This is a genomic window from Ruegeria sp. CDSA089 (genome assembly GCF_059612205.1).
The window spans coordinates 221,726-278,124 of record NZ_JBXWQD010000001.1; the positions used below are offsets into that span (position 1 = coordinate 221,726).

A 56,399-nucleotide genomic window follows, 5' to 3' on the forward strand; every position below is an offset into this window, starting at 1 on the left:
TCCTTGTGGGCAAACCAATGGTTGGCCACGCCGTAGCTGTCGGCCACGATCAGCCCGTGTAGGCTGGACGAAAACACCACGCAGCACGCCGCGATCTCATCGCACACGACCTTGGCCGGGCGCCGCGTGTCGATAAGGCGAAAACGCGGGTCTGAGCCGACCAGATTTTGAATTGCAGGATCGTCAACCTCAGTGTGATGCGGAACGATGCCGATGATATCCTGCTGTGGTTCGCTCCGGGCATGCACCTTGGCCGCGAGTATACCGGGATCACCGTAGGTTACGCCCCGCAGGTTCAGCAGGGACGCCGTGATCGGCCCGCGCACGGTTTTCGGCGGCTGCAACGTCTCGACAAAATCGGCCGCAAGCGGTTCAAGACATCCACTTCCCCAGATCATCGGCTTATGTGACGATCCACGCCCCAGCGCCCCTTTGCGGGCCAATGACATGATGGACCCGATCGCAAACAAATCCGCCCGCACAGGTTTGGTCCAGACCACATCGCGGCCGGCCACGAAAGACACGACATCGCGTGACAGGTCATCGCCAAAATTGGGACGACTGGCCCACCAATACAGCTTGACCGGCTGCTTGTCGGGATGCGCTACAGACTGTTCCATCGCCTATCTCCGCCCCACGCCAGCGCCGCGCAAAACCCCAGCGGTCCGCCGGGCGCAATACCCGGCAGGCGCAGCGGTTTTCAGCACATATTTCGAGTGCGCAGCCAATGTGAGACGTCCTTTTTGAAACAGGCAGGTGGTTAACCCACCGACCCCTCCAACGAGATGGCGACCAGTTGCTGCGCTTCCATTGCAAACTCCATCGGCAGCGCCTGCAACACGTCCTTGCAGAAGCCGTTGACGACAAGCGCCACGGCCTCTTCCTCGTCCATGCCGCGCTGTCGGCAGTAAAACAGCTGATCGTCGTCCACTTTGGATGTGGTCGCCTCATGCTCAACGCGCGATGAGTTATTCTTGACCTCAATGTAAGGCACTGTGTGCGCCCCGCATTTGTCGCCGATCAGCAAGCTGTCACACTGGGTATAGTTGCGGCTGTTCTTAGCCTTGGGATGCATCGAGACCAGACCACGATAGGTGTTCTGCGCCTTACCCGCGCTGATGCCCTTGGACACGATGCGTGACTTGGTGTTTTTGCCCAGATGGACCATCTTGGTGCCGGTGTCAGCCTGCTGATAGTTGTTGGCGATGGCAATCGAATAGAACTCGCCTTGGCTTTCCTCGCCCCGCAGGATGCAGGACGGGTATTTCCATGTTACAGCGGAACCGGTCTCGACCTGCGTCCACATCACCTTAGACCGGTCGCCCCGGCAATCGGCGCGTTTGGTCACAAAGTTATAGATGCCGCCCTTGCCATTCTCATCACCGGGGAACCAGTTCTGGACGGTCGAGTATTTCACCTCGGCATCTTCTTCGATGATGATCTCGACCACAGCCGCGTGCAGCTGTGCGGTATCGCGCTGGGGTGCGGTGCAGCCTTCCAGATAGGACACATACGAGCCCTTATCGGCAATGATCAGCGTGCGTTCAAATTGGCCTGTGTTCTCCGCGTTGATACGGAAATAGGTGCTCAGCTCCATCGGGCAGCGCACGCCCGGCGGGATGTAAACGAACGAGCCATCCGAGAACACGGCCGAATTCAGCGTGGCGTAAAAGTTGTCCGAGACCGGAACCACCGAACCCAGATACTTCTTGACCAATTCGGGGTGCTCTTTGATCGCCTCAGAGATCGAGCAGAAAATCACACCCGCTTTCTTCAGCTCTTCCTGAAACGTGGTTCCAACAGAAACCGAGTCGAACACCGCGTCCACGGCAACCTTGCGACCCTCAGCCGGGGCATCCTCGGCACCTTCGACCCCCGCCAAAATCATCTGTTCTTTCAGAGGGATACCCAGCTTTTCGTAAGTCGCCAGCAGCTTGGGATCAACCTCATCCAAGGACTTGGGCTTTTCCTCCATCGACTTGGGACGGGCATAGTAATACTGGTCCTGAAAGTCGATCTTGGGATAGCTGACCATCGCCCAGTTCGGTTCATCCATCTGAGTCCAGCGCTCGAACGCGGACAAACGCCATTCGGTCATCCACTCGGGCTCTTCGTTCTTTTCCGAGATCAGGCGGACGATATCAGGGTTCACGCCCTTGGGCGCGTATTCCATCTCGATATCGGTTTCCCAGCCGTATTTATAGGTTCCGACCTCGCGTACCGCATCCACGGTTTCCTGATCGACACCCTCTTTTACCTGGGTCTGGTCCAAAGCGGCCATAAGACACCCTCCGTCTGATCACGCGGCCCGCGCGCGATGCTTTTTCTCTTTTTCCAGCCACGTTTCCGCGAAACGCAGCACATCTTCTTCCGTTGTCGTAGGCCCCAGCGAGACGCGAATTGCGCTGGCAGCTGATACCTCGTCAAATCCCATCGCGGTCAGTACCGCACTTGCACGTACCTTGCCGCTGGAGCAGGCCGAACCTGCGCTAATCGCAAATCCAGCCAGATCCATCTGCATGACCTGTGTCTCACCCTTCCAACCGGGGGTGGCGAAGCACAGGGTGTTCGGCAGGCGTTCCTGATCTTTCCCGACAAAAATAGTAGATTTAGAACCGGCCTCAAGGGCCTTTTCTAGAATATTTCTAAATTCTTTGACCTGCTCCCAAACTCCATCGGCCAGATCACGCGCCGCAGCTTCAGCAGCAGCCCCGAACCCCGCGATTCCAATGACATTTTCGGTACCCGAGCGCCGTCCCATCTCTTGCCCGCCGCCCTTGATCCGGGCGGGCAGATCGGTGCCGCGCTTCATCACAACCGCGCCAACGCCTTTTGGACCACCAAGCTTATGGGCCGAGATCAACGCCATCTGCGCATCCAGCCAGTTGAACGCCACCGGCAATTTCCCGAACGCCTGAGTCGCGTCCGTCACCGCAAGACCTGCTGGCAACGCCTGAACGATCCCTGTCTCGGAATTGGCAAGTTGCAGCGTGGATTGCGCCGGATCGGCCACTGTAACGGCCCCTTCTGGTGAAACTGGCAAGTCTTCCATAGCCCACGCGCGAACCGCATCATGTTCAATGGCAGCCCCGTGCAGACCTCGACCTTCCAAAGCCAGCGCTGCCCCTTCGGTCGATCCTGATGTGAATACGATATCCGCACCTTCCGCCCCGAATGCAGTCGCAATTTGTGCCCGCGCACGCTCAATCACTGCCTTGGCCGCGCGACCTTCGGCATGGACCGAGGACGGGTTGCCGCACATCTCCATCGCGGCAATCATCGCCTCGCGCGCCTCGGGGCGCAGTGGGGTTGTTGCGTTATGGTCCAGGTAAACACGTGTCACGGATTCACCTTTTCGCCGACCAGAACATTTTGTTTGTTCCCTGTCATCTTATTCGTCCACAACGGCAAATAGGCTGGGCACCGCCGGACAAGGCGCAAGATCGTTCTGAATCACATCCGATAGGCGCGTCTGATGCAGGAAAACGTAGACATGGGCGCTCAGCCCTTCCCACAGTCGATTGGTTAGAGATTGCGCCCGGCTGCCAGACAACGCCCCGGTCGCACCCGCGCCTTTTTGCAACGCGTCGACGGTTTCATCGACTGCGGCCAGAATCTCAACCACGCGGATCTCGGATGCGGGGCGGGCCAGACGATAGCCGCCACCTGGTCCACGCACCGACGATACCAAGTCGGCCCGGCGCAGTTTGACGAAGAGCTGCTCAAGGTACGGCAGTGAGATATCCTGACGCGCCGAAATTTCGCCAAGCGTCACCAGCCCGTCCGAGGGCTGAAGGGCGATATCGGCCAGCGCCACCATCGCATAACGACCCTTGGTCGACAGCTTCATTTGCATTCCCTCATGGCAGTTTACGCGCGAAATCATTGACGTCGCCGCTGCCAGTGCGTATCTCCGACAGGCGGCGCTTCGGCGCCTAGCATCACAATTAGAACCGTTCTAAGGTGCCCGACGATAACCGTCAAGTATTTCTGGGCACCCAGAAGAAAAAGACAGGACCGACGCACACATGCCCGAGGTGATTTTTCCCGGACCAGAAGGCCGCTTGGAAGGCCGCTACCACCCGCAAAAGGAAAAAGACGCACCGATCGCCATCGTGCTGCACCCGCATCCTCAATTCGGCGGGACCATGAACAATAAGGTGGTCTATAACCTTCACTACGCCTTCTATAACATGGGGTTCACCGTTCTGCGGTTCAACTTCCGTGGCGTGGGTCGCAGCCAGGGCGAATACGATCAGGGCGTGGGCGAGCTAAGCGACGCGGCCTCGGCGCTGGACTATTTGCAGTCGATGAACAACAACTCGAAACATTGCTGGGTCGCAGGGTTTTCCTTTGGCGCGTGGATCGGGATGCAGTTGCTGATGCGACGCCCCGAGATTACCGGCTTTATCAGCGTCTCGCCGCCTGCCAATATGTACGACTTTTCGTTCCTGGCCCCTTGCCCGTCCTCGGGGCTGATCATCAACGGATCGGCAGACCGGGTAGCCCCTCCGGCGGATACCACATCGCTGGTCAACAAACTGCACGAGCAAAAGGGCATCACCATCACCCATAATGAGGTCGAGGGTGCTGATCACTTCTTCCAGGACCGCCACATGGACACGCTGATTACCGACGTCAGCGACTATGTGAAACGCCGCCTGACCGAGAATACGCGCTGATGTCCGACACGATCACTTCACTGGCGTCCAAGCTGGCCGAAGACACAATGAAAGTGATGGACGAAACTGGCGACGACCGGTTCTTTGTCGAAGTTGGCGAGATGCTGGGCGCCTCGTCCCAGACATTGGAAGAGGCGTTTCTGACCGAAATTCGCGTTCGTTTGGCCGAACGCAAAGCGCGAAAATTCGTGGTGCAGAGACTGGCGGAACACCGCAGTCAGGTGAAGGCGATCGAAAAGCAATGACAGAACGGCTGTCCGCTCAGATCTCGTTTCTGAAACAGGCGGACAAGCTGAAATCCGTCAATCGCGCCAACACGCTGCTGGACCAGTCGAGGGCCGAAAACGCCGCCGAACATAGCTGGCATCTGGCCTTGTGGGCGCTGGTCATGTCCCCACTGGCCGAGGCAGAGGTGCAGATCGACCGCGTGATCCAGATGTTGTTGCTGCATGATCTGGTCGAGATCGTGGTCGGCGATCATCCCATCCACCTAAAAACAGACTGGGACGCGGTAGAGGAAGCCGAACACGCAGCGGCGCTTGAGCTTTTTGGCCTGTTGCCGTCGGATCAAGCGCAAGCATTTCTGTCCCTCTGGCAAGAGTTCGAAGCAGACGCGACGCCTGACGCGAAATTCGCCAAGCGACTGGACCGGTGCCAGCCTTTGTTCCAGGTCCTGTGCGCGCCCAACCCCAACCCCGACCACATCGAGATTGCCCGAGAAAACCTGAACGCAGGGCGCGCGGCCTATCTTGAGTCGGCGCTGCCAGCAGCATTCGCCCACGCCCATGCGATCTTGCGCGATGAAACCCCAGTTGAGACCACATTTTCGGCCCGCCTGCCCTTTCTGGTGGAAGCCGATCGGTTGAAAGCGGTTCTGCGGGCCTCGCGATTGTTGTCGAACGACCGCTTTGAAAACTCGGCTGAACATTCCTGGCATATCATGCTGTTTGCGTGGGTTTTGGCGGAATATGGCGGTTCTGAGGTTTCGATCTCGCGCGTGCTCAGGATGTTGTTGTTGCATGACATTGTGGAAATCGATGCTGGCGACCACCCTATCCACGGCCAAGTAGACAAAGACGCTCAGGATGCCGAAGAGCGTGCTGCCGCGGACCGCCTGTTTGGGCTTCTGCCCACCGACCAGCGCGACGCGTTTCATGCAATCTGGTTAGAATTCGAAACGGCCGAAACCCCCGACGCCCAATTCGCCAAGGCAATTGACAGGTTCCAAACCCCAATAGGCAACCTCGTCACCGGTGGCGGTTCATGGGTGGAGTATAATGTGACCCTTGCACAGATCGACAGACGCGTCGGCGTTCCGATCAACCGAGGCGCACCGCAGCTTTGGTCATGGCTGCGGCCGCAGCTTGAGGCCCATTTCGCCAGTCGCCACCCCGCGTGACCTCTTGCCCCAGTATGAAATCAGACCTGAACGCCCACTTCACGTATGGTTTCCTGATCTGCTTTGTCACGAGATTACCCCGCGCTGACCAACCAGCCGAAAAGAACAATCAAGGCGGAAAGAGCGACCACGGATTTCGCAAAAATCGTCATTTTTAAAAAACTCTAAACTCGAAAAACTATCGCTTTGATACCATTTTTCTTTTCCAAAAACAGTCCGGTAATCCTGACCAATTGAAGTAAATCCGCACGATCTTCAAACGCTCTACTTTGCGCAAGAAAGGCCTTGCCTGCGCCGATAGTTTCATGGTCAATCCAAGCCGCCACACTCAGATCGAGACCCCGATGCCCAAAGCCTATTTCATCCTGTTGTTCGCCGTGATCGCCGAGACCATCGGCACCACCGCTTTGCAAGCCAGTCAGCAGTTCACACGGTTCTGGCCCTCGGTTCTCGTGGTGGTCGGATACGGCATTGCGTTTTATCTGATGGCGCTGACTCTTCGCTACATGCCCGTCGGGATCGTCTATGCAATCTGGTCCGGTATGGGCATTGCTCTGATCGCGATCATCGGCTTCGTAGTATTTGGCCAGCGCCTGGATTGGCCCGCCGTGCTTGGACTGAGCATGATCCTGACCGGAATCCTCGTCATTCACCTGTTTTCCAAGACTGCAGGGCACTGACCGCCGGTTAGGGCTGGCCTATTTGCTCAAACCGCGCTATGCGCGCGGCAACTTCCCGTTTTAAGGCTGACCTCATGGACCTGCGCAATATCGCAATCATCGCTCACGTGGACCACGGCAAGACGACCCTGGTAGATGAGCTGCTCAAACAATCCGGCGCGTTCCGGGAAAATCAGGCCGTGGCGGAACGCGCCATGGACAGCAACGATCTGGAACGCGAGCGCGGTATCACCATCCTTGCCAAAGCGACTTCGGTCGAGTGGAAAGGCACCCGCATCAACATCGTAGACACCCCTGGCCACGCCGACTTCGGCGGCGAGGTAGAGCGCATCCTCTCGATGGTCGACGGCGTAGTTCTGCTGGTCGATGCCGCTGAAGGTCCGATGCCCCAAACCAAATTCGTGACCTCCAAAGCGCTGGCACTGGGCCTGCGTCCGATCGTTGTGCTGAATAAGGTCGACAAGCCCGACGCTGAACCCGACCGCGCGTTGGATGAATGTTTCGACCTGTTCGCCAATCTTGGCGCCGATGATGATCAACTGGACTTCCCGGCCATGTACGCCTCGGGCCGCTCGGGCTGGGCGGATATGGAGCTGGATGGCCCCCGTAAGGACCTGACCGCTCTGTTTGATCTGATCGTGGATCACGTGCCTGCGCCGAAACAGGCCGACAAAAAAAACGAACCCTTCCGCATGCTGGCCACCACGCTGGGCAGCGATCCGTTCATCGGCCGCATTCTGACCGGCCGTGTGGAAAGCGGGACTCTGAAAGCGGGTGACAGCCTCAAGGCCCTGTCGCGCGACGGGACCCTGATCGAAAACTTCCGCGCCTCGAAAATTCTGGCCTTCCGTGGCTTGGCGCAACAGCCCATCGACGTGGCCGAAGCCGGTGACATCGTTACCATCGCAGGCATGAGCAAGGCAACCGTGGCAGATTCGCTGGTTTCCCCGCAGGTGGACGAGGCCCTGCCCGCTCAGCCCATCGACCCGCCGACCATCACAGTGACCTTTGGCATCAACGACTCGCCTCTGGCCGGTCGTGACGGCAAAAAGGTCCAGTCCCGAGTGATCCGTGACCGCCTGATGAAAGAGGCCGAATCGAATGTCGCCATCCGCATCAGCGACACCCCCGGTGGCGAGGCGTTCGAGGTCGCAGGCCGTGGCGAATTGCAGATGGGCGTTCTGATCGAAAACATGCGCCGCGAAGGGTTTGAACTCAGTATCTCACGCCCGCAGGTCCTGTTCCGCGAAGAAGACGGCCAGCGGCTGGAGCCCATCGAAGAAGTCACCATCGACGTGGATGACGAATTCTCGGGCGCTGTGATCGAAAAAATCACAGGAGCGCGCAAGGGCGAGCTGGTCGAGATGCGCCCAGCCGGTGCCGGCAAGACCCGCATCATCGCGCACGTCCCCTCGCGCGGTCTGATCGGCTATCACGGTGAATTCCTGACCGACACCCGCGGAACCGGTGTTCTGAACCGCGTGTTCCACGGCTGGGCCGCGCATAAGGGACCGATCCCCGGACGTCGCGCGGGCGTTTTGATCTCGATGGAGAAAGGTCAGGCGGTCGCCTACGCCCTGTGGAACCTTGAAGAGCGTGGCCGCATGTTCGTGGCGCCACAAACAGATGTCTATCAGGGTATGGTAATCGGCGAGCATTCGCGCGACAACGATCTGGAAGTGAACCCGCTGAAGGGCAAAAAGCTGACCAACGTTCGTGCCAGCGGCTCGGACGATGCGGTGCGCCTGACGCCTCATGTCCAGTTCTCGTTGGAGGAAGCTATCGCTTATATCGACGATGACGAATTGGTCGAGGTCACGCCCAACGCGGTCCGCTTGCGCAAACGATTCCTGGATCCGCACGAGCGCAAACGCATGGCAAAGTCTGCGTAAGGAAAAGACTGTAAAACAGTTCACAGTGTGGAAACAATTCCACAATCGTGACATATTTGCGTCCACCACGGAAAAACACACAACATATAGGCCCGCCTTACTGGCGGGCTTTATTGTTGTTTTTAATGCATTTTCCATTTTTGCCCCGAAATTGAGGGCTTTTCTTTTTCCCGCACTTCTTGAAAATGTGACGAGGGATGGCTGTAATTATGTTTAAAGTATGGCACGAGTGTTCGTGCAAATACGGCTTAATGAGTACTAAGGAGTAACGCCATGCGCGTAAAATCTCGTTTACTGTCAATTGTTTTTGTTTCGGCCGCAATTCCGTTTGTAGCACCCGCTCCGGCATTAGCCGCCGACAAATGCACGGTCAAAACCGCACGTCAGTCGGTTTCAACTGAAACTCTGTGCGGTTGCTCTGTGGTTGACGCACGGATGCTGCGTTATATTCAGAGACGCGCAGATTTCGAGGACATCTTGGCGCGTACATCAGAGTTCTGCCCGGCTTTTGCGGCGGTTCTGACGGATATCCCTACGGCAACGATCGCTTCAAATACACAGCGCACCGGCGACGGTGATGCGGATGAATCCGATAACGATGGCGACAACGGTAACGGCGGCGACGGCGGTGACAACGGCGACGGCGGTAGCAACGACGACGGTGGTGACAACGACGACGGTGGTGACAACGGCGATGGTGGTGACAACGGCGACGGCGGTAGCAACGACGACGGCGGTGACAACGGTGGCGGCGGTGACAACGGCGACGGTGGTGACAACGGCGACGGTGGTGACAACGGCGACGGTGGTGACAACGGCGACGGTGGTGACAACGGCGACGGCGGTGACAACGGCGACGGCGGTGACAACGGCGACGGTGGTGACAACGGCGACGGTGGTGACAACGGCAACGGTGGTGACAACGGCGACGGCGGTGACAACGGCGACGGCGGTGACAACGGCAACGGCAATGGTAACGGCGGTGGCAACGGGAACGGGAACGGCAACGGGAACGGGAACGGCGGCAACAACGGTAACCAAGGCAACAACGGAGGCGGCAACGGCTCCGAGGGCGCAAGCCCTGGCCAAGGCAGCGGCGCCAATGACGACGAAAGCTGATCTGGGCCCGTTTACCCAAAGACAGAGAGGCGACCAACCGGTCGCCTCTTTTTTCGTCCTGCGCTCTAATATCGGGTCACGCTAAGAACGCCCGTAGACTCCCACCCAACTGCTGGGTTTCCGGGGGTCTTGCATCCGCAAGAAGAAATAGCGGGTATCCGACCAGCGTTTGATCCGGTTGGTTAGATTGTCCAAAACCAAATCTCCTGATGCGGACCGATAGACCAGAACGGCATGCGCGTTTCTCTGTCGGTCAAGCACTGTGGCGATCAAAAGCTTGCTGGGATCAATACCTGCTCGGATCAGGTCACGTTTCTTCAGCAGGGCAAAATCCTCGCAATCACCGCCAAGCGAAGTCGGCAACGCCCAGCGTTCGCGCGTGCGGTACTGCGATTGGTCGGTCACTTCACGCGTCGTCGCATTTACGCGGCGGTTCACACGGTTCACAATCTGCATCTCTTGCTGACTGGTCAGCACGACCGAGCGCTTGCTGGAACAGGCCCAAGTATATTGTCGGCACAATTGTCGCGCACCTGAAGGTGGGGGAGACGAAACAGCTGTCTGGATAAAGCTGTTTTCACGGGCTTCGGCCGGGGCGGGTGCAAAAAGTGCCCCGGATGCCAATGCAGCTAGGCCAACAGCCCGAGCCGTCGCAGGTACAAGGCGCCCAACAACGGTTCCGAGTTCACTGCCAAACGATTTCATGCCTGTCCCTCGATCCTGGTTCATCCAAGCGATTGCCGACAAACCGGACCGTATCCCCATTTCGGAAACTATCGGTAAACGGGCACGTCGACGCAATCTAAGGGAAAATTGACGGGGAAAAGAGGCGGAAATTCGTCACTCAATATGACCATTTCAGGCAAGAATTGCGGTGCTGCTGTCACAATTGTGGGGCGCGCGCTTTGTTCCGCCTCAACGGATAACAAATCAACTATTTGAAAATAAAAGATTCTCTGAAATCAAATTAATGACCCAATCGATACATAGCAAAACTTGTCCGACTGGGCCAAAATCCGCGCATCAAAGTGCTGTCACCCTTCAAAGGTACACGACAGCAGGTGCGATTCTATTCGGTGATCTCAACAACCACCAATTCTCGCTCGCTTGCATCACGTGCGAAATCCAGCGCAGCCTGATATTCATCCGAGTTGTAACACTCGACCGCGGCCTCAAGCGATGGAAAGCGCGCGACCACATTGCGCGGGCGTTCTTTGCCTTCAAGTTGTACAAAGCGTGCCGCGCGCGCGATGAATGTTCCACCATGCTTGGCAATCGCCGGTCCGGCCAATTCTGCATATTTCCCATATGCTTCTGTGTCCGTCACCGTCACATGTGCAATCCAGAGAGCTGCCATATTATCCTCCCAAAACGTGTTCGGCCGCTTTGATCGCAGCCTCGGAATTTGTAGCGTCCTTACCACCACCTTGTGCCATGTCGGGGCGACCACCGCCGCCTTTGCCACCCAGTTCGGCCACCGCCGCGCGCACCAGATCCACGGCCGAGACCTTATCGGTAAGATCCGGGGTCACGCCGGCGGCCACCGCCGCCTTGCCGCCCGCATCCGCGATCAGCAGAACAGCGCCCGTGCCAAGACGGCTTTTGTGTTCGTCGATCAAAGCAGGAAGGTCTTTGCCAGACACGCCTGTAAGGGCCTGTGCCAGGAACGGCACACCGTTCACGTCCTTGGCCTCGGCACTGCCTTGCCCTGAACCGCCTGCCATCGCCAGATCACGTCTCAGTTGCGCCACTTCGTTCTGCAATGCCTTGCGCTCGTCCAGCAGGGATTTCACCCGGCCAATAACATCATCGGGCTGCGCTTTCAGCTCGAGTGCAACTTGCGCCAGACGGTGATCCTGCGCCGACAGATAGCGGAAGGCGGCATCCCCAGTCAGGGCCTCGATCCGACGCACACCGGCACTGCTGGCACTGTCGCCCAGCACAACGAAAGTGCCAATATCTCCGGTCTGACGCACATGCGTACCGCCGCACAGCTCGATGGACCAGGTTTCACCGTCCTGACCTTTGCCAGTTGCCGCTTTGCCCATCGACACGACGCGCACTTCGTCACCATATTTCTCGCCAAACAGCGCCTGAGCGCCCAATGCGCGCGCATCCTCCGGTGTCATGATCCGTGTTTCAACGGCCGAGTTCTGTCGGATGAAGTCGTTCACCTCCCGCTCGACTTTCTGGATTTCGTCAAGAGCAAGCGCCTTAGAATGACTGAAATCGAACCGCAAACGATCCGCTGCATTCAAAGACCCCCGCTGGGCTACATGATCGCCCAGCGTTTCGCGCAACGCCTCGTGCAGCAGGTGAGTGGCCGAGTGGTTCGCCCGGATCGCGCTGCGGCGGGTGTGATCGACCTCAAGCTCGACCCCGTCGCCTTTGGATAGCGTGCCCTGGCTGACGGTCACCTTATGCGCATAGACCTTACCTTCGGCAAATTTGCGCGTGTCTTCGACCTTGGCCACGTCCTGCATATTCTCGAGCCGCCGGATTTCACCGGTATCCCCGACCTGACCACCGGCCTCACCATAGAACGGGGTCTGGTTCACGATAACCCAACCGGTGCCACCCTGCTCGATGGTGTCGACCAGCGCGCCATCCACGACCAGAGCAGCCACCTGCCCTTCGGCTTTTTCGGTATCATAGCCAAGGAAATCCGTGGCCCCGGCGCTATCCAGCACGTCAAACCAAACGGCCTGATCCGCCGCCTCGCCCGAGCCCGCCCAGGCAGCGCGCGCCTTGGCCTTTTGTTCGGCCATGGCTGCATCGAACCCGTCGGTATCCACGGTCCGGCCCTTTTCACGCAGCGCATCCTGCGTCAAGTCCAGCGGGAAGCCATATGTGTCGTACAGTTTGAACGCCGCATCGCCGGGCAGAGCCTCACCTTCGGGCAGTCCCGCGACCTCATCATCCAGCAGTTTCAGACCGCGATCGAGGGTCTGCTTGAACCGGGTTTCCTCCAGCAGCAGCGTTTCTTCGATCAGCGCCTGCGCCTGCCCCAGTTCTGTATATTGCGCGCCCATCAACTGCACCAGCGAGGGCACAAGGCGATGCATCACCGGGTCCCTTGCACCCAGCAAATGCGCATGGCGCATTGCACGGCGCATGATCCGGCGTAGAACGTAACCGCGGCCGTCATTGCTGGGCATCACGCCATCGGCAATCAGGAACGAGGTCGACCGCAGGTGATCCGCAATCACGCGGTGATGCACGTTCTGATCGCCATAAGGATCCACACCGGTGGCATCGGCAGACGCTTCGATCAGCGTTTTGAACAGGTCCGTGTCATAGTTGTCATGACTGCCCTGTAGCAGAGCGCCGATCCGCTCCAGCCCCATGCCAGTGTCGATGGACTGCATGTCCAGTTCCACCATCGAGCCGTCCTCAAACTGCTCATTCTGCATGAACACGATGTTCCAGATTTCGATGAAGCGGTCGCCGTCTTCCTCGGCCGAACCCGGAGGGCCGCCCCAGATGTGGTCGCCATGGTCATAGAAAATCTCGGTGCATGGACCACAGGGACCGGTCGGGCCCATCTGCCAGAAATTGTCATTGGTGGCGATGCGGATGATCCGGTCTTCGGGCACGCCGACCTTTTTCCAGATCTCGAATGCCTCATCGTCGGTGTGATAGACCGTGGTTAGCAGGCGGTTCTTGTCGATGCCGAATTCCTTGGTGATCAGCTCCCACGCGAAGGGGATCGCATCATGCTTGAAATAGTCCCCGAACGAGAAATTCCCCAGCATCTCAAAGAATGTGTGGTGGCGCGCGGTGTAGCCCACATTGTCCAGATCGTTGTGTTTTCCACCTGCGCGCACACATTTCTGCGCAGTGGTCGCCCGGCTGTAGTCGCGCGTCTCAAGCCCGGTGAACAGGTTCTTGAACTGCACCATGCCCGAGTTCACGAACATCAGGGTCGGGTCATTGCGCGGCACGAGCGGGCTTGAAGCCACAACCTCATGCCCCTGTTTGGCGAAATAGTTCAGAAAGGTCGATCGGATATCGTTCAGCGTGGGCATAAGGCTCTCTCAGCGCGCAATCATCTTGTTCGAAAACGGGTTTATCGCTGTCCCTGCGGATAGTCCACAGGGGAGGCCACGCAAACGAAACAAGGCGGCCCCAATGGACCGCCCCGCGTTCACAATTCCGGGATGCCGTCAGGCTTCGAGAATATCGTCATCCTCAGTGGCACCGGGCGGCATGTCGAAGTCCAACCCATGCGCGGCGCGGATCTTGTCCTCAATCTCCAACGCCGAGCGACTGTTATCGCGCAGATATTGTTTGGCATTCTCTCGCCCCTGCCCGATCCGCTCGTCCCCGTAGCTGAACCAAGAGCCCGACTTCTCAACCACACCGGCCTTAACGCCCAGATCCAGCAGCTCGCCCATCTTGCTGATGCCTTCGCCATACATGATGTCGAATTCCACCTGCTTGAACGGCGGGGCCACCTTGTTTTTTACAACTTTGACGCGGGTCTGGTTGCCGACAACCTCATCGCGGTCCTTAATCGCGCCGATACGCCGAATGTCCAAACGCACCGAGCTGTAGAATTTCAGCGCGTTGCCCCCAGTGGTCGTCTCCGGGCTGCCAAACATGACGCCGATTTTCATCCGAATCTGGTTAATGAAGATCACCATACAATTCGAACGGCTGATCGAGCCGGTCAGCTTGCGCATCGCCTGGCTCATCAGACGGGCCTGCACGCCGACATTGCTGTCGCCCATGTCGCCCTCCAGCTCAGATTTCGGCGTCAGCGCCGCGACCGAGTCGACCACAACCATATTCACCGCACCCGAGCGCACCAGAGTATCAGTGATCTCAAGCGCCTGCTCGCCCGTGTCGGGCTGCGAGATCAGCAACTCATCCAGATCGACACCCAGCTTACGAGCATATTGCGGGTCCAACGCGTGTTCCGCGTCAACGAACGCACAGACACCGCCGCGCTTTTGCTGTTCTGCAATACAATGCAGCGTCAGCGTGGTCTTGCCCGAACTTTCTGGCCCGTAAATCTCAACAATTCGGCCCATCGGCAGCCCGCCAATCCCCAGCGCGATATCCAGACCCAGCGATCCGGTCGAGCTGGCCTCGATATCCTGTTTGGAATCCTCGCCCAGCTTCATGATCGAGCCCTTGCCGAACTGCCGTTCAATCTGGGCCAGCGCGCTGTCGAGCGCCTTTTGCTTGTCTGCGTTTTTCTTGTCGCTCATCGTCAGAAGATCCGCCATTGTCCTGTCGCCTTCTCTTGTGTCACACCCTTGAACGGGCGGCAATCACTGCTTTGTTCGCCTCTTGTTCCTTATGAGGCCAAAAAGAGAACATTTCAACTAAAACTTACAGAACTTACCTTTCGGCAATTGTGTTAAAGAGTCGTTTACGCCAATCTGCAAAAAAGAATGAACTCTGACAGGGACGATTAAATGCTTGTTTTCTATGAGGAACGTCTTGCATTTCTGTCCGTCCCCAAAACCGGCAGCACCGCTTACCACAGCGCTTTGCGGGACCGGGCGGATATCGTTGTCACAGGACCGCCCGACCTGAAACATGCTCCGGTCCGGCGCTATGACCGTTTCTTTCAGAACATTTTCAGAAAAATGCACGACACAGAGATGGAGATCATGGCCGTGGTCCGCGAACCGATCGACTGGCTGGGCAGTTGGTATCGATTCCGCAGCCGTCCCGAGCGGCTGAATCACCCTCATTCAACCCATGATCTCAGCTTTGACGACTATGTTCAGGCCTATATGCAATCCCCGCGTCCGGAATATGCGGATGTCGGCAGCCAGAGCCAGTTCTTCCGCACCCGCAGCAACGGATTCGGGGCGACGCACGTCTTCAAATATGAACATCAGGACAAAATCCTGAGCTTCCTACAATCCCGTCTGAATATGGAGATCACACTACCGCGCGAGAATGTCTCTCCCCTCCGTGACTTGACGCTAAGCGGCGAAACCGAGCGCAAATTCCGGCGCAAACATGCGGCCGAGTTCGCGTGTCACGACGCGGCCCTCTGACTGTTTCAGTTCAATTGCTGGAACACCGCTTCGGTCAGTTCGTTCAAGGAAAACGGCTTCGGCAGGAAAGCCGAATGCGCAAGCTCGGGACCCGAGTCGCCAAATGCCCCTTCGGTATATCCCGACATGAAAATGACGCGGACATCTGGACGGTCTTTCATCGCCTGACGCACCCAGGTTGGGCCATCCATGCCCGGCATCACCACGTCGGTGACGAAGAGATCGACATTCAGGGCCCCGTCTTCCAGCAGATGCAGCGCCTCTTCCGCCGAAGCTGCTTCCAAAACGGTATAGCCCTTCAGGCGCAGCGCGCGGGTTGCAAAGGCGCGCACCGGTGCTTCATCCTCGACCAGCAGAACCACGCCTTCACCCTGACGCGCAGCCTGTGCTTGCGGTGCCTGCACGGCGGGCTCTTCGACACGTTCGGATGCGGTTGAGACTGGCAGATAAACCGTAAACTCGGTTCCCCGGCCCAAAACGCTGTCAACAAAGATGAAACCGCCGGTCTGTTTCACAATACCGTAGACCGTTGACAGGCCTAGCCCCGTCCCCTCGCCCGTACGTTTAGTTGTGTAGAAAGGCTCGAACACTTTTTGCAATTTGTCCGCCGGAATACCCGTACCACTATCGATCACCTTGACGGTGACATACTCGCCCGGCTGCGCTGTAGCGCGATCGCGGCGCAGAGGTTCAGTCAGCGACACCACTTCAGTCTCGATCCGCACCTCGCCACCTTCGGGCATGGCGTCGCGGGCATTCACGACTAGATTCATGAACACTTGTTCCAACTGCCGCTTGTCGGCACGCACCGGCTTCAGCACTGGATCATGGCTGAGGATCAGGCGGATTTTCTCACCCACCAGCCGGTTCAACAGATGGATCAGGTCCGAGATCGTGTCCCGCAAGTCCAACACCTCGGGCTGCAAGGTCTGCTTGCGAGAGAAGGCCAGCAACTGACTGACCAGAGCTGCCGCCCTGTTGGCATTCTGGTTAATCTGCACCAGATCACCATAGTTAGGATCATTCTGATCATGCCGTAGCAGCAACAGGTCACAATGCCCCGAAATCGCCGTCAGCAAGTTGTTGAAATCATGCGCCACGCCCCCGGCCAACTGACCGACGGCCTGCATCTTTTGGCCCTGTACGAATTGTGCCTCAAGCGTCTTGAGTTCGGTGGCATCGTTCAGAACCGCGATCAGGCAGACCTCGCCGTTATTTACCACGCGGCTCAGCGTCACCTGCACGAACATCTCTTTGTCCTGCCTTGGCAAGCGCAGAAACTCCGAACTTGGCGGGCTGTCTTCGGCCGCTGCGCGGGCCAGCCAATCCAAGATGGGATAGCCGAGCCCCTGCATAATCTGGACAACATTTGTCTGGCCTGGAACGATCTCGCCAACAAGTTTCACGGCCAGCCGGTTGGCGTCCAGAATTTCTCCGTTCGGCGACAGACACATGATGGCAACCGGAAGGTCAGCAAACGGAGCCTCAGTTCGAGGAGTGTTTGAAGTGTCCACTGGAACCAGAGCCAAGTCGACGACCGATCCCGATTTGGACAGTTCCTTAGTGACCACGGAAACCGAACCAACCTTGGTGTCAATCGAGACGATTTTACCATCCTCAGGCGGCTCACTGGAAAGGAGCTGTTTAGCTGTTTCCGGTGTCTGACCCAGAAGATGTTTCGCCATCCTGTTGGAACGTATCACTGCTCCGTTGCGTCCAAGCGTCACTACCGGGACCGAAACGTCTTCCCACTGACCCAGCGCTTCAAGATGAAACCGCCAGCAAAACAAGTCATTGTTTACCTCAAACACCGATATCGGAACGGTTGAACCGACGGAAACAACCTCTTCCCGCGCTTTGCCGTGGATTTCGGCCATTGCCTGAAGGCGCAGTAAAATCGCCGCCGGATTAGCAAAAATGGCCGTAAGGCACTTATCAATTCGCGTGCCTGGCGTTGCATGAAACCGTTCACGTGCGGCGGTGTTTGCGGTCAGAATGACGCCATCTGCATTGGCGGTGATGCAGGGAAACAGGTCTTGTTCCGCAAACGTTGCCATCACCCCCGCGGATTTCTTCGTGGCCCAATCCATGATGCCACCACGTGCCGCAACCAGCGCACCTGCCGCTAAAAGCGAGCTTCCCGCAACGATAACCCCCCCACCCCAGCCGCCCGGCAACACGCCTGCCAAGGGGGCTATGGCGACCAGAATTCCAACAACAGCCAACAGCGTCAGCCGCGCCGCTGCCGGAGTTTTGCGAAGGGCGAGGTCGGAAAAAACATCTGTGGTTTCTGACATAAACAACTCTGGTCTTGGGGCGTTCGCGCAAGTGAGCCCAAAATAGGTTAATGTCCGTTTAATGAAATTCAGACACTCTCCTCAAGGTTGTTATTTCGCTACCACCTAACGCGTCAAGTGCGCTGCAAAGAACCCATCCGTTCCGTGGGACGCCAGCCACAGTTTACGAAAACTCTCTGACCAGTCAGGATGGGCGGACGTAAATTTATCTACTACGGCACCGTTTTCCTCGTTCAGCATCGAGCATGTAGCATAAGCCAGCACACCGCCCGCATCGACCAAGACAGACGTGTCTGACAGAATTCGGGATTGAAGCGCCGTCAATTCAGTCAGCCGTTGCGTATCCAACGCCCATTTCCCCGCCGGCGCCCGCCGCCACGAGCCGCTGCCGGAACAAGGCGCATCAACAAGCAAGATGTCGAAAGGCGCATGGCGGGCGATCTCGTCGGTTGCAAGTATCTTGATCCGCGCGCCCGCCCGCTCGGTTCGTGCGGGCAAATCGCGCATCCGTCCGGGGTTCACGTCATGGGCAAAGACCTCAACCCCGGAATGAGCCGCCAAAGCCAGAGATTTCCCCCCGCCGCCAGCGCAATAGTCCAGAACGCGCAGGCCCGGTCGCAACTCCAGTGCTGCCACAACGGCCTGACTGGCCGCATCCTGCAATTCAATCACACCTTCGGAATAAGCGCGGCTTTGCGCAATCTTGCGCGCGCCTTCCCCAATCTCCAGCGCGGTGTCACAAGCCGGGTGTTCTTGCGCCACTATTCCGTCGGTCGCCAAAGCGGCAATAGCACCTGCCCGATCTGACTTGGACAGGTTGACCCGCACGTGAACCGGCGCCCGGTTTTGCAGTGCCTGGGCAACCGCCACTGCCTCATCTCCCAGAAACGTTTGAAACATGGGCCACAACCAGTCGGGGATGTCATAGCGCTCGGCATCCGACGCGAAATCGCGACCCGCTTCGTCATCGGTCAGCGCATCTGGCGCATGACCCTGACCCGTGAACGTTTCAGCCAAATCCGCCCCAACGGCACGCAACGCGCCGATCATCAGGCCACGCCCGGTTTCAGCCCCGCCCAATGCGGCATACGAGCGCTTGCACCGCAGTACCTGAAACACGTGATCCCGTATCGCGGCCCGGTCCTTGGAGCCCGCAAACCGGCTGCGCCGCGCCCAGCCCGTCAACGCTTTTTCAACCGGAACACCTAAAAGTATCTGATCAAGAATCTCGATCGAGGCCTGTACGCGCGCTGCTGGGATCATAGGTCTGTCCGATAAGGTGGCTGGAATGCAAAACGGCGCCCAAACCGAGCGCCGTGTTGCAATGGTTTAGGTTTTACATCACCCGATAGTTCGGGCTTTCGCGCGTAATCTGCACGTCATGCACGTGGCTTTCTTTCAGCCCTGCACCCGTGATCTTTACGAAATTGCAGTTCCTGCGCATCTCTTCCACGGTGGCACAGCCGGTATATCCCATGGCCGCGCGCAGACCGCCGACCAGTTGATGCACCACCGCGCTAGCAGATCCCTTATAAGGCACCTGCCCCTCGATCCCTTCAGGAACCAGTTTGTCGTTGGCGGCATCCTTCTGGAAATAGCGATCGGCCGAGCCGCGCGCCATTGCGCCCAGGCTGCCCATGCCACGATAGGATTTGAACGAACGGCCCTGATACAGAATGACCTCACCCGGGCTTTCATCGGTGCCCGCAATCATCGAACCGACCATGGCGCAGGACGCCCCCGCGGCAATCGCCTTGGCGAAATCACCCGAGAACTTGATGCCGCCATCGGCAATCACCGGCACGTCTCCGGCGGCTGAGGCACAATCCATGATCGCCGTCAGCTGCGGCACGCCCACGCCAGCCACCATCCGCGTGGTACAGATCGAGCCCGGCCCGATCCCAACCTTGATCGCATCCGCACCCGCATCAATCAGCGCCTTGGTCGCGTCGCCGGTCGCGACGTTTCCCGCGATGATCTGAACTTCGTTCGACAGGGTCTTCACCCGCTTCACCGCGTCCAACACACCTTGCGAATGGCCATGCGCGGTGTCCACAACGATGATGTCGACGCCGGAATCCACCAATTGCTCGGACCGCTCAAAACCTGCGTCCCCGACCGAAGTCGCCGCTGCAACACGCAGGCGGCCCAGACGGTCCTTGCAGGCTGTGGGGTTAAGCACTGCTTGTTCGGTGTCTTTCAGGGTTAGCAGGCCGGTCAGCTTGCCTGCGCCATCTACGACCAGCAACTTTTCGATCCGGCGCGCCTTCATCAGACTTTTGGCTTCTTCCAGATCAGCAGGCTCCTGAAGCATTGCCAGATTGTCGGTGGTCATCATCGCGTGGATCGGCGTGTCGTCCGAGGTCGCAAAGCGCATGTCACGGTTGGTCACAATACCCACGACGCGACCATCAGGATCGACCACAGGGAAGCCGGTGAAGTTGTACCGCTCGACTAGCGCCTGCGCGTCGGCCAGCGTCTGTTCAGCGCGCAATGTCACGGGGTTATAAACGATACCGGATTCGAACCGCTTGACCCGGCGCACTTCGCGGGCCTGCTCCTCGGTCGTCAGGTTCTTGTGGATCACACCGATCCCACCGGCCTGCGCCATAGCAATCGCCATTCGCGCCTCGGTCACCGTGTCCATCGCCGAGCTGAGCAGCGGAATGTTCATGGTAATCTCGCGCGTCACACGCGTGGTCGTATCCGCCGTCGCGGGCAGCACAGAAGATGCGCCCGGAACCAGAAGTACGTCGTCAAAGGTGAGTGCCTCACGAATCTGCATCTGCTAACCCCATGCAAAACCCCGTTTGACGGCGACCCTATGACATGGATTGAACCCAAGGGAAAGCCCCTGATCTGAACTAGTTTTCTCCTGCGGGACATTGCCGCGGCAAAAAACGACGCAACCGGCGACAAACGTGCCGCTGATTGGCCTTTCCCTTTGCGCACAAACCCATATCTTCCCCGGCATACGCGCGAATACAAAAGGCAGGCCAGATATGACCACCGACCCCCTTGTCGTCTTTACCCCCTCGGGCAAACGCGGGCATTTCCCCGTCGGCACCCCGGTTCTGACCGTCGCCCGGCAGTTGGGCGTCGATCTGGACTCGGTCTGCGGCGGGCGTGGGATTTGCTCGAAATGTCAGATCACACCCAGCTATGGCGAGTTTCCCAAGCACGGTGTCACCGTATCCGAGGACGCGCTGAGCGAATGGAATGCGGTTGAACAACGCTATGACGACAAACGCGGGCTCAAGCCTGGCCGCCGTCTGGGCTGTCAGGCGACGGTTCAGGGCGATATCGTGATCGACGTGCCGCCTGAGTCTCAGGTCCATCGTCAGGTCGTCCGCAAAGCGGCTGCCGCACGCGCCATCACCATGGACCCGGCGACGCGGCTGTATTTCGTGGTGGTCGAGGAACCCGACATGCACTCGCCCACCGGCGATCTGGAGCGGTTGGAACGCGCCCTGCGCCAGCAGTGGAACATTGAGGCCGTCACCGCCGATCTGTCGCTGATGGCCAAGTTGCAACCGGTGCTGCGCAAAGGCAAATGGGAGGTCACGGTAGCCGTCCACAAAGGCCACAAGGATGAGGTCGCCAAGGTGGTCGAAATTTGGCCCGGCCTGCATGAACAAGGGCTGTACGGTCTGGCCATCGACCTTGGCTCAACCACCGTCGCCGCCCACCTGACCGATCTGGAAACCGGTGAGGTCAAGGCCTCGTCTGGCCTGATGAACCCGCAGATCCGCTTTGGCGAAGACCTGATGAGTCGCGTCTCCTACGCCATGATGAACCCCGGCGGCGATCAGGAAATGACCCGCGCGGTGCGCGAGGCGATCAACGATCTGACCATCTCCATTGCCGAGGAGGCCGGGATCGACGCCGCGCTGATCGTGGAGACGGTCTTCGTCTGCAACCCGGTCATGCACCACCTGCTGCTGGGTCTGGACCCGGTCGAGCTGGGGCAGGCCCCCTTCGCGCTCGCCACATCCGAGAGCATGTCCTTGCCCGCACGTGAGATGGACCTGACCAAGATGAACCCGCGCGCGCAGGTTTATATCCTACCCTGTATTGCGGGACATGTGGGCGCCGACTGTGCTGCCGTTGCGCTCTCCGAGGAACCCGGCAAGTCCGAAGACCTTGTGCTGATCGTGGACGTGGGCACCAACGCTGAAATCCTGTTGGGCAACACCACACGCGTGCTGGCCTGTTCCTCGCCCACCGGCCCCGCGTTTGAGGGCGCGCAGATCAGTTCCGGCCAGCGCGCCGCCCCCGGCGCGATTGAGCGCATCGAAATTGACCCTGCAACCAAGGAACCCCGCTTCCGCATCATCGGATCGGACAAGTGGTCGGACGAAGACGGCTTTGATCAGGATATCGCCACCACCGGGATCACTGGCATCTGTGGCTCGGGCATTATCGAGGCTGTGGCCGAGATGCGCATCGCCGGGCTGCTGGATGAAAGCGGCTTGATCGGGTCCGCCGAGCAAACCGGCACCGCCCGCTGCGTACCCGAAGGCCGCACCCACGCCTATCTGATCCACGATGCCAGCGCCGAGGGCGGCCCGCGTATCACCGTGACCCAAGGTGACATCCGCGCCATCCAGCTGGCGAAATCGGCACTCTATGCCGGTGCGCGCCTGCTGATGGATGAGATGGAGGTCGACACCGTTGACCGCGTGGTTCTGGCCGGGGCGTTCGGTGCCCATATCTCGACCAAACACGCGATGGTTCTGGGCATGATCCCAGACGCGCCGCTGGACAAGGTTTCCAGCGCGGGCAACGCGGCTGGCACCGGTGCCCGGATCGCCTTGTGCAACATCGGATCGCGTAAGGAAATCGAGCGTGTTGTGCGCGAGATCACCAAGGTCGAAACCGCCATCGAGCCCAAGTTTCAGGACCATTTCGTCGCCGCCAACGCGATCCCGCACAAAACCGACCCGTTCCCAGAACTGGCGCAGGTGGTCACCCTGCCCGCGCCGTCCTTCAACACCGGCGGCGGGGATGACGAAAAATCTGGCCGTCGTCGCCGCCGCAGGTCATAGTCGGATCAAACGACGGAGGCCCCAATGCACACACCGAACGAAGAACAGGCTGAGTATTGGGGCAAGTCGCTGTCGGGCGTGAAATGGCTGACATACGAGGATCAGTTGGATCACGTATTCACCCCAGTGCTGGACCTTGTTCTAAGCCGCGCCAATATTGTCGAAGGTATGCGGGTATTGGATATCGGATGTGGCACCGGCGTCAGTTCGCTTGCAGCGGCGAAGCGTGTCGGCGGTTCGGGTCATGTCCAAAGCGCAGACATCTCTCAGGCCTTTCTGGACCGCGCTCAGGAACGCGCGCGCGCTGAAAACCTGACAAATATGAGTTTTCTTTACGCTGACGCCCAGACACAGGCTTTTGCGGAAGGCGAGTTCGATGCTGCGATTTCGAGGTTCGGGGTCATGTTCTTTCAGGACACGATTGCAGCATTCCGCAATATCGCAAGCGCGCTGAAACCCGGTGGACAGATGACTTTTGCCGCATGGGGGCCCCTTGCAGGCAATCCTTGGTTCAAGATTCCTCACGTCTCTGCCACGGCGCGGCTGGGCAATCCGCCCAAATATGGCCGATTTGCCCCCGGACCGCTTGCCTTTCACGATCTGGACTATGTCGCCGGGATGATGAACGACGCTGGACTGACCGACATCAAGGCAGACCCCGTGCCATTGTCCTTGCCTGGTTTCAACGGTGTGCCAGGCACCGCTGCGCTGTGTACGCGAGTTGGACCGGCGGCCCGTGTGATCGGCCATTTCAATGGAACCGACGAGGATGTAGCGGCCATTGAAGCCGACGTTGCCAAAAACCTTGAGCAATTCGACACCGAAAACGGCATCGAAATCCCGGCAATCATCAACCTGTTTCAGGCGCGCCGGGCCGCGTGATCTGATCTGGGAAAACTGGAGCGGGTAGCGGGAATCGAACCCGCGCGTTCAGCTTGGGAAGCTGACAGGCTACCATTACATCATACCCGCCGCGGGGTTGGGGATAGCATTGCCGCTTTCCCAAACACAAGTCGCAACCTTCACCAAAGGACAAGAAAATCCAGAACAAAAAAGGCCGGGCAGTTGGCCCGGCCTTCTGTTCTTTCTTGCCGACGGATCAGGCGCGACGACGACGGCCACCGCCGCGACGACCGCCTGCAGCACCGGCTGCTGCGGCTTCTTCAGGTGATTTGTTGAACTTGATCCATGCCCCGCCATGGGGGTCATTGTTGGTCAGCAGGTTAGCGGCGCGGATAGCCTCCATTTCCTTGCCGGCACGCGGCTGGGTCGAGCCCAGACCGAACAGTTGGCAGAAAGTCTCATCATCCATATCCGCAGGCAGAATGATACCTTTGGCTTCTACTTCGGCCTTCTTTTCAGCCAGCTTCTTGGGACCAACGGGCAGCGCGACCGGGTTCATGATCGCAGAGGTCATGCCTGCGCCCATCGCCATCGGCAGGAAGGCGTTGTTGATGCCGTGGCGGTTCGGCAGGCCGAACGAGATATTGGACGCGCCGCAAGTGGTATTCACGCCCAGCTCTTCACGCAAACGACGGACAAGCGCAAAAACCTGCTGGCCAGCGGTTGCCATCGCGCCGATGGGCATGACCAGCGGGTCAACCACGATGTCATGCGCCGGAATGCCGAAATCGGCTGCACGTTCCACGATCTTCTTGGCCACGTCGAACCGTACATCGGGGTCTTCGGAAATCCCGGTATCGTCATTCGAGATCGCCACAACCGGCACGTTGTATTTCTTGACCAGCGGCAGAACCAGCTCCAGGCGCTCTTCTTCACCGGTGACCGAGTTCAGCAGTGGACGACCTTCAGCCGCCTCAAGACCGGCTTCCAGAGCACCAGGAACCGAGCTGTCGATGCACAGCGGTACGTCGACCAGACCCTGCACCAACTCGACGATCTTGGTCATCAGCGGCGGCTCGGTCTCGTTCGGGTTGGGGTTCGAGTTGTAGACAACACCCGCGTTGATATCCAGAACGGTCGCGCCTGCCGCAACCTGTGCCAGCGCGTCTTTCTCAACAGTCGAGAAATCGCCCGCTTCCAGTTCCGCAGCCAGTTTCTTGCGGCCCGTGGGGTTGATCCGTTCACCGATCACGCAGAACGGTTCGTCAAAGCCCAGAACGGCGGTTTTTGTTTTTGATTCGACGACAGTACGGGTCATGTCCGTTCCTTAGGAGTTTGCAGGCTTTGCCGAAGCGCCGCCGTTGTTGATGGCCCAGGTGGCGTTGGTTTTGATACCGCCAAGTGGGAAGAAATGCACGTTGGTGATGTTGAAGTCCGGGTTGGCGGCCTTGTGGTTGGCCAACTCGGTCAGAACATCGTTGGGCTCGTAGGGCAGCAGCAGCTTGGACACGTCCATGGCGCGCTTTTGCAGAACCTTCAGCGAGGGGCCAACACCGCAGGCGATGGCGAATTTGATCAGGGTCTGCAGCTTGGCCGGACCCGCGATACCGATATGGATCGGCAAATCGATCCCTGCCTCTTTCAGGCTGTCGGCCCAAGCGATGATCGGTTTGGCGTCAAAGGCGAACTGAGTGGCCAACGCCATTTCGGCGTCGGTGGTTTCGCTGAATTTCTGTTTCCAGCGCAGCGCGTCTTCCACGTTCTTGGTCGAACCGTCCGGGTCAATATCCTTATTGCCCTCGGGGTGGCCTGCCACGTGCAGACGCTTGAAGCCTGCCTTGTCGAACAGACCGGTCTCCATCAGCTGCATCGAGCTGTGGAAATCGCCATGGGGTTTCTCGACACCACCGGCCAGCAGAAGCGCCTGCTCAACGCCCGCTTCGCCCTGATACATCGAAATCCAGTTTTCCAGCGTCCCGGCGTCCTTGATGATCCGCGCGGGGAAGTGCGGCATCACCGGATAGCCCTCGGCAGCGATGCGCTTGGCGGTCTTGACCATGTCCTCGATGGGCGTGCCCTCGATATGGGCGATGTAGACGCGAGTGCCTTCAGGCAGCAGCGCGCGGAAATCTTCGACCTTTTCGGCGGTGCGCGGCATCACCTCGATCGAATAGCCCTGCAAAAAGGCTTCGACGGTCGGGTTCACAGGGCCGTTTTCGGCGGCATCACGTTTTTTGAAGTTCAGCAAAGCCATAGCGGCCTCCCATATAGATTTCGGGCTCATGCCCAACCGTCATTTGCGATCAGAGCTTTGATACGGTCCTGATCATATTCCGCTTCCAGACGCGCTGCTTCGGCTTCGGCGATCTCCGAGGGCTCGCCCTCGACCGCGAAAGGAACTGCTTTGCGCCATTCGGCCAGATAGGCATCGCTGTCCTTGGCATTCACCTTCATCGCCGCTCGGTCGATGGCTTGTTCGAACCGCTCCTCCAACTGCCGCTTGGCACCTCGACGGCCTTTGCCGACGATGACTTGAGCAGGGATGTCGCGCCAGTAAACGATGGTGACGTCAGGCATCGCGTATGATTCCTCCTAACCAGATGGACCGGTTCTAAACATCTATATGGTCGCAGGTCGGTCGGTTTTCGACACAAGGCGCATTTCAAACGACGTTTTGCCTACGACGGGATACCGGGGTTGTAACGAATTCGGCATCAAACGCGCATATCAAAATCCTCATCACAATAATGAGCGTCTTGCGCGACAAGAACGCGCGACCTATGGTCGGGGTAACTCGAAAATCGGAGGGCGTTGAAGATGGCGCCCAAGCGTCCCAAAGGTGCGGGCGCGTTCCCGAAGGCGGTCGAAAGCCCCGCGCCGGCAAGGCCCGATCCCGATGCGCTGTATGCGGCGCTGGATCTGGGTACAAATAGTTGTCGCATGTTGATTGCCCAGCCCAAGGGCAGCGGCTTTCATGTGGTCGACAGTTTCTCGAAATCCGTGCAGTTGGGTGCGGGGCTCGAACGGACCGGACGGCTGTCTCGGTCCTCGATGGCGCGCACCATTCAGGCTTTGCGCATCTGCCAGCAGAAGCTGAAACGCAATAAAGTCAAACGGATGCGCCTTGTCGCGACCGAGGCCTGCCGCCGCGCCAAGAACGCGCGTGATTTCATCCGTCAGGTAAAGCGCGAAACCGGCCTGACGCTTGAGATCATCCAGCCCGAGGAAGAGGCACGCCTGGCCGTGATCTCATGCGCGCCGCTCGTGTCGACCAAGACTGAACAGTTGCTGGTGGTCGATATCGGCGGCGGCTCGACCGAATTGGTGTGGATCGATATCTCATCCATTGCGCGCCGTGACCGGCCAGCCGCGATCATGCGGTTGCATCATGGGTTTCACCCGGTCGAAAGCCCGTTCCCTGCGGCCAAGGTGGTGGATTGGATCAGCGTTCCGCTGGGTGTGGCAACGCTGCGTGATCAGTTCAACGATGTTGAGGACGATTCAGCCCGCTTTGCTCTGATGAGCTGGTTTTTTGAAGAGAACCTCGCCGATTTTGCGCCTTACAAGGACGAACAGGCCCGCGAAGGGTTCCAGATCGTTGGCACCAGCGGGACGGTGACAACCGTTGCTGCCTCACATCTGGGGTTGAAGCGCTATGACCGGACCAAGGTAGACGGTTTGCGCATGACCAGCGATCAGATTGACAAAGTGATACGAGGGTATCTAGAACTCGGCCCTCAGGGACGGCGCCGGGACCCGCGCATTGGCGACGACCGGCAGGCCCTGATCATGTCCGGCTCGGCCATTTTGCAGGCCCTCTTGCGCTGCTGGCCCACCGACCGCCTTTCCGTGGCGGACCGGGGGCTGCGTGAAGGACTGCTTTATGCGCAGATGAGCGCGGACGGCGTATTGGAAGACGGACCGTTCTGATGGCGAAGACACCGACTGGAAAAAGCAACTCGGGCCGCGGGCAACGCGACCTGAAGGTTAAGGTCAAGACGGCGCGTGGGCGCAAACTCAGCTCGACCCGCTGGCTGGAACGGCAATTGAACGACCCCTATGTCAAACGCGCACAGGCCGAGGGATACCGGGGGCGTGCAGCATTCAAGATATTGGAACTGGACGATAAATTCCGCTTTCTGGTTCCCGGCGCGCGCGTCGTGGATCTGGGCTGTGCGCCCGGAGGCTGGTTGCAGGTCGCCGTCAAACGGGTGAACGCGCTGGGCGAAAAAAGCGGCAAGCGGATCGGGACAGTGCTGGGTGTGGACTTGCAAGAGGTCGAGCCTGTGGCGGGCGCGACCGCGCATGTGCTGGACTTCATGGAAGACGATGCCGACGAGAAGGTTAAAGAGTGGTTGGGCGGCAAGGCTGATGTGGTGATGTCGGACATGGCCGCTGCCTCATCCGGGCACAAGCAAACCGACCATTTGCGCATCATGGCACTGTGTGAAACCGCCGCTTACTTCGCCTTTGATGTGCTGGAAGAAGGCGGCACATTTGTCGCGAAGGTTCTGGCCGGAGGGGCCGAGGGCGATTTGCAAAAGCTGCTTAAGCAGAAATTCACCAAGGTCGCCAACGTGAAACCGCCTGCCTCGCGGTCCGACAGTTCGGAAAAATTCGTTGTGGCGACAGGGTTTCGCGGTGAAACTTAATCTTCCATCGACAGGAAGTCTCCTGCCAGAACCTGCTGGCGCAACGACGCGGTGGCAATCCCTTGCATCAAAAGCGCGTCCCCATGGTTGAGGTATTCCGGCTTGCGGGTCCGTAAATCTTCGATCCGCTGTGCCAGCGACAGCGGGCGTTGCAGTTGCGACGTGTGAACCGGTTTATCTGACATTGGGCACCTTTTAACACAGACGGGTTTTGACCTTGTCTGTACCGGTACACGCAGAGTTTGCCGGGAAAATGACCCAAACAAGGCAGCACAGCGCCGGGATGTGGTGAAGCTAGTCCGCCGCCTCGCCCAGATCCATCAACGCCCCGTTGAACTCGGCCCCCAAAATCAGCATGGCCGCGCAGAGGTACAGGAAAATCAGTGCCGCCATCACTCCGGCCAGCCCCGCATAGGTCGCGTTGTACGAGGCGAACTGCCCGATATAGATCGAGAAGCCCCACCCGCCCGCCGCCCAGAGCGCAAGCGTCAACGCCACGCCGGGCAGGATTTGCGTCAGCTTGTGGCGCCGTGTCGGCAGCAGAAGATGGGCCAGCATCACAAGCCCCGCTGGGACCGCCACTGTAAAGGTCCAGCGCAGCCGATCCACGGACAGCCAATTGGACACGTTCACATCCGTTTTTTCGGACACAAGCCTTGTATATACGGGCAAGACAACCTCGACTGCAGCAATCGCAAGAACGGTCGCTCCTCCGGCAATCACCAGTCCAAGACAGTAAAGGCGGGTTTTCCAAAACGGCCAACTGTCTTGATCATGATAAGCCTGATTCATCGCCGCCCGCACTGCCATCACCCCGTTCGAGGCGAAAAACACTGCCAACAGCCCCCCCAGCGTTATTACGCTGGAGTTCGAAGCCTGCAAAACTGCTCTCAGCTCGGCCACGATCGGATCGGCGACATCTTTGGGCCAGGCGCCGAAAATCAGCTCGATCAACTCATTGGTGACATAGTCTTGCGACAGTGTCCCCGCCAAGGCGACTGTGAACAGGACGAAGGGAAACAGGGCCAGCATCAGGGACATGGCAACATGGCTGCTCATGACCATTCCGTTTTTGGCACTGAACCGGCCAAAGGCCAGCCATAGCGCCTGAAGGGGTCGGTTTGCGGAAGGAATCATATTGGCGCTCATGTCCAAATCTTAACGCGGCGCGCTGGATCACAGAACCGTCAAAACCCGGTTCAATGCAAATTAATACGCCCAAACGCTTGCGCGCATTGCATAATCCTGCTCGGCTGTGCAGGATCAGGGCAGTAAATCGGCTTCTCAAGACAGCTAGAATGGCAACAGACAAAACGATGCCTTTGGATCAGGACCCACATGTGACACGACCGCGACTGCGCCTGTCGGTCGTGCGTGACACCGCGATAGTCGCCACGCTGGTGGTGCTGGGCCTTTATGCTGGGTCCGCCTTTCTGATCCCGCTGACCATGGCCTTGCTGATCAACGTTCTAATCATCGCGGTCAGCGATCGTGTCATCTCCATCACGCGCGTGCCGGTCTGGGTGGCCAACATCGCCGGTGTTATCGTTGTTTTGGCCGGTTTGTTCATGATCATGTATATTCTGGGCAGTCAGGCGACACAGTTTGCCCGCTCGATCAACACCTACGAAGATCAGTTCGACAGCGCCGTGAACCGGATCGCGGGGCTGGTGGGCAATGACGTTACAAGCTTTATCCGTGACAATCTGATCAGCATCGACATGTCCTATGTCGCGCGCGTAATGCTGGGCAGCGCTACCTCGTTGCTGAATCAGTTCTTTCTGATCAGCCTCTATGTTGCGTTCCTGATGGCCGAGCGGTTGGCGTTTCGCAAGAAAATACAACTGGTTGCGGGGAACCCTCAAACCGGAGCAGACTTCGCGGCGGTGCTGGATGCCATTTCGTTTAGTCTGCAACGGTATGTGGGGGTAAAGACCTTTATCAGCCTGGTCACGGCCGGGATCAGCTATTCGATCTTCCGCGTTCTCGGGCTGGAATATGCCGAGACCTGGGCCGTCCTGACCTTCGCGCTGAATTTCATCCCCTCGATCGGCTCGATCATTGCGGTCATTTTCCCGGCCATGATCGCGCTGGTTCAATTTGAAAGCATCGGTCCGTTTTTGATCATCGTGCTGGGGTGCGGCACAATCCAATTCCTGATCGGCAATTTCGTGGACCCGGCCATGCTGGGGCGATCGCTGAACATGTCGACCTTCCTTGTCATTCTGGCACTGACCTTCTGGACCACGGTCTGGGGCATGATTGGCGCGTTCCTCAGCGTGCCGCTGACCGTCTGCATTCTGATCGTGTTCAGCCATATCCCAGCGCTCAGGCCGATTGCGATCATGATGTCGCTGGATGGAAGCTTGGGCGAAGACCCGCGCGCAGGGTGAACCATGCAGCCTGTGTTCATCGGGTCAGAGATCTATCGGAACTCCACCTACGGCACACAGCATCCGCTGGCGATTCCGCGTGTGTCGACGGTCATCGACCTGTGTCGCGCGCAAGGCTGGCTGAACCAGCAGAACTACCGTGTCAGTCCTTGCGCAAAACCCTCTGCCCTGCACGCATTTCATACGCCGGACTACATCACCGCGCTGCAACAGGCCGAGGCCGAGCAGGCCGTCTCGAATGACACCCGCAGCCGATACGGGCTGGGAACTTTGTCAAACCCTGTTTTTGCCGAGATGTACCGCCGTCCCGCCACCGCCGCCGGAGGGTCGATGCTGGGTGCCGAACTGCTGCGCGAGGGCGGCATCGTTTTCAGCCCCGCAGGCGGCACGCATCATGGGCTTTCGGACCGCGCCAATGGGTTTTGCTATCTGAACGATCCGGTTCTGGCGATACTGACCTTGTTGAAATCCGGGCTGGATCGGATCGTCTACGTGGATATTGACGCCCATCACTGCGACGGGGTTGAAAGCGCATTTGCAGGGTCGACCAAAGTCCGCATGATCTCGGTCCACGAAACGCGCCGCTGGCCCTTTACCGGCGCTTTGACGGACACGGCGGGCGATGCCGCCTTCAATCTGCCCGTCGAACGCGGGCTGAATGATGATGAGTTCTATACGATCCTCGACCAGTTGATCCTGCCCGCCACAGCGTCGTTCCGACCTCAGGCCATTGTGCTGCAATGCGGGGCCGATGCAGTGGCCGAGGACCCTCTTTCGCGCCTGACCCTGTCCAACAACGCCCATTGGCGCACCGTGTCAGCCCTGCGCGACTTGGCGCCACGCCTGCTGGTGTTGGGTGGCGGCGGATACAACCCGTGGTCAGTCGCCCGACTTTGGACAGGTGTTTGGGTGGTGCTGAACGGGACCGAGATCCCGGACCGGCTGAACAACACCTCGCAAAGCACTTTGCGCGGCCTGCGCTGGAACAGGGCTGCGGGCAAGCGGCCACCTCTGCATTGGTTTGAAACGCTGCGCGACCGCCCGAATTCAGGCGAGGTTCGGGACACCTTGCGGGCCGACCTCGCGCAATTGGCGGCTCGGTTGCTTTAATCTCAGCACGCGTATAGCCCCGGATCGCAAACGGGTCTACACTGGGGCAAATAACTGGAACGAGGGCCGATAACCCCGTGTGGACATTGCTTGTTTCTGCGCTTGTCTTTGCGCTTTATGTGCTGGCGGCAGTCTTTGCGATCCGCGCCGCGCAGACCGCGCGCACGCCGCAAGGGGCCGTAGGCTGGGTGGTATTCCTGATCTCGGCCCCGGTGTTTGGCGTCCCGCTCTATCTGTTTCTGGGCCACCACAGGTTTCGCGGTTATCGCATCGCGCGCAAGCACAGCGAAAGTGTGGTCGAAGGGATCAAGACATTCGCCGATTTCTCACGACCCGATCCGGCCACGATGCGGATCAACCCGCGCCCGTTCGAGGCACTTGCCCACCTGCCCGTCTCGCGCGGGAACGGGGCCGCGTTGCTGGTCGACGGGCAAGCCACGTTCGACGCCATATTCGAGGCGATTGATGCGGCGCAGAACTACATCCTGATACAGTTCTACATCGTGCGCGATGACGCGCTGGGCCAAAGGTTGCAGTCCAAACTGATCGACGCGGCCCAGCGTGGCGTGAGCGTGCGCTTCATGACTGACGCTGTTGGCAGCTATGGCCTGCCCACGGCCTATCTGGACACACTGCGCGAAGCCGGGGTCGAGATTGCCAACCCGAGTGATCGGCGCGGACCACAACACCGCTTTCAGCTCAACTACCGCAACCACCGCAAGACGGTGATCATCGATGGTGAAACCGGGTTTATCGGCGGGCACAATGTAGGCGTCGAATATCTGGGGCAAGACAACTATTTCGGGCACTGGCGCGATACGCATATCAAGATGAGCGGTCATATCGTCCGGCAGTTGCAATTGATCTTTACCGAAGATTGGCACTGGGCCCATGAAGAAGACCTGATCGACGATCTGGACTGGGCAGGCTCGGAGTCTGATCAGGACATGAACGCGCTTTTGGTTGCAACTGGTCCCGGTGACGAAACAGAAACCGGTTCAATGATGTTCTTTGCCGCCATTACCGAGGCGAAAGAGCGTTTGTGGATAGCATCACCCTATTTCGTGCCCGATATCGACATAATGACCGCCCTTCAGCACGCTGCCCTGCGCGGCGTAGACGTGCGTATTCTGGTACCCGAAGTGATGGATCACCGCCTGCCCTGGCTGGCAGCCTTTGCCTATTTCGACGAGGTGCGCGATTGTGGCGCGCGGGTCTTCCGCTATACCAACGGGTTCATGCACCAAAAAGTTTTTGTCGTGGATGACACATTGGCCGCCGTCGGCACCACCAATTTGGACAACCGATCCTTCCGCCTGAATTTCGAGGCCATGGCGCTCTTTTTTGACAGCCGCGCCGCCAATGCGGTGGCCCAAATGCTGGAGGCGGATTTCGAACAAAGCTACGAGCTGGACCGCGACCTGTCCGAACAACGCCTTTATATCCGCTTCGGCTCCCCTCTGGCGCGGCTCTTTGCGCCGATCCTTTAAGAGATCAACTCTTCCTGAAAAACACGGGTCATCAAGGCGACCATGAAGGCCGTCGACAACCCGAACGCCAACAGACCTGTCACCGAGGCGAAGGCGCCGAAAATCCTCAGCCCCTCACCCAAGACAATATCGCCATAGCCAAGTGTCGTGAATGTCACCAATGAGAAATAGAGCGCCTCATTCCATTCCGGCAGTGTTTCCCCCAGCACCCACACAACGGCCCATAGCCAGACCTGAAACGTATGAATCAGAACGATAAACGCCAGCGCGGTACATAAAGGTGCTGCGATGGTAAAGAACCGTTTGCTCTGCTCCAACCGCAGAGAAAGCACTCGGATCACCTGCGTACACCAAGTCAGCAGCACGATCTCGATCAGGAAGCAAATCCCCAGATAAAGACTGCCCCAGACAATTTGCTCTGGTAATGTCATGCTCGCCCGTCTCATTGTGACCACTTGACCTCACCATGACGTGTTCAACAGGGCTGAACAACCCCACCTGCCCGGCTGCGACGAAAGGGTGCGAAATCAACTCTGGTCTGGACACCAATGCCGAAGGGTCCACATTGTGACGGACATCGTTAGAGGCTTGGAAATGCTGCTGAAGATCGACGACGTTCGGAAATCCTATCCGGGTGGTCGCCCCGTTTTGCAAGGGGTGACGCTGAACCTTGATCGCGGGCAAACTCTGGCGCTGACGGGCGAAAGCGGCAGCGGCAAGAGCACGCTTTTGAACCTTGTGGGCGCGCTTGATGGGTTCGACGGGGGCGAGATCACGCTGGACGGGACCGCTCTGTCCGGTTTGGACGATCCCGGTCGGGCGGCCTTGCGCCGTGAAAGCGTGGCATTGGTGTTTCAGCAGTTCAACCTGATCCCCTCACTGACCGTCGCGCAGAACCTAGCTTTTCACGCGCGGCTTGCGAACCGGCTGGATGCAGAATGGGTCGGTCATCTGGCCACGCGACTGGGACTGTCCGATTTACTGGACCGATACCCCGAGACCCTGTCGGGAGGCCAGCAGCAACGCGTCGCCATCGGGCGCGCCATGGCAACACGACCCAAGCTGCTGCTTGCGGATGAGCCGACGGGAAATCTGGACGAAACCGCCAGCGCCACGGTGCTGGACCTGATGCTGTCCCTGATCGCGGAAACCAAGGCGGCGCTACTACTCGTCACGCATTCACAGGACATTGCCGGGCGACTGGATCATCACGCGCACCTGTCTGGTGGGCGGGTGGCATGACGCGTGTCGTCCTGCTGGCTCTGCTGTCCCATTGGCGGGCGCATCGGCTGCAACTGGCCACATTGCTGATCGGCATCGCGCTGGCCACGGGCCTGTGGTCTGCGGTTCAGGCCATCAATGCCGAGGCGCGGGCCAGCTATCAGCGCGCCAACGAGCAACTGCTGCTGGGCCGCTTCGACACGCTGCGCAACCCCTCGGGGACGATCCCGATTGAGCAATATGCAACGCTCAGACGCGCAGGTTGGCAGGTGGCCGCTGTGCTTGAAGGCTCGGTTCGTATCGGAGAAAACAGATTCCGGTTGCTTGGTGTTGATATGGTCGCTTACCCGGCCCTGCCCGCTGTTACTCAGGTCGAAGAAGGGGCTGCCCCGCCTGACCCTGCCGATATGCTAACCGCACCGGGTCGCTTGCTGACAACGCCCCCAGTGGCCGACCGGTTGCAAAACCAGCAGTCTCTGCCGCCGGTCCTGATCAGTGACGCCCTGCCACCCGGTTTGATCCTGACCGATATCGGCGTGGCTGAAACCCTGCTGGACCGTCGTGGCCAGATCAGCCACCTGGTCGTATTGCCACAGCAGCCGATGGACCTGCCCCCTCTGCCAGAGGTCGCGCCAGGTCTCGACCGTATCCCAGCCGCGGACCAATTGGACACCGCGCAATTGACCGACAGCTTTCATCTGAACCTGTCCGCCTTCGGGCTTTTGTCCTTTGCAGTGGGTCTTTTCATCGTTCATGGCACGGTTGGGCTGGCCTTCGCCCAACGGCGCGCGATGATCCGCACGGTGCGCGCCCTTGGCGTGTCGATGCGGCGGCTGGTCTGGACCATTCTGGCCGAGTTGACCCTACTGGCCCTGATCGGCGGCGTGTTGGGTCTGCTGCTCGGGTTCTTTATCGCTGGTGCCTTGTTGCCAGATGTGGCCGCCACGCTGCGCGGTCTATACGGCGCGCCGGTCAGCGGGCAAATCAGCCTGCAACCACAATGGGCCTTGGCAGGACTTGCCATGGCACTGGGTGGTACCTTGCTGGCCAGCGGTCACGCCCTGCATCGACTGGCCCACATGCCGCTGCTGTCCGGGGCCGGAGTTCAAGCCTGGCGCAGCGCGGCCTCGGGTCGGCGTGTAGTCGCGCTCGTCGGAGTTGCCGCGATTGCTCTCGGTATCGGCGCGCAATTGGCGATCGGAGGATTGATGGCTGGCTTCATCCTTGTCGCGGGCCTTCTGATCGGCTCGGCCCTACTGCTGCCGTTCCTTCTGTCCATCCTGTTACGCGGCTTCGGGGCTCTGGCGAACGGCCCCGTCGCGCAATGGGTCTGGTCGGATATGCGCGCGCAACTACCGGGCCTTTCGCTGGCATTGATGGCCCTACTGCTGGCACTGGCCGCCAATATCGGCGTCAGCACGATGGTGTCGAGCTTCCGCCTGACCTTTACCGGCTGGCTCGATCAGCGTTTGGCCTCGGAACTCTACCTGACCGCCGCCGACGATGCGCAGGGCCAAGAGATCGCCCAGTGGCTTGCCCCTCAGGCTGATATGATCCTGCCCATTCGCAACACCGAAATAGCGCATGAAAGCGGTCCATTGTTCCTATACGGCGTTCTGGACCATCCGACTTATCGCGAGAACTGGCCGCTGATCGCCACGTCCGACGGCGCGTGGGACCAAGTGATGCAGGGGCGCGCAGTATTGATCAACGAGCAACTCGCCCGCCGTCAAAACCTCTGGCCCGGCGACGAGTTGGCGCTGACATCGGCGACCACCTTGCCCATCGCCGCCGTCTATTCCGATTATGGCAACCCAACCGGGCAGGCCATTGTCGCAATGCCGCTGTTGGACATGATCGCACCGGGGGTCGAGACACGGCAATTCGGCATTCGCATACCGCCCGAGCGTGCCTCGGCTCTGGCGCAGGAGTTGCGAGACCGGTTCGATCTGCCGTCGGGCGCCGTGGTTCAGCAAGCGGCGATCAAGGCGCAATCGCTGGCAGTGTTCGACAAGACATTTGTCGTAACCTCGGCTCTGAATGTCCTGACGCTGGGTGTGGCTGGGTTTGCAATATTGACCAGCCTGCTGACCTTGTGGACCCAGCGCCTGCCCCAGATCGCGCCGGTCTGGGCGCTGGGGCTAACCCGGAATCGGCTGGCGTGGCTCGAGGTGCTGCGCAGTATCCTGTTGGCCGCACTGACAGCAGTGCTGGCGCTGCCACTTGGGCTTGCACTTGCATGGGCGCTGCTGGCCGTCATCAATGTCGAGGCTTTTGGCTGGCGCTTGCCGATGTATCTTTTCCCTGTGGATTGGGCCTATCTTCTGGCGCTGACCATTCTGGCGGCTTTTGTTGCGGCCGCCCTGCCTGCCTTGCGCCTGCTGCGCCTGCCACCTGCGGACTTACTGAGGGTATTTGCCAATGAACGTTAGGGCTTGGTTTTTGATCGCCGTTCTGCTTCTACCCAATTGGGCTCACGCGCAAGGCTATGCGGGGCTGGGCGGATCGGCCGAGGGCTTTGCGATCCCCCAACCCGGATATCAATTTCAATTCCCGGCTGACCACGGCCCTCACCCCGACTACCGGATCGAGTGGTGGTACCTGACGGCCAATCTGCAAGGTGAAAACGGGCGCGACTATGGTATCCAGTGGACATTGTTCCGATCTGCATTGAAGCCCTTTCAAACAGATGGCTGGCAAAACCCACAGCTTTGGCTGGGCCACGCTGCCGTCACCACGCCTGACAACCATTTTCTGGCCGAGCGTCTCTCGCGCGGCGGCATCGGTCAGGCCGGAGTGACGGCCTCGCCGTTCGAGGCATGGGTCGATGATTGGTATATGCGAGGGGATGATCTGAACAGCTTGCAGCTGCGTGCCAGCGGCGCAGAGTTCACGTATGACCTGAGCCTGACAGCCCAAGGCCCGTTGGTGTTTCACGGGGCGGACGGATATTCCGTGAAATCCGCCGAAGGACAGGCAAGCCACTACTACTCGCAGCCCTTCTACAGTGTCGAGGGAACATTGCACCTGCCGGAAGGCAATGTCGCCGTGCAGGGTCAGGGCTGGCTGGATCGAGAATGGTCCTCGCAACCTCTGGCCGCGGATCAGATCGGATGGGACTGGTTCTCGCTCAGTTTTGACGACGGAGGCAAGCTGATGGCCTTCCGTCTTCGCGGGACGCAACAAGATTTCACGGCGGCCACATGGATTGGCGCAGATGGCACCACAACCCCGTTGCGGGACGGGTCAACCCGTTTCACCCCGCTGGACACCGCGCGGATCGCAGAGCGAGACATCCCCGTTCGCTGGCGCATTGAATTGCCTGAACGCGGAGTGGATGTCGAAGTCACGGCCCTGACGCCCAAAGCATGGATGGCAACGCGATTTGAATATTGGGAAGGCCCGATCATGGTATCAGGCAGTCACACAGGGCGCGGCTACCTTGAAATGACCGGCTATTGATCAGCGCACGACGTAGACGGAGACTTCTGAGTGTCTGACGACGCGTGCTGCGTTTGGGCCGAGGAGGTAGTCTTTGAGGTCGGGCCGGTGTGCGCCGATGACGATCAGGTCGCTGCCTGCTTCTTTGGCCGTGTGCAGGATTTTCTGATAGGCCGTGCCCGTGGCGACCACATGGCGTACCTGTGCGTTGCGCGCTTCGCCCAGGACCGATTGACCCAGCGCCTCGAGCGCTTCTTGCGCTTTGGCCACGGCTTGCTCGTGATGCTCGGGCTCGAAGAAGCTGCCGACAAAGGATTCCCCAAAATCCGGCAGCACCGTAACAACATCAAGCTGAGCATTGTCGAGCTCTGCCAGCCGCGCGGCCTGACGCAGGACCTCGGCATCGGTTTCGGGCTTCCCGGCATCTACGGCACAGAGGACGGATTTGATCATGATGTTACCTCTTGTTCGCTTGTGCGGGCTGCACGGCTGCGTTGCAGGAAGGCGATGAAGCCCAGCAAGATCAGCGCGGGGATGAAGATCAGCTCTTTGGGGGGCTGGTTCTGGGGGGCCTGCACGGTGGTGATGCGGACGGGCTCGTCGGCGTAGTAGTCGAAGTTCGACAGCTCGTCCGAGACCTGGGTGCCGAACAGAGGCTCATCCAGCTTGACCAGGCCGTCCTCCTCAAGCGGCAACAGGCCAAGGGCGTCGATGCGGGCCGCACCATCACCCTCGTCGCCGACCGTCAGGACCACGGTGGTTTCGGTCATGTTGCCGGTGTCAAAATCGGGGCCCGCGACCTCGATCCGCAGGGTGCTGCCCGGTGCGGCGTCGCCCACGGCTTGCTCCAGCTGTGCCGGGTCGATCTGCGCGAAGGGCGGCGCGATGCGGTTCATGAAGAAGTCCGGACGGAACAGCGCAAAGGCGATCAGGATCAGCGCCACGCTTTCGTAGATGCGGTTGCGGGTCAGGAACCAGCCCATGGTGCCGGCGGTGAAGATCAGGATCGCGATGGTCGCAGACACGGCCACCAGAATGCCCTGCACCCAGCCCACATCAATCAGCAAGAGATCGGTGTTGAAGATGAACACGAACGGCAGCGCCACGGTGCGCAAGGAATAGAAGAAGGCGGTGAAGCCCGTCTTGATCGCATCCCCGCCCGACACGGCGGCCGCGGCAAAGCTGGCCAGACCCACGGGCGGCGTCACATCGGCCATGATGCCGAAGTAGAACACAAACAGATGCACCGCGATCAGCGGCACGATCAGACCGTCCTGCGCGCCCAGCTCCACGACCACACCCGCCATCAGCGAGCTGACGACGATATAGTTCGCCGTGGTCGGCAGGCCCATCCCTAAGATCAGGCTGAGCAGGCCCACCAGCGCCAGCATGGCGATCAGGTTGCCGCCCGACAGGAACTCGACCAGATCGGCCATCACCTGCCCCACACCGGTCAGCGTCACGGTGCCCACAATCACGCCTGCAGTGGCGGTGGCCAGTGCGATGCCGATCATGTTGCGCGCGCCGTCGATCAGGCCGTTCCACAGGTCGGCCACGCCAGCCATGAAGGCATTGGCCGTGTTGTTCTCACCCCGGAAGATCGACTTCAGCGGCTTCTGCGTCAGCAGGATCACGAACAGCAGCGAGGTGGCCCAGAAAGCCGACAGACCTGGCGATTTCTGCTCGATCATCAGGAAGTAGACCAGCACGATGATCGGCAGCAGGTAATGCAGACCGGCCTTGTAGATCTCGGCAATGACCGGCAGCTCGACCTCTTTGGCGTTGGGGTCATCGGGGACGAGATCCTCGACGCCCGAGGCCAGTTTCAACAAGATCATATAGGCCACAACAACCAGCGCCGACAGCACCAGACCCGAGGCACCGGGGATCAGCGCAATCACCGCCTTGATCGGGTATTGGATGCCATAGCACAGCCCGGCAAAGCCCACAAAGAACAGCGCCATGCCACCGATCGTGCGGCCCATCGACACCACGCGGTTGCCCAGCGTCGGCATGTTCCGCTTCACCGCCTCCAAGTGCACGATATAGACCAGTGCGATGTACGAGATCGCCGCCGGCAGGAAGGCATGCGTGATCACCTCGACATAGGAAATGCCCACATATTCCACCATCAAAAAGGCCGCTGCCCCCATCACCGGCGGCATGATCTGACCGTTCACCGAAGAGGCCACCTCGACCGAGCCCGCCTGTTCGCTGGAAAAGCCCACCCGCTTCATCAGCGGAATGGTAAACGTACCCGTGGTCACCACGTTGGCGATGGATGAGCCCGAGATCAGCCCGGTCGCCGCAGACCCCACCACAGCCGCCTTGGCCGGGCCGCCGCGCAGGTGACCCAGCGCGCCAAAGGCCATCTTGATAAAGTAATTGCCCGCACCCGCCTTATCCAAAAGCGCACCGAACAGCACAAACAGGAAGACGAACTTGGTCGAGACACCCAAAGCGATGCCAAACACACCTTCGGACGTGATCCACATATGGCTCATGGCCTTTTTCAGGCTGGCGCCCTTCCACTGGATCACCTCGGGCACCCAGGAGGATGAGCCAAAGAACACATAGGCCAGGAAAATCGTGGCAATGATCGCCATTGCCGGGCCAAGCGCACGCCGCGCGGCCTCGAACAGCAACAGCAACCCAGCCAGGGCCACCCATTTGTCCACGTCATCGGCCAGCAGGCCATTGTTCACGACTTTTTCGTAGAAAATATAACCATAAAGCGCGATCACCGCGCCCACCACGCCCATGATCCAATCCTGCACGGGGATGTAATTGCGCGGGCTGGATTTCAGCGCCGGATAGGCCGCAAAGGCCAGAAAGATCGCAAAGGCCAGATGGATCTGGCGCGAGTTGTTCACCACGCTGCCCGGCAGCAGCACATTCGACAAGGGCGAGGCCAGCACCACCTGAAAGACCGACCACAGCACCGCCACGATGGCCAGAAACAGCCCCACATTCCCCGCCGGATTGCGCGCGCCCGCGTCAGAGGACGCCACCAGATCCTGAAGCTCTTCCTCGGATAGCGGGCGGTTGGATTGTGTGTCGGAACTCATCTGGCGTCTCCCCGTCATATGGCCGTTTCGGCCTTATCGTCCCCCCGGTTGCCCCGGGTGCAAAAGGGGCGCGCCCGTCACAGGCGCGCCCCACATCAGGTCCGGCTTACTGCAGCCAGCCTTTTTCCTTGTAGTACTTCTCGGCACCCGGATGCAGCGGCGCCGACAGACCGTCCGAGATCATCTCTTCGGGCTTCAGGTTCGCAAATGCCGGGTGCAGCTTTTTGAAATCGTCAAAGTTTTCAAAGACCGAGCTGACAACCGCATAGACCGCGTCATCGGATACATCCGCCGAGGTCACAAAGGTCGCGCCCACACCAAAGGTCGTGGTGTCGCCATCCGAGCCGCGATACATGCCACCGGGGATGGTCGCGGTGCGGTAGTAGGAATTGCCGTCGATCAGACCATCGATCGCCTCGCCGGTCACGTTCACCAGAACGGAATCACACGCAGTGGTCGCCTCCTGGATCGAGCCCGACGGGTGACCCACGGTGTAGATCATCGCATCGATCTGGTTGTCGCACAGCGCCGCCGACTGCTCAGCCGCTTTCAGCTCCGAGGCCAGCTCGAAATCGTCCAGCGTCCAGCCCACGGCCTCAAGCACAACATCCATCGTGCCGCGCTGACCCGAACCCGGGTTGCCGATGTTCACGCGCTTGCCCTTGAGGTCTTCAAAGCTGGAAATCCCCGCATCCGCGCGCGCCACAACCGTGAACGGCTCAGGATGGACCGAGAACACCGCGCGCAGGTTCTCAAACGCGCCCGCATCTTCGAACTTCGAGGTGCCGTTATAGGCATGGTACTGCCAGTCAGACTGCGCCACACCAAACTCCAGCTCACCCTCGCGGATGGTGTTGATGTTGTAAACCGACCCACCCGTCGATTCCACCGAACACCGAACCCCATGCTCCTTACGGCCCTTGTTCACCAAACGACAAATCGCGCCACCCGTCGGATAATAAACGCCCGTTACACCACCCGTGCCAATCGTGATAAACTCCTCAGCATAAGCCGCAGGCGACAAAAATGCGGCAACGACAGAGCCAAGGGCCAGTTTTCTGCTGTGTTTCATTTGAATAACTCCCATGTTTTTATTGTGTTTGAGAGAATTTTCAGAGCGCCCTGGCCGGGCACATGCACAAGCTTTGCACCGTTCAACCCGGCAACAGGGTCAAACATCTGAATTTTCTACGTCTCCCAACTGCTTCGACGTTTCATTCAGAGACCCGGCTTGTCAACCCCCGCCCGCAGCGCAACGTCCCGGCACCGCATATCTGAGGGCCGATGACGAAAATTCCCCTCAGTAGAACGGTCGACCCCCTTTCGGCCGCTACGCAGCGCGACACAGTATGTCCCATGCTTTATTTCAAGCCGGGGATGGGATTAACTAAGCCTAACAGACCAGAAGGTGAAAAAACTTGGAAAACAACGGCCCAAGCCCGCTTTTGATTACTGCGTTGCTCCTCAGTGCCGCGATTGCCGGTTGGGGTCTCGCTGACCCTCAAGGGTTGGGCAGATTGGCTGAAACTGCGGTGGCCACTCAGTTCAACAGCCGCGGCTGGTTCATCATGCTTGAGGTCAGCGGCCTTCTTTTCGTGGCTATTTTCCTTGCCCTGTCACGCTTTGGCGATATCCGTCTGGGAAGCGACGCGACCGAGCCCGAGTTCTCGACACCCGCCTGGATCGCGATGCTGTTTGCGGCCGGAATGGGTGTTGGGCTGTTGTTTTATGGCGCAGCCGAACCTCTGACTCATTTCGAGGTTCTCAAACAGTACAATAACGATGCCGAAGCCGCCAGCTATGCGATGTTCGTGACCTACCTGAACTGGGGCTTTCACGCATGGGCGATCTACGGAATTGTAGCGCTTGTCATTGCCTATTTCGCCTATCGTCGGGGTGGGTCAATGTTGCTAAGCGCACCCGTCGTCGAGGCGTTGGGCGATGTACGCTGGACTCGTGCGATGGGATGGATCTTTGACCTCCTGTCCATCGTCGCCATCGCGGTCGGCCTGGCCGGGTCAATGGCAATGGGTGTATTCCAGATACAAACCGGCGTGGCTGGCCTGATCGGAATAGATACGCCCGAGGTCCTGACCTACCCGGTGTTCATTGCGCTTTGTATCGCGTTCATCATCCCGCTACGAAAAGAGCTTGGAGATGGAATGGCGAAACTGTCGAACGCGGCGATGCTGATTGCCGTGGCCATGATGATTTATCTTTTGATTCTGGGCCCGACCTCATTTTTGATGAATGACATTGTCGCCGGATTTGGCCGCTACCTGTTCGAAGTTTTACCCGCTGGATTCTCGACGGCCGAATTTTTTGACGAAACCATCGTAAACTGGTTCCAAAGCTGGACACTGAACTACATGATCTGGTGGCTGGCGTGGTCGCCTTTTGTCGGCATATTCATCGCCCGGATCTCGCGCGGGAGAACGATCCGAGAATTTCTTGTCGGCGTGATCATAGCACCCACCCTGTTTTCGATACTTTGGTTCGGTATTTTTGGCGGCCTTGGCTTCTATGACGCCCTGCGTCAGGACGGGGCACTATCGGTTATCAACGCCCAGAATTTGGACGCAACCACGTTTGCCCTGCTGGAACGGTTCCCCTTGGATTCCATCACGCGGGCCGCGACCGTGTTGGCGGCGTTCCTGTTTGTCGTAACCAGTGTCGTCAGCGCCGGCTTCACTCTTGCCATGATCGGAACCGGCGGCGATCAGAATCCCTCGCCGCGTATTCGAACTGTCTGGGGTGCCATTCTCGGAGCGTTGGGGCTTGCGATGATTCTGGTCGGGGATATCGGACTTGTCCGCTCTATCATCGCACTGTCGGCCATCGCATTTGTCTTCATCGTTCCAGTTCTGGTGATCTGCCTGTTCAAATCCCTATTGCAAGAGGCCCGTTCATGAGCCAAGCCCTGATCGATACCGTTCTGAACGTGAACGTCTTTGCCTATATGGGATTTCTGATCTGGCTCGTGCTTCGACCCAAGAAATGACCCCTGTTCGGGTAAGGCATCAGAACAATTTGCGGAGGTGGTGCCCAAGGAGAGACTCGAACTCTCACGATGTTACCATCGGGGGATTTTGAATCCCCTGCGTCTACCATTCCGCCACTTGGGCAACGAACACTGGATTAGCGCCCATGGCCCAGAAGGTCCAGAGGCAAAAAACACCGCGCGAAAGGTTTGTTTCACCTGCAAGGTTGACGCCCCACAAAGCGCATGATTTGGCTGGCGGGGAATGAAACAGGATTTGAGCGTCTGATGCTGCGATCTCTTTACGACTGGACCCTTCGTCTAGCCGAACATCGGCACGCGCTGTGGGCGCTTGCCTTTGTGGCGTTCATCGAAAGCTCGTTCTTTCCGATCCCCCCGGACGTGTTGATGATTCCCATGATCATCGCCCGCCCGTCTCGCGCGTGGCTGATTGCCAGTGTCGCATTGGTCGCCTCGGTTCTGGGAGGAATGTTGGGCTATGCAATCGGGGCGTTCTTTTACGAAAGTATCGGTGCACCCATCCTTGAATCCATGGGCAAAGGCCACGCGATGGAGGAGTTCAACACCCGCTTCAACGATTTCGGCTTCTGGGCCGTGCTGGCTGCAGGTGTGACCCCCTTCCCATACAAGGTGATCACCATCATGTCGGGTTGGACAGGGATGCCGCTGGGCACGTTCATTGCAACCTCGATCTTGGCCCGCGCGCTACGGTTTTTTCTGGTGGCGGGTCTGCTGTGGGGCTTTGGCGAGCCCATCAGAGGTTTCATCGAAAAGCGCCTTGGTCTTATGTTCACCCTGTTCATCCTTTTGCTCTTTGGCGGCTTTCTGGTGGTGAAATACGTATGACACGACGTACTCTGTTGATTTTCTGTGCGGCCGGCGGGTCGGCTGCGCTGTTGCTGGGGGCGTGGGGCTTTCAGTATCTTGGCGGTCTGGCACCGTGCAAAATGTGCATCTGGCAGCGCTACCCACATGGGGCCGCTGCCGTGATCGGCGCTTTGGCCTTGGCGCTGCCGCGCTTTGGACTGCTGCCGCTGCTGGGCGCGCTCGCCGCACTGGCCACCTCGGCCATTGGCGTCTTTCATGCGGGGGTCGAGCAAGGCTGGTGGGAAGGTCCGACAAGCTGCACGTCGGGCGATATCGGTGGGATGTCGACCAATGACTTGTTCGATCAGATCATGACCGCACCGCTGGTGCGCTGCGACGATATCCCGTGGCAAATGCTGGGTCTGTCGATGGCCGGATGGAACGCCGTGATCTCGGCCGGGTTGATGCTGATCTGGCTGGCGGCGTGGCGTCAGAACTCGTCCAGTTCCGCATCCCAGTAAAGGAAGTCGATCCAACTGTCATGCAGGTGATTGGGTGGAAATTTCCGCCCGATATTGCGCAACGCTTCGGCATCGGGCTGACGCGGAGGTTTACGCAAGCTCATCCCCGCCTGCCGCAAGGATTTCGACCCCTTTCGCAGGTTGCAAGGGCTGCACGCCGCCACAACATTCTGCCAACTGGTCACGCCACCTGCGGCGCGCGGCACCACATGGTCAAAGGTCAGATCACCCCGGCTGCCACAATACTGACAGCGGAATTCATCCCTCAGAAATAAATTAAAGCGCGTGAAGGCCACGCGCTTTCTGGGTTTTACGTAATCTTTCAGCACAACAACCGACGGTATTCGGATTTGGGTGCTGGGGCTTCGGACGACCTCGTCATATTCGGCCACGATATCCACCCGATCCAGCCAGGCCGCCTTGATCGCTTCTTGCCAGGGCCACAACGACAGAGGGTAGTAGGACAAGGGGCGATAATCGGCGTTCAAAACCAATGCCGGATGATGCCTCAGCGCACCGGGTTCCCTGACAAATTCGGTCCTGAAGTCTGCGTCCATATCAGAATCGCTCCTCGCTCTGCTCTGCCCGTTTGACATCAGAGCGGGGAACACCCGCCCCGGCCTTAACTTAACTATATATCGTGTTAAAACTCTGACAAGCCCCGAGTTTCCACAATATCTCGGGATTGGTTATTCCGAATCCGTAACAGAGACGTGACGGTTATCCACAGCTTGCGCCGCTGTGTCCTGCACGCTAAGGCGGGCCCATGGCCTGGTTCATCCGATTCAACAAACCTTTTGACGTGCTGCCGCAGTTCACCGACCGCGCCAATGAAGGCTCGCCGCGCAGTACCCTGTCGGATTTCATCGACCTACCCGGTGTCTACCCGGCCGGTCGGTTGGATCGGGACAGCGAAGGCTTGATGCTTTTGACAGACAATGGCCGTCTGCAGGCCCATATCTCAGATCCCAAACACAAAATGTCCAAAACATATTGGGTTCAGGTCGAGGGGCAGCCCGACACCGCCGCCCTGAAGGTACTGCGCGACGGGGTAGAGTTGAAAGACGGCGTAACGCGCCCCGCCAAGGCTCGTCTGATGGACGAACCCGAAGGGCTATGGCCACGCACCCCTCCAATCCGGGTACGTCAGACGGTGCCGGATTGCTGGATCGAATTGATCCTGCGCGAGGGTAAGAACCGACAGGTTCGTCGTATGACGGCGGCTGTTGGACACCCTACCCTGCGCTTGATCCGTGCTCGTGTCGGCGACTGGGCACTGGACGGATTGCAGCCCGGCCAATGGGACAGCTTGCCCGAACCTGCGTTCAACGCGGCCCCACAACGTAAACGCGACCGCCGCACGCGCCGGTGACAAAAACCGCGATTTGTGATAGGCTTACGCCATGAAGATCACACCAGATATCCCGACCCCCAACGGTATTCTCGAGGCTGCGATCTATGTCGATGATCTGGACGCCGCTGAACGGTTCTATGGTGAGATTCTGGAGTTAGAAAAAATCCAGCGCATTGCCGACCGGCATGTATTCTATCGCGTCGGCGCTTCGGTTCTGCTGGTGTTCAACGCGGACGAGACCGAGAAACCGCCCCAGAACCCAGACTTGCCCGTGCCGCCGCACGGCGCGCGTGGACCGGGCCATGTGTGCCTGTCCATGCCGCGCGCGCAGATCGAAGCGATGCGCAAACATCTGCTGGACTGGAACGTGCCAATTGATGCGGAGTTCGACTGGCCCAACGGCGCGCGTTCGATCTATGTGCGCGACCCGGCAGGTAATTCGGTGGAGTTCGCAGAACCCCACCTGTGGGGCTGACCTTAGCTCAGTGGCTGTTTCTCACCACCCACAATCCGGCACACGCTGTTCGAGATCACGCCAACCTCGGCCAGAGCGGCCCGAAACGCAGCCATATGCGTAGTGGCGAAATGCGCCTCTAGCGCGGCTTGGCTTTCCCATTCTTCGTAGACACGAAACAGGTTGGGATGCCCCAGAATCTGGCTGAATTCATAAACGATACAACCTATTTCCTGCACCGTTTCCGACACCATTTCCTGCGCTGCTTTTGCAGCCTTTTCAACACCTTCTGGCGCGACCTCAACCACTCCTGTGACCACCAGCATTGCCAATCCTTTCTGGTTTAAACTCGTTCAGACCCAAATAGGGGTTCAAAGGCTCAGCTTATCGCGCATGAAGGCCAGTGCCACGCTCAGGCCATCGGGGGCGATCCCGTGGCCGGTGCCCTTCATGACATGGGCGTAGACCTCTTTGAAATCAGCGGCTTGCAGAGCTTCGGCGGCTTCGGGCAGAGACTGAGGCGGAACCAAGTCATCAGCGTCACCATGCACCAGCAGGACAGGCATCCGACTGACGGTTTCATCGGGCAGAAGATCTGGCTCCAGCAACCGGCCCGAGAAGGCCACGATCCCGGCGACCGGATCCTCGCGACGCGGGGCGACATACAGGCTCATCATCGTGCCCTGTGAAAACCCGAATAGAACCACCTGTTCAGGTAAAACGTCCTCGTCGACCATCAGCGCGTCAAGGAAGGCGTTGAAATCTTCGACCGCCATCTCCATGCCACGGCGCGCCTCTTCTTCGGAGGAGCCATCGATCCACGGGATCGGGAACCATTGAAATCCGTTGGGCATACCGGGGATTTGCTCGGGCGCGTCGGGCGCCACGAACAGCGTGTCCGGCAGGTGTTCACCAAGCGGATCGGCCAGACCCAGCAGGTCAGCCCCGTTAGCGCCATAGCCATGCACAAACACCACGACCGAGCGTGTGTCGCCCGAAACCGGCTCTTTTCGGAGCGCATTCAATACTCTAATCATCTGATCCCTTCTCGTTCCTTGGCCACCCGGTAATAGGCCCACAGCACCCGCGCCGCAACCGAGCGCCAGGGCGACCACGCCTCGGCCATCTGTCGCAGTTCTTTGTCGGTCGGTCGCTTGGGCAAATCGTAGAGAATACGCGCGGCCTCTTGCAGCGCCAGGTCGCCGGGTGCAATCACATCGGCTCGGCCCAGCGAGAACATGGCATAAATCTCGGCTGTCCAGACCCCGATGCCGGGAACCTCGGTTAAAATAGCGACAACATCCGCATCAGGAAGGTCGCGTAATGCCTTGTAATCAATACGCGCCTCGGCCAGCGCGCGAGCATAACGGATTTTCTGACGGCTCAACCCAACGCCGCGCAGGTCATCTTCCGTGGCCCACATGATCTTGCGCGGGCCGGTCAGTTTCGCCTCCTGCAAGCGCTTCCAGATCGCATTCGCCGAGGCCACACTGACCTGCTGGCTGACAATCGCGCTAAGCAGCTGCGCGAACCCGTCGGGCTTGCGACGCAAGGGCAACGGCCCCACCTGATCCAACGCATAAGCCATGCGCGGGCAGGCATCGCCCAGCCACTCGGCCCCTTCCCGCACACAGTCATTGGTTTCGATGATACGTCCGACGGACATGCGGGCCTCAGGCTGTTTGATTGCGCACACGTTAGGCTGCTTTGCCGCATATGCAACCCGCTTGTACAAGGCGGTTTTCGCGGCTACCCATAGGCGCATGACGATGACCGCCACCGCCCCCAATGACAGTCAAGCCAAACGTAACGTGGCAGTGCTGGTCGCAGCCCAAGCCATGCTGGGTGCGCAGATGCCAATGGTATTCATCGTCGGCGGGTTGGCCGGTCAATCGCTGGCGACCAATGCCTGCTTGGCGACACTGCCAATCTCACTGATCGTTCTGGGCTCGATGCTAGCGGCGACACCGATTTCGGCCATCATGCAACGCTGGGGACGACGGACCGGGTTTTTGGTAGGCGCCACGGCGGGCGCGTGTGGCGGGCTGGTTGGGGCCTATGGCCTCTACCTCGGGTCGTTTCCGGTGTTCTTGCTGGGCAGTCTGCTGACCGGTGTCTACATGAGCGCGCACGGGTTCTATCGCTTTGCCGCAGCCGATACCGCGTCCGAGGCATTCCGGCCCAAGGCGATTTCATATGTCATGGCTGGCGGCCTTGCGGCCGCCATTATTGGCCCACAGATCGTCAAACTGACTTCGACTGCCTATGTGATTCCGTTCCTTGGCACCTATCTGGCGATCATCGCGCTGAACATCATCGGATCGGCCCTGTTCTTCTTTCTGGATATTCCAACGCCACCGAAAGCAGAAGAAGGCGCATCTACAGGTCGTACGCGGCTTGAGATGCTGAAAACCCCGCGCATCGCCGTGGCCATCATTTGCGCAATGGTGTCCTATGCGCTGATGAACCTAGTGATGACCTCGACCCCGCTGGCTGTTGTGGGATGCGGCTTCTCGGCCAATGATGCGGCGGATGTGGTGACCGGCCATGTGCTGGCCATGTATATCCCCAGTTTCTTTACCGGTCAGTTGATCGCGCGCTTCGGGGTGGAAAAAATCGTCGCCCTTGGCCTTGCCATTCTGGCAGGCGCCGGTGTCGTCGCGCTGCAAGGTGTTGAGCTAGAAAACTTTTTCATTGCCCTGATCCTGCTGGGCATTGGTTGGAACTTTGGCTTTATTGGCGCTACCACGATGCTAGCCGCCTCGCATGACGTAAGCGAGCGCGGGCGGATGCAGGGCCTCAACGACTTGTTGGTGTTCGGAGGCGTGACGCTGGCCTCATTGTCCTCGGGCGGGTTGATGAACTGTTCGGGCGGATCCCCGGTTGAAGGGTGGACAGCCGTGAACCTTGCCATGATCCCGCTGCTGACACTGGCCGGAGGCGCGCTGCTGTGGCTCGTCCTGCGCCCGGCCGAGCCGGAAACGGCCTGAAACCTACCAGCGTCCTCGGGCAACATTCCACATCAGTGACGCCCGCCGACGAATTTCGCCCTGCGCCAACGCACCGGCCGCAACGCGCTCGGGCTGTGCAATCGCTTTGCGCAACACCCAATCGGTCTGCCAACCAACGTGCATCGCAGGGCGTGCCTTGGGCGAAACACGCGATCTGTTCGCACGGGCGGTTTCTAAACGCTCCAACGCCGATCCCGCCAGCGCCTGCACCCCGGCAGGTGTCCCGTCCAACAATGGGATACGCCCGCGTGCTTCAAGTTCTGGGATCGCCCGCAACCAGTTGGCAACGCCTACAGCATACCCAAAATCGCGCAGCACTTTCTCGTCGGCTTCACCCAAGGCCTGCGCTGAAGCGACCATCATCGACCCTGCGCTTTGATCCAGATATTTGTCGAAATGCGCCTGATCTTCGAACGGGTCTCGGTATATATCCCAACGCCTTACGGCCACATATTCATCTAAAGCAGCAGCCAGATGTGGTGATAGAACGCGGGACACGGGGGTGACGACCTCATGCCTGCGCACTGTGTTGCCTTCGGCGATCTCCTGCAACGCATCCCGCCACCATTGCAGACGCATCTCGGCAATCATGGTTTCTTGCGTTACCCAAGGTGCGCGCGCGACCTCGACATTCAGTGCATAGATTGGGAACAGAACAACCCGTGCGGCAACCGGAGCGGCCATCGCTGCCATGAAGCGATCCGGATCGGCGCGATGCACCAGTGCCGCGCAGGCTTTTACGTCATCGTCAAAGGCAACGCTCACTCGGCCACCGCAGTCTGTGTTTCGCAATCACGCACCAGCTTCCACTGGATTGCATCCAGCAGCGCCTCGAACGATGCATCGACTATGTTCGCGCTGACGCCAACGGTGGACCAGCGCCGCCCCTGCCCGTCTTCGCTGTCGATGATGACGCGGGTCACAGCCTCTGTCCCGCCTTGGGTGATGCGAACCTTGAAATCCACCAGGCGCATATCGGACAGCACCTGCGAATATTGCCCCAGATCCTTGGCCAGCGCCTTGGCCAGAGCGTTCACCGGGCCGCGGTCACTGCCATCCTCATCCAGCGACTCGCTAACCGACAGCTTCTTTTCGCCGTCGACTTTCACCACGACCACGGCCTCGGACAGGCTGACCATCTTGTTATACTTGTTCTTGCGCCTCTCGACCGTGACTTTATAGCGCTTGACCTCGAAGAACTCCGGCAGTTGACCTAGCTCATCCCGTGCCAGCAATTCGAAACTCGCCTGCGCGGTGTCATAGGAATACCCCTCGGCCTCGCGCTGCTTGATCCTGTCAAGGATACGCCCCAGCGCCGGGTCGGCTTTTTCCACCGACAGCCCCGCCTCGGCCAGACGCTTGCGCAGGTTCGACTGGCCCGCCTGGTTCGACATCGGGATGATCCGCGCATTGCCGACCGCACCGGGGTCGATATGCTCATAGGTCGAGGGATCCTTGAGGATCGCACTGGCGTGCAACCCCGCCTTGTGGGCAAAGGCCGAGGCCCCCACATAGGCCGACTGTTTGCTGGGCACCCGGTTCAAGATATCATCCAGCATCCGGCTGATCCGCGTCAGCCCAGCCAGCGCCTGCGTGCTGACGCCGATGTCAAACTGCGAGGCATAGGGTTCTTTCAGCAACAAGGTCGGGATCAGAGCAGTCAGGTTCGCATTCCCACACCGTTCACCCAGCCCGTTCAGCGTGCCTTGTATCTGCCGCGCGCCTGCGTCGACAGCGGCCAGTGAACAGGCCACCGCGTTTTCGGTATCGTTATGCGAATGAATGCCCAACCGATCGCCAGGCAGCCCTGCGGCAATCACCTCAGACACGATGCGCGACACCTCGGCAGGCAGTGCGCCGCCATTCGTGTCACACAGCACGACCCAACGCGCGCCTGCGTCCAACGCAGCCCGGCAGACTTCGACCGCATAGGCGGGATTGTCCTTGTAGCCGTCAAAGAAATGCTCGGCGTCAAACAGCGCCTCGCGCCCCTGCGCCACGATATGCGCGACCGAGGCGCGGACGTTCTCGACATTCTCTTCCAGCGTGGTCCCCAGCGCGTGGGTCACGTGGTAGTCATGCGACTTGCCCACCAGACAGACGGCTTGCGTCCCCGCATTCATGACGGCCGCCAGAACATCGTCATTTTCAGCCGACCGGCCCGACCGCTTGGTCATTCCAAACGCCGTCAACCGGGCCGAAGTCTTAGGCGCAACCTCGAAAAACGCGCTGTCGGTGGGGTTTGCCCCGGGCCAGCCGCCCTCGATATAGTCCACGCCCAACTCGTCCAGAGCCTTGGCGATCTGTACTTTTTCAGAGGTCGAAAACTGCACCCCCTGCGTCTGCTGCCCGTCGCGCAGGGTGGTGTCGTAAAGGTAGAGGCGTTCCCTTGACATCACACACCCTCCAGCTTGGCCGCATCAAACCCGGCCCCCGGCACCAACTCCACGCCGTCCTTGCTCATCCGCACTTCCAGCCCTGCCGCGACAAAGGCCGCCTTCAGCCGGTCCACCTCCGAGAAGTCCTTGTTTTGCATCGCAATGACCCGGGCATCTGCAAGCCGGTTTTCGTGTGCAGACAGGTCTACCGAACCGATATCCGCCCACTCGCCCATTTGTTCGGAAAGAAGCCCGAGAAGCTGAGCCGAAGCAACAAAACTTCTTTTGGCTTCTTCAGGGCTTCCATATTCTTCTAAATTCAAAACGGCTTTTGTTTCCAAAGCATAAACACGGGCGAAAAGCGCGTGTAGCTCGGCCAATGCCCCCGCCGTGTTCAGGTCATCACTCAGCGCGGCGATCACCGAGGGGGCCGCGCTGGCGGCGGGCTCGATGCCCGCTGTCAGCGCCCGCCACTTGCGCAGCGTCGCCTCGGCCTCGCGGGCTTTCTTCTCTGTCCAGTCCATCGGCTTGCGGTAATGCGTCTGTAAGAAAACAAACCGGATCACCTCACCCGGAACGCCCTGATCCAGCAGATCATGTACGGTGAAGAAATTGCCCAAAGACTTGGACATCTTCTTGCCCTCAACCTGCAGCATCTCATTATGCAGCCAAACCCGCGCGAACTCGCCCTCGGGATGGGCGCAGCAGCTTTGCGCTATCTCGTTTTCATGATGCGGGAACATCAGGTCATTGCCGCCGCCGTGAATGTCAAAACTCTCTCCCAACAGCTCAAAGCTCATGGCCGAGCATTCGATATGCCACCCCGGACGCCCCCGTCCCCACGGGCTGTCCCAGCCGGGAAGCTCATCGCTCGACGGTTTCCACAGCACAAAATCCATCGGGTTCTTCTTGTAGGGCGCAACCTCGACCCGTGCCCCTGCAATCATGTCATCAACCGACCGCCCCGAAAGAGCGCCATAACGCTCTTTCCAGCTGTCTACGGCGAACAGCACATGCCCCTCTGCAGCATAGGCGTGGCCTTTGTCGATCAGCCCTTCAATCATCGCGATCATCTGCGGAATATATTCAGTCGCACGCGGCATCTGGTTCGGCTCTAGTGCGCCCAACGCCCCCATATCATGCAGATACCAGCCGATCGTCTCATCCGAGCGTTCCTGCACCAATTGCTCCAACGTGCCCGGTGCGCCGGCCTTTTGACGCGCCAGGGCGGTCGCGTTGATCTTGTCATCCACGTCGGTAAAGTTACGCACATAATTCACGTGATCCGCCCCATAGGTGTGACGCAGTAACCGGTACAGCACGTCAAACACCACCACGGGCCGCGCATTGCCCAGATGGGCGCGGTCATAGACCGTCGGGCCACAGACATACATCCGCACATTATCAGCACTGATCGGCACGAAATCCTCTTTCGTCCGCGTCCGTGTGTTGTGCAGTTTGATCGTGGTCATCGGTCAGCTCCTAAGAACAGCGTGGCGTCTCGCGTTGGCGCGGGCTTAGCAACTTGTCTCAGGGATGAAAACGAAAGAAACCGGCCCGCGTGATAAATCAGCAGGAAATGCAGCAGATAATGATGCAGTTCATCGGGTTCATAGGATGTGAGTATCACGCGCGCGCCACCACGCCAAGCCCCTGATTTCCGGCTCTGATCCGATTGACAATCGCAAGTCTCTCTGGCCCAACTCGCGTAAGACCCAGACGGAGACCGGCCATGAAACTGTCGCAGCGGATCACGCAGCTTACCCAAGGCGGCAGCGACGGGTGGGGTGTGTTCTATCGCGCCCGCCGGATGATAAGTGAGGGACAAGCGGTTACCGAACTGACCATTGGTGAACATGACATTCGCACCGATCCGTCGATCTTGGCTGAGATGGAACTGTCTGCACGCCAAGGTCATACGGGCTACGCCATGGTGCCCGGCACCGAACTGCTGCGCGAGACGGTGGCCGCCCGCATTCAGACCCGCACCGGTGTCAATACAACCCGAGACAATATTCTGATCACGCCCGGAGGTCAGTCGGCCCTGTTCGCCGCGCATGTAGCCGTCTGTGACCCCGGTGATGTGGGCCTGTATCTCGACCCTTACTATGCCACCTATCCCGGCACGATCCGAGGGGCCGGAGCGGTTGCGCGTGTGGTTCAGACGAAGGCAGAAGACGCATTTCAACCACGTGCAGACAGGATCGACGCGGCGTCGGAGGGCGCTGTCTCACTTCTGATCAACTCGCCCAACAATCCCTCTGGCGTCGTTTATTCGCGCCAAACTTTGGAAGCCGTTGCGGAAGTCTGCCGCAGGCGCGACCTTTGGCTGATCTCGGACGAGGTCTATGACACTCAAGTGTGGGACGGCACGCATATCTCGCCCCGTGCGCTGCCAGATATGCTCGCCCGCACGCTGGTAATCGGCTCGATGTCGAAATCCCACGCCATGACCGGATCTCGGTGCGGGTGGGTTGCCGGACCTCCGGATGTGATCGAACACATGATCAATCTGGCCACGCACACGACATATGGCGTTCCTGGTTTCATTCAGGACGCTGCGGTTTTCGCGTTGAACGCAGGCCCCGAGCTTGAGAACCGCATCGCCGCCCCTTTCCGCAGACGTCGCAAGCTGGCGATGGATATTCTGGCCGCGCAAAACACGGTCGGGTTGATTCCAGCCCAGGGCGCGATGTATCTGATGCTGGACATTCGCCCCACCGGCCTGAATGGCGAGGGATTTGCCAATGCCCTGCTGGATACGCACGCGATTGCCGTCATGCCGGGCGAAAGTTTCGGCCAAGCCGCCGCAGGACATATCCGCGTTGCCATGAACATAGACGACGATCGTTTTGCCGCCGCTTTGCGGACCATATGCTGCTTTGCAGCGGAGCTGAGTTCAGGGCGATAGTTGAATCAGAACCGGAACGTGGTGCGCAGGTTGAACACGTTGGAATCCAGCCCTCCTTCGGATTGGGTGGCATCGTCAAATTCCTGCCGCAACGCCTCACCACTGATGACGAACCGATCGTTGATCGGGTAAGCAACTCCAATGCCATAAACCGCAGCGGTGTCATCATCCGCCGAGGTCTCGGCCCGCGCAGCGCCAACTACGACATATCCCAAAGCGGAGCCGAAGTCGTACCCTCCGCGCAGCTTCAGCCGGGTCGTGCTGTCCAGACTGCCTTCATTTTGGCTTAACCCAAGGGACAGTCGGTTATATTCAAGCTCTCCGCCCAGAACGAAATTGCCGAAATCGAAATCATATCCGACATGCGGGCCAAAGCTGGCATCGCTTCCGCTTGACCCGTTGGGCCCATCCGCATCCGCATAGCCAAAGCTGAAACCAGCATAGGCACCGCTCCAATCCTCAGCCGCAGCGGGGGCTGCGAGGGCCACCAAAATGGAGGCAAGGATTGCGCGGAACAGTTTCATCGCCTTGCGAAGGCCTTTCATAAAAAAATTTGAGTATTCTTCAGAGACTGGCACAGAACTGTATGCAAATGGTTAAAATTCAA

Annotated in this window: 52 protein-coding genes and 2 tRNA genes (1 of these 54 cut by a window edge); 24 read left to right on the forward strand and 30 right to left on the reverse strand. The window is 59.1% G+C overall.

What is annotated here, in order from left to right; all coding sequences use genetic code 11:
- From AC2FJ6_RS01160 to iscR, 4 genes are all read right to left on the reverse strand, one after another.
- Positions 1–620 carry the 5' portion of a glycosyltransferase family protein gene (locus tag AC2FJ6_RS01160; RefSeq protein WP_170790883.1) on the reverse strand. It extends 214 nt beyond the left edge of the window, so 620 of the gene's 834 nt are visible here — the first part of the coding sequence; it begins with the start codon at positions 618–620; the stop codon falls past the left edge of the window.
- Between the two features lie 140 nt (positions 621–760).
- Complete coding sequence (gene sufB, locus AC2FJ6_RS01165) at positions 761–2,281, reverse strand: Fe-S cluster assembly protein SufB (protein WP_496668237.1); 1,521 nt, start codon at positions 2,279–2,281, stop codon at positions 761–763.
- 18 nt (positions 2,282–2,299) lie between these two features.
- A complete protein-coding gene (locus AC2FJ6_RS01170) occupies positions 2,300–3,343 on the reverse strand; it encodes a cysteine desulfurase family protein (RefSeq protein WP_496668239.1) in 1,044 nt (347 codons plus the stop codon).
- A gap of 48 nt (positions 3,344–3,391) precedes the next feature.
- On the reverse strand, positions 3,392–3,850 hold the full coding sequence (gene iscR / locus AC2FJ6_RS01175) for a Fe-S cluster assembly transcriptional regulator IscR (protein WP_170769789.1): 459 nt from the start codon (positions 3,848–3,850) through the stop codon (positions 3,392–3,394).
- Between the two features lie 178 nt (positions 3,851–4,028).
- Between iscR and AC2FJ6_RS01180 the strand changes: the two genes are divergently transcribed.
- The 6 genes from AC2FJ6_RS01180 (at position 4,029) to AC2FJ6_RS01205 (ending at position 9,772) form a co-directional block, all read left to right on the forward strand.
- Positions 4,029–4,682: an alpha/beta hydrolase gene (locus tag AC2FJ6_RS01180; RefSeq protein ID WP_170324952.1), complete on the forward strand. Its 654-nt coding sequence runs from the start codon at positions 4,029–4,031 to the stop codon at positions 4,680–4,682.
- Positions 4,682–4,927 (forward strand): hypothetical protein, encoded by a 246-nt coding sequence (locus AC2FJ6_RS01185; protein ID WP_170769790.1) that lies wholly within the window; start codon positions 4,682–4,684, stop codon positions 4,925–4,927. The genes AC2FJ6_RS01180 and AC2FJ6_RS01185 overlap by 1 nt, the downstream gene beginning before the upstream one ends.
- Positions 4,924–6,081 (forward strand): HD domain-containing protein, encoded by a 1,158-nt coding sequence (locus AC2FJ6_RS01190; RefSeq protein WP_496668241.1) that lies wholly within the window; start codon positions 4,924–4,926, stop codon positions 6,079–6,081. Before AC2FJ6_RS01185 ends, AC2FJ6_RS01190 begins: the two co-directional genes overlap by 4 nt.
- 344 nt (positions 6,082–6,425) lie before the next feature.
- A complete protein-coding gene (locus AC2FJ6_RS01195; protein ID WP_170769849.1) occupies positions 6,426–6,761 on the forward strand; it encodes a DMT family transporter in 336 nt (111 codons plus the stop codon).
- A gap of 74 nt (positions 6,762–6,835) precedes the next feature.
- Positions 6,836–8,653, forward strand: coding sequence for a translational GTPase TypA (typA, locus tag AC2FJ6_RS01200; protein ID WP_170769792.1), 1,818 nt, complete (start codon positions 6,836–6,838; stop codon positions 8,651–8,653).
- A gap of 273 nt (positions 8,654–8,926) precedes the next feature.
- On the forward strand, positions 8,927–9,772 hold the full coding sequence (locus AC2FJ6_RS01205) for a hypothetical protein (RefSeq protein WP_496668243.1): 846 nt from the start codon (positions 8,927–8,929) through the stop codon (positions 9,770–9,772).
- 81 nt (positions 9,773–9,853) lie between these two features.
- Here the strand turns inward: AC2FJ6_RS01205 and AC2FJ6_RS01210 are convergent, their stop codons facing one another.
- The 4 genes from AC2FJ6_RS01210 to recA form a co-directional block, all read right to left on the reverse strand.
- Positions 9,854–10,477 (reverse strand): transglutaminase-like cysteine peptidase, encoded by a 624-nt coding sequence (locus AC2FJ6_RS01210; RefSeq protein WP_480504287.1) that lies wholly within the window; start codon positions 10,475–10,477, stop codon positions 9,854–9,856.
- Between the two features lie 364 nt (positions 10,478–10,841).
- Entirely contained in the window at positions 10,842–11,129 is a 288-nt protein-coding gene (locus tag AC2FJ6_RS01215) for a DUF1330 domain-containing protein (protein ID WP_170769795.1), read from the reverse strand.
- Position 11,130: 1 nt separating this feature from the next.
- Positions 11,131–13,800 (reverse strand): alanine--tRNA ligase, encoded by a 2,670-nt coding sequence (alaS, locus tag AC2FJ6_RS01220; protein ID WP_496668245.1) that lies wholly within the window; start codon positions 13,798–13,800, stop codon positions 11,131–11,133.
- A gap of 138 nt (positions 13,801–13,938) precedes the next feature.
- The gene (gene recA, locus AC2FJ6_RS01225) at positions 13,939–15,006 is read right to left on the reverse strand and encodes a recombinase RecA (protein WP_170354230.1); all 1,068 of its coding nucleotides are present in this window, start codon (positions 15,004–15,006) and stop codon (positions 13,939–13,941) included.
- A gap of 192 nt (positions 15,007–15,198) precedes the next feature.
- Here recA and AC2FJ6_RS01230 point away from each other — a divergent pair, with 192 nt between their 5' ends.
- Complete coding sequence (locus AC2FJ6_RS01230) at positions 15,199–15,792, forward strand: sulfotransferase family 2 domain-containing protein (RefSeq protein ID WP_170769797.1); 594 nt, start codon at positions 15,199–15,201, stop codon at positions 15,790–15,792.
- A 5-nt stretch (positions 15,793–15,797) separates the two neighbouring features.
- Here AC2FJ6_RS01230 and AC2FJ6_RS01235 read toward each other — a convergent pair whose 3' ends face one another.
- From AC2FJ6_RS01235 to guaB, 3 genes are all read right to left on the reverse strand, one after another.
- Positions 15,798–18,089: an ATP-binding protein gene (locus tag AC2FJ6_RS01235; RefSeq protein WP_496668247.1), complete on the reverse strand. Its 2,292-nt coding sequence runs from the start codon at positions 18,087–18,089 to the stop codon at positions 15,798–15,800.
- 105 nt (positions 18,090–18,194) lie between these two features.
- Positions 18,195–19,352: an RsmB/NOP family class I SAM-dependent RNA methyltransferase gene (locus AC2FJ6_RS01240; protein ID WP_496668249.1), complete on the reverse strand. Its 1,158-nt coding sequence runs from the start codon at positions 19,350–19,352 to the stop codon at positions 18,195–18,197.
- Between the two features lie 73 nt (positions 19,353–19,425).
- On the reverse strand, positions 19,426–20,874 hold the full coding sequence (gene guaB / locus AC2FJ6_RS01245; protein WP_170769800.1) for an IMP dehydrogenase: 1,449 nt from the start codon (positions 20,872–20,874) through the stop codon (positions 19,426–19,428).
- A gap of 217 nt (positions 20,875–21,091) precedes the next feature.
- Here guaB and AC2FJ6_RS01250 point away from each other — a divergent pair, with 217 nt between their 5' ends.
- Both AC2FJ6_RS01250 and AC2FJ6_RS01255 read left to right on the forward strand, forming a co-directional pair.
- Complete coding sequence (locus AC2FJ6_RS01250; RefSeq protein ID WP_170769801.1) at positions 21,092–23,137, forward strand: ASKHA domain-containing protein; 2,046 nt, start codon at positions 21,092–21,094, stop codon at positions 23,135–23,137.
- A gap of 24 nt (positions 23,138–23,161) precedes the next feature.
- A complete protein-coding gene (locus tag AC2FJ6_RS01255) occupies positions 23,162–24,019 on the forward strand; it encodes a class I SAM-dependent methyltransferase (RefSeq protein WP_170769802.1) in 858 nt (285 codons plus the stop codon).
- Between the two features lie 16 nt (positions 24,020–24,035).
- On the opposite strand, the gene AC2FJ6_RS01260 is transcribed toward AC2FJ6_RS01255, so the two are convergent.
- The 4 genes from AC2FJ6_RS01260 to AC2FJ6_RS01275 form a co-directional block, all read right to left on the reverse strand.
- Positions 24,036–24,109 (reverse strand) — tRNA-Gly (locus tag AC2FJ6_RS01260).
- 127 nt (positions 24,110–24,236) lie between these two features.
- Positions 24,237–25,298, reverse strand: a complete 1,062-nt coding sequence (locus AC2FJ6_RS01265) for a methyltetrahydrofolate cobalamin methyltransferase (RefSeq protein ID WP_170769803.1) — start codon at positions 25,296–25,298, stop codon at positions 24,237–24,239.
- 9 nt (positions 25,299–25,307) lie between these two features.
- Positions 25,308–26,234 carry a methylenetetrahydrofolate reductase gene (locus AC2FJ6_RS01270; protein WP_480873922.1) on the reverse strand — a complete coding sequence of 309 codons (927 nt, stop codon included), beginning with the start codon at positions 26,232–26,234 and terminating at the stop codon, positions 25,308–25,310.
- Positions 26,235–26,260: 26 nt separating this feature from the next.
- On the reverse strand, positions 26,261–26,557 hold the full coding sequence (locus tag AC2FJ6_RS01275; protein ID WP_480873925.1) for a virulence factor: 297 nt from the start codon (positions 26,555–26,557) through the stop codon (positions 26,261–26,263).
- Positions 26,558–26,797: 240 nt separating this feature from the next.
- Here AC2FJ6_RS01275 and AC2FJ6_RS01280 point away from each other — a divergent pair, with 240 nt between their 5' ends.
- Positions 26,798–27,910, forward strand: a complete 1,113-nt coding sequence (locus AC2FJ6_RS01280) for a Ppx/GppA phosphatase family protein (protein ID WP_170769806.1) — start codon at positions 26,798–26,800, stop codon at positions 27,908–27,910.
- Positions 27,910–28,632 carry an RlmE family RNA methyltransferase gene (locus tag AC2FJ6_RS01285; protein WP_170769807.1) on the forward strand — a complete coding sequence of 241 codons (723 nt, stop codon included), beginning with the start codon at positions 27,910–27,912 and terminating at the stop codon, positions 28,630–28,632. Before AC2FJ6_RS01280 ends, AC2FJ6_RS01285 begins: the two co-directional genes overlap by 1 nt.
- On the opposite strand, the gene AC2FJ6_RS01290 is transcribed toward AC2FJ6_RS01285, so the two are convergent.
- A complete protein-coding gene (locus AC2FJ6_RS01290) occupies positions 28,629–28,817 on the reverse strand; it encodes a hypothetical protein (RefSeq protein ID WP_170769808.1) in 189 nt (62 codons plus the stop codon). The genes AC2FJ6_RS01285 and AC2FJ6_RS01290 overlap by 4 nt on opposite strands.
- Positions 28,818–28,926: 109 nt before the next feature.
- On the reverse strand, positions 28,927–29,781 hold the full coding sequence (locus AC2FJ6_RS01295; protein WP_170769809.1) for a YihY/virulence factor BrkB family protein: 855 nt from the start codon (positions 29,779–29,781) through the stop codon (positions 28,927–28,929).
- Positions 29,782–29,930: 149 nt separating this feature from the next.
- On the opposite strand from AC2FJ6_RS01295, the gene AC2FJ6_RS01300 reads away from it, so the two are divergent.
- The 3 genes from AC2FJ6_RS01300 to cls all read left to right on the forward strand — a co-directional run bounded on the left by AC2FJ6_RS01300 (position 29,931) and on the right by cls (position 33,625).
- On the forward strand, positions 29,931–31,025 hold the full coding sequence (locus AC2FJ6_RS01300) for an AI-2E family transporter (protein WP_237215588.1): 1,095 nt from the start codon (positions 29,931–29,933) through the stop codon (positions 31,023–31,025).
- A 3-nt stretch (positions 31,026–31,028) separates the two neighbouring features.
- Positions 31,029–32,135, forward strand: a complete 1,107-nt coding sequence (locus tag AC2FJ6_RS01305) for an acetoin utilization protein AcuC (protein WP_496668251.1) — start codon at positions 31,029–31,031, stop codon at positions 32,133–32,135.
- A gap of 77 nt (positions 32,136–32,212) precedes the next feature.
- On the forward strand, positions 32,213–33,625 hold the full coding sequence (gene cls / locus AC2FJ6_RS01310; RefSeq protein ID WP_496668253.1) for a cardiolipin synthase: 1,413 nt from the start codon (positions 32,213–32,215) through the stop codon (positions 33,623–33,625).
- Here cls and AC2FJ6_RS01315 read toward each other — a convergent pair.
- Positions 33,622–34,056 carry an ion channel gene (locus AC2FJ6_RS01315; RefSeq protein WP_170769812.1) on the reverse strand — a complete coding sequence of 145 codons (435 nt, stop codon included), beginning with the start codon at positions 34,054–34,056 and terminating at the stop codon, positions 33,622–33,624. The genes cls and AC2FJ6_RS01315 overlap by 4 nt on opposite strands.
- Before the next feature lie 163 nt (positions 34,057–34,219).
- Here AC2FJ6_RS01315 and AC2FJ6_RS01320 point away from each other — a divergent pair, with 163 nt between their 5' ends.
- The 3 genes from AC2FJ6_RS01320 to AC2FJ6_RS01330 are packed head-to-tail and all read left to right on the forward strand — an operon-like array spanning position 34,220 to position 38,308.
- Positions 34,220–34,867 (forward strand): ABC transporter ATP-binding protein, encoded by a 648-nt coding sequence (locus tag AC2FJ6_RS01320; protein WP_170769813.1) that lies wholly within the window; start codon positions 34,220–34,222, stop codon positions 34,865–34,867.
- A complete protein-coding gene (locus tag AC2FJ6_RS01325; protein WP_170769814.1) occupies positions 34,864–37,278 on the forward strand; it encodes an FtsX-like permease family protein in 2,415 nt (804 codons plus the stop codon). Before AC2FJ6_RS01320 ends, AC2FJ6_RS01325 begins: the two co-directional genes overlap by 4 nt.
- Entirely contained in the window at positions 37,268–38,308 is a 1,041-nt protein-coding gene (locus AC2FJ6_RS01330) for a lipocalin-like domain-containing protein (RefSeq protein ID WP_170769815.1), read from the forward strand. Before AC2FJ6_RS01325 ends, AC2FJ6_RS01330 begins: the two co-directional genes overlap by 11 nt.
- Here AC2FJ6_RS01330 and AC2FJ6_RS01335 read toward each other — a convergent pair whose 3' ends face one another.
- From AC2FJ6_RS01335 to AC2FJ6_RS01345, 3 genes are all read right to left on the reverse strand, one after another.
- The gene (locus AC2FJ6_RS01335) at positions 38,309–38,740 is read right to left on the reverse strand and encodes a universal stress protein (protein ID WP_170775899.1); all 432 of its coding nucleotides are present in this window, start codon (positions 38,738–38,740) and stop codon (positions 38,309–38,311) included.
- On the reverse strand, positions 38,737–41,355 hold the full coding sequence (locus AC2FJ6_RS01340; RefSeq protein WP_496668255.1) for a TRAP transporter permease: 2,619 nt from the start codon (positions 41,353–41,355) through the stop codon (positions 38,737–38,739). Before AC2FJ6_RS01340 ends, AC2FJ6_RS01335 begins: the two co-directional genes overlap by 4 nt.
- 106 nt (positions 41,356–41,461) lie before the next feature.
- A complete protein-coding gene (locus AC2FJ6_RS01345; RefSeq protein ID WP_170782437.1) occupies positions 41,462–42,427 on the reverse strand; it encodes a TAXI family TRAP transporter solute-binding subunit in 966 nt (321 codons plus the stop codon).
- A gap of 346 nt (positions 42,428–42,773) precedes the next feature.
- Between AC2FJ6_RS01345 and AC2FJ6_RS01350 the strand changes: the two genes are divergently transcribed.
- Positions 42,774–44,267: a BCCT family transporter gene (locus tag AC2FJ6_RS01350; RefSeq protein ID WP_496668257.1), complete on the forward strand. Its 1,494-nt coding sequence runs from the start codon at positions 42,774–42,776 to the stop codon at positions 44,265–44,267.
- Positions 44,268–44,394: 127 nt separating this feature from the next.
- Here the strand turns inward: AC2FJ6_RS01350 and AC2FJ6_RS01355 are convergent.
- Positions 44,395–44,480 (reverse strand) — tRNA-Leu (locus tag AC2FJ6_RS01355).
- Positions 44,481–44,623: 143 nt separating this feature from the next.
- Between AC2FJ6_RS01355 and AC2FJ6_RS01360 the strand changes: the two genes are divergently transcribed.
- Complete coding sequence (locus AC2FJ6_RS01360; protein WP_496668259.1) at positions 44,624–45,202, forward strand: YqaA family protein; 579 nt, start codon at positions 44,624–44,626, stop codon at positions 45,200–45,202.
- Positions 45,199–45,684 carry a disulfide bond formation protein B gene (locus tag AC2FJ6_RS01365; RefSeq protein WP_496668261.1) on the forward strand — a complete coding sequence of 162 codons (486 nt, stop codon included), beginning with the start codon at positions 45,199–45,201 and terminating at the stop codon, positions 45,682–45,684. Before AC2FJ6_RS01360 ends, AC2FJ6_RS01365 begins: the two co-directional genes overlap by 4 nt.
- Here the strand turns inward: AC2FJ6_RS01365 and AC2FJ6_RS01370 are convergent.
- Complete coding sequence (locus AC2FJ6_RS01370; RefSeq protein ID WP_170774178.1) at positions 45,654–46,241, reverse strand: HNH endonuclease; 588 nt, start codon at positions 46,239–46,241, stop codon at positions 45,654–45,656. The two genes, AC2FJ6_RS01365 and AC2FJ6_RS01370, sit on opposite strands and share 31 nt — an antisense overlap.
- A gap of 209 nt (positions 46,242–46,450) precedes the next feature.
- On the opposite strand from AC2FJ6_RS01370, the gene AC2FJ6_RS01375 reads away from it, so the two are divergent.
- Together AC2FJ6_RS01375 and AC2FJ6_RS01380 are read left to right on the forward strand one after the other, a co-directional pair.
- Positions 46,451–47,056 carry a pseudouridine synthase gene (locus AC2FJ6_RS01375; protein WP_496668263.1) on the forward strand — a complete coding sequence of 202 codons (606 nt, stop codon included), beginning with the start codon at positions 46,451–46,453 and terminating at the stop codon, positions 47,054–47,056.
- 31 nt (positions 47,057–47,087) lie between these two features.
- On the forward strand, positions 47,088–47,513 hold the full coding sequence (locus AC2FJ6_RS01380) for a VOC family protein (protein ID WP_170774181.1): 426 nt from the start codon (positions 47,088–47,090) through the stop codon (positions 47,511–47,513).
- Positions 47,514–47,515: 2 nt separating this feature from the next.
- Here AC2FJ6_RS01380 and AC2FJ6_RS01385 read toward each other — a convergent pair whose 3' ends face one another.
- The 3 genes from AC2FJ6_RS01385 to AC2FJ6_RS01395 are packed head-to-tail and all read right to left on the reverse strand — an operon-like array spanning position 47,516 to position 49,158.
- A complete protein-coding gene (locus AC2FJ6_RS01385) occupies positions 47,516–47,818 on the reverse strand; it encodes a putative quinol monooxygenase (RefSeq protein ID WP_170774183.1) in 303 nt (100 codons plus the stop codon).
- Between the two features lie 45 nt (positions 47,819–47,863).
- Positions 47,864–48,529 (reverse strand): alpha/beta hydrolase, encoded by a 666-nt coding sequence (locus tag AC2FJ6_RS01390; RefSeq protein ID WP_170774185.1) that lies wholly within the window; start codon positions 48,527–48,529, stop codon positions 47,864–47,866.
- Positions 48,526–49,158 carry a DNA-3-methyladenine glycosylase family protein gene (locus tag AC2FJ6_RS01395; RefSeq protein WP_170774187.1) on the reverse strand — a complete coding sequence of 211 codons (633 nt, stop codon included), beginning with the start codon at positions 49,156–49,158 and terminating at the stop codon, positions 48,526–48,528. Before AC2FJ6_RS01395 ends, AC2FJ6_RS01390 begins: the two co-directional genes overlap by 4 nt.
- 97 nt (positions 49,159–49,255) lie before the next feature.
- Here AC2FJ6_RS01395 and AC2FJ6_RS01400 point away from each other — a divergent pair, with 97 nt between their 5' ends.
- Positions 49,256–50,482: an MFS transporter gene (locus tag AC2FJ6_RS01400; RefSeq protein WP_170774189.1), complete on the forward strand. Its 1,227-nt coding sequence runs from the start codon at positions 49,256–49,258 to the stop codon at positions 50,480–50,482.
- A gap of 3 nt (positions 50,483–50,485) precedes the next feature.
- Here AC2FJ6_RS01400 and AC2FJ6_RS01405 read toward each other — a convergent pair whose 3' ends face one another.
- From AC2FJ6_RS01405 to cysS, 3 genes are read right to left on the reverse strand one after another with little or no spacing between them, the layout of a single operon-like run.
- Positions 50,486–51,268, reverse strand: coding sequence for a squalene/phytoene synthase family protein (locus AC2FJ6_RS01405; protein WP_170774191.1), 783 nt, complete (start codon positions 51,266–51,268; stop codon positions 50,486–50,488).
- Entirely contained in the window at positions 51,265–52,899 is a 1,635-nt protein-coding gene (gene cimA, locus AC2FJ6_RS01410; RefSeq protein WP_170774193.1) for a citramalate synthase, read from the reverse strand. Before cimA ends, AC2FJ6_RS01405 begins: the two co-directional genes overlap by 4 nt.
- Entirely contained in the window at positions 52,899–54,353 is a 1,455-nt protein-coding gene (gene cysS / locus AC2FJ6_RS01415) for a cysteine--tRNA ligase (protein WP_170774195.1), read from the reverse strand. Before cysS ends, cimA begins: the two co-directional genes overlap by 1 nt.
- Before the next feature lie 260 nt (positions 54,354–54,613).
- On the opposite strand from cysS, the gene AC2FJ6_RS01420 reads away from it, so the two are divergent.
- On the forward strand, positions 54,614–55,792 hold the full coding sequence (locus tag AC2FJ6_RS01420; protein WP_496668265.1) for a pyridoxal phosphate-dependent aminotransferase: 1,179 nt from the start codon (positions 54,614–54,616) through the stop codon (positions 55,790–55,792).
- 5 nt (positions 55,793–55,797) lie between these two features.
- Here the strand turns inward: AC2FJ6_RS01420 and AC2FJ6_RS01425 are convergent, their stop codons facing one another.
- Positions 55,798–56,337, reverse strand: a complete 540-nt coding sequence (locus tag AC2FJ6_RS01425; RefSeq protein WP_237215589.1) for an outer membrane protein — start codon at positions 56,335–56,337, stop codon at positions 55,798–55,800.
- Between the last annotated feature and the right edge of the window lie 62 nt (positions 56,338–56,399).

Excerpts from the sequence above, each read along its gene's own strand:
- sufB (WP_496668237.1), bottom strand. The coding sequence starts at position 2,281 with ATGGCCGCTTTGGACCAGACCCAGGTAAAAGAGGGTGTCGATCAGGAA.
- iscR (WP_170769789.1), bottom strand. The coding sequence starts at position 3,850 with ATGAAGCTGTCGACCAAGGGTCGTTATGCGATGGTGGCGCTGGCCGAT.
- AC2FJ6_RS01180 (WP_170324952.1), top strand. The coding sequence starts at position 4,029 with ATGCCCGAGGTGATTTTTCCCGGACCAGAAGGCCGCTTGGAAGGCCGC.
- AC2FJ6_RS01185 (WP_170769790.1), top strand. The coding sequence starts at position 4,682 with ATGTCCGACACGATCACTTCACTGGCGTCCAAGCTGGCCGAAGACACA.
- AC2FJ6_RS01190 (WP_496668241.1), top strand. The coding sequence starts at position 4,924 with ATGACAGAACGGCTGTCCGCTCAGATCTCGTTTCTGAAACAGGCGGAC.
- AC2FJ6_RS01195 (WP_170769849.1), top strand. The coding sequence starts at position 6,426 with ATGCCCAAAGCCTATTTCATCCTGTTGTTCGCCGTGATCGCCGAGACC.
- typA (WP_170769792.1), top strand. The coding sequence starts at position 6,836 with ATGGACCTGCGCAATATCGCAATCATCGCTCACGTGGACCACGGCAAG.
- AC2FJ6_RS01205 (WP_496668243.1), top strand. The coding sequence starts at position 8,927 with ATGCGCGTAAAATCTCGTTTACTGTCAATTGTTTTTGTTTCGGCCGCA.
- AC2FJ6_RS01210 (WP_480504287.1), bottom strand. The coding sequence starts at position 10,477 with ATGAAATCGTTTGGCAGTGAACTCGGAACCGTTGTTGGGCGCCTTGTA.
- AC2FJ6_RS01215 (WP_170769795.1), bottom strand. The coding sequence starts at position 11,129 with ATGGCAGCTCTCTGGATTGCACATGTGACGGTGACGGACACAGAAGCA.
- alaS (WP_496668245.1), bottom strand. The coding sequence starts at position 13,800 with ATGCCCACGCTGAACGATATCCGATCGACCTTTCTGAACTATTTCGCC.
- recA (WP_170354230.1), bottom strand. The coding sequence starts at position 15,006 with ATGGCGGATCTTCTGACGATGAGCGACAAGAAAAACGCAGACAAGCAA.
- AC2FJ6_RS01230 (WP_170769797.1), top strand. The coding sequence starts at position 15,199 with ATGCTTGTTTTCTATGAGGAACGTCTTGCATTTCTGTCCGTCCCCAAA.
- AC2FJ6_RS01235 (WP_496668247.1), bottom strand. The coding sequence starts at position 18,089 with ATGTCAGAAACCACAGATGTTTTTTCCGACCTCGCCCTTCGCAAAACT.
- AC2FJ6_RS01240 (WP_496668249.1), bottom strand. The coding sequence starts at position 19,352 with ATGATCCCAGCAGCGCGCGTACAGGCCTCGATCGAGATTCTTGATCAG.
- guaB (WP_170769800.1), bottom strand. The coding sequence starts at position 20,874 with ATGCAGATTCGTGAGGCACTCACCTTTGACGACGTACTTCTGGTTCCG.
- AC2FJ6_RS01250 (WP_170769801.1), top strand. The coding sequence starts at position 21,092 with ATGACCACCGACCCCCTTGTCGTCTTTACCCCCTCGGGCAAACGCGGG.
- AC2FJ6_RS01255 (WP_170769802.1), top strand. The coding sequence starts at position 23,162 with ATGCACACACCGAACGAAGAACAGGCTGAGTATTGGGGCAAGTCGCTG.
- AC2FJ6_RS01265 (WP_170769803.1), bottom strand. The coding sequence starts at position 25,298 with ATGACCCGTACTGTCGTCGAATCAAAAACAAAAACCGCCGTTCTGGGC.
- AC2FJ6_RS01270 (WP_480873922.1), bottom strand. The coding sequence starts at position 26,234 with ATGGCTTTGCTGAACTTCAAAAAACGTGATGCCGCCGAAAACGGCCCT.
- AC2FJ6_RS01275 (WP_480873925.1), bottom strand. The coding sequence starts at position 26,557 with ATGCCTGACGTCACCATCGTTTACTGGCGCGACATCCCTGCTCAAGTC.
- AC2FJ6_RS01280 (WP_170769806.1), top strand. The coding sequence starts at position 26,798 with ATGGCGCCCAAGCGTCCCAAAGGTGCGGGCGCGTTCCCGAAGGCGGTC.
- AC2FJ6_RS01285 (WP_170769807.1), top strand. The coding sequence starts at position 27,910 with ATGGCGAAGACACCGACTGGAAAAAGCAACTCGGGCCGCGGGCAACGC.
- AC2FJ6_RS01290 (WP_170769808.1), bottom strand. The coding sequence starts at position 28,817 with ATGTCAGATAAACCGGTTCACACGTCGCAACTGCAACGCCCGCTGTCG.
- AC2FJ6_RS01295 (WP_170769809.1), bottom strand. The coding sequence starts at position 29,781 with ATGAGCGCCAATATGATTCCTTCCGCAAACCGACCCCTTCAGGCGCTA.
- AC2FJ6_RS01300 (WP_237215588.1), top strand. The coding sequence starts at position 29,931 with ATGGCAACAGACAAAACGATGCCTTTGGATCAGGACCCACATGTGACA.
- AC2FJ6_RS01305 (WP_496668251.1), top strand. The coding sequence starts at position 31,029 with ATGCAGCCTGTGTTCATCGGGTCAGAGATCTATCGGAACTCCACCTAC.
- AC2FJ6_RS01315 (WP_170769812.1), bottom strand. The coding sequence starts at position 34,056 with ATGACATTACCAGAGCAAATTGTCTGGGGCAGTCTTTATCTGGGGATT.
- AC2FJ6_RS01320 (WP_170769813.1), top strand. The coding sequence starts at position 34,220 with ATGCTGCTGAAGATCGACGACGTTCGGAAATCCTATCCGGGTGGTCGC.
- AC2FJ6_RS01325 (WP_170769814.1), top strand. The coding sequence starts at position 34,864 with ATGACGCGTGTCGTCCTGCTGGCTCTGCTGTCCCATTGGCGGGCGCAT.
- AC2FJ6_RS01330 (WP_170769815.1), top strand. The coding sequence starts at position 37,268 with ATGAACGTTAGGGCTTGGTTTTTGATCGCCGTTCTGCTTCTACCCAAT.
- AC2FJ6_RS01335 (WP_170775899.1), bottom strand. The coding sequence starts at position 38,740 with ATGATCAAATCCGTCCTCTGTGCCGTAGATGCCGGGAAGCCCGAAACC.
- AC2FJ6_RS01340 (WP_496668255.1), bottom strand. The coding sequence starts at position 41,355 with ATGAGTTCCGACACACAATCCAACCGCCCGCTATCCGAGGAAGAGCTT.
- AC2FJ6_RS01345 (WP_170782437.1), bottom strand. The coding sequence starts at position 42,427 with ATGAAACACAGCAGAAAACTGGCCCTTGGCTCTGTCGTTGCCGCATTT.
- AC2FJ6_RS01360 (WP_496668259.1), top strand. The coding sequence starts at position 44,624 with ATGCTGCGATCTCTTTACGACTGGACCCTTCGTCTAGCCGAACATCGG.
- AC2FJ6_RS01365 (WP_496668261.1), top strand. The coding sequence starts at position 45,199 with ATGACACGACGTACTCTGTTGATTTTCTGTGCGGCCGGCGGGTCGGCT.
- AC2FJ6_RS01370 (WP_170774178.1), bottom strand. The coding sequence starts at position 46,241 with ATGGACGCAGACTTCAGGACCGAATTTGTCAGGGAACCCGGTGCGCTG.
- AC2FJ6_RS01375 (WP_496668263.1), top strand. The coding sequence starts at position 46,451 with ATGGCCTGGTTCATCCGATTCAACAAACCTTTTGACGTGCTGCCGCAG.
- AC2FJ6_RS01380 (WP_170774181.1), top strand. The coding sequence starts at position 47,088 with ATGAAGATCACACCAGATATCCCGACCCCCAACGGTATTCTCGAGGCT.
- AC2FJ6_RS01385 (WP_170774183.1), bottom strand. The coding sequence starts at position 47,818 with ATGCTGGTGGTCACAGGAGTGGTTGAGGTCGCGCCAGAAGGTGTTGAA.
- AC2FJ6_RS01390 (WP_170774185.1), bottom strand. The coding sequence starts at position 48,529 with ATGATTAGAGTATTGAATGCGCTCCGAAAAGAGCCGGTTTCGGGCGAC.
- AC2FJ6_RS01395 (WP_170774187.1), bottom strand. The coding sequence starts at position 49,158 with ATGTCCGTCGGACGTATCATCGAAACCAATGACTGTGTGCGGGAAGGG.
- AC2FJ6_RS01400 (WP_170774189.1), top strand. The coding sequence starts at position 49,256 with ATGACGATGACCGCCACCGCCCCCAATGACAGTCAAGCCAAACGTAAC.
- cimA (WP_170774193.1), bottom strand. The coding sequence starts at position 52,899 with ATGTCAAGGGAACGCCTCTACCTTTACGACACCACCCTGCGCGACGGG.
- cysS (WP_170774195.1), bottom strand. The coding sequence starts at position 54,353 with ATGACCACGATCAAACTGCACAACACACGGACGCGGACGAAAGAGGAT.
- AC2FJ6_RS01420 (WP_496668265.1), top strand. The coding sequence starts at position 54,614 with ATGAAACTGTCGCAGCGGATCACGCAGCTTACCCAAGGCGGCAGCGAC.
- AC2FJ6_RS01425 (WP_237215589.1), bottom strand. The coding sequence starts at position 56,337 with ATGAAAGGCCTTCGCAAGGCGATGAAACTGTTCCGCGCAATCCTTGCC.